General features: G+C 68.4%; 56 protein-coding genes, 1 tRNA gene, 5 pseudogenes and 1 riboswitch (2 of these 63 cut by a window edge). Of the genes and pseudogenes, 36 read left to right on the forward strand and 26 right to left on the reverse strand.

The genetic code is table 11. The features are described from left to right. From rnpA to N0A24_07465, 9 genes and pseudogenes are all read left to right on the forward strand, one after another. Window positions 1-285: pseudogene (gene rnpA / locus N0A24_07425) on the forward strand (ribonuclease P protein component) (it extends 51 nt beyond the left edge of the window). Then, window positions 270-491, forward strand: coding sequence for a membrane protein insertion efficiency factor YidD (yidD, locus tag N0A24_07430; protein MCS7173212.1), 222 nt, complete (start codon window positions 270-272; stop codon window positions 489-491). The pseudogene rnpA and the gene yidD overlap by 16 nt, the downstream one beginning before the upstream one ends. A gap of 20 nt (window positions 492-511) precedes the next feature. Then, the gene (locus tag N0A24_07435; GenBank protein ID MCS7173213.1) at window positions 512-1,267 is read left to right on the forward strand and encodes a YidC/Oxa1 family membrane protein insertase; all 756 of its coding nucleotides are present in this window, start codon (window positions 512-514) and stop codon (window positions 1,265-1,267) included. Further along, window positions 1,264-1,950: a protein jag gene (locus N0A24_07440; GenBank protein ID MCS7173214.1), complete on the forward strand. Its 687-nt coding sequence runs from the start codon at window positions 1,264-1,266 to the stop codon at window positions 1,948-1,950. Before N0A24_07435 ends, N0A24_07440 begins: the two co-directional genes overlap by 4 nt. Beyond that, window positions 1,940-2,566 (forward strand): 16S rRNA (guanine(527)-N(7))-methyltransferase RsmG, encoded by a 627-nt coding sequence (rsmG, locus tag N0A24_07445; GenBank protein ID MCS7173215.1) that lies wholly within the window; start codon window positions 1,940-1,942, stop codon window positions 2,564-2,566. The genes N0A24_07440 and rsmG overlap by 11 nt, the downstream gene beginning before the upstream one ends. After that, on the forward strand, window positions 2,551-3,333 hold the full coding sequence (locus N0A24_07450) for a ParA family protein (GenBank protein ID MCS7173216.1): 783 nt from the start codon (window positions 2,551-2,553) through the stop codon (window positions 3,331-3,333). The genes rsmG and N0A24_07450 overlap by 16 nt, the downstream gene beginning before the upstream one ends. Next, window positions 3,326-4,186 carry a ParB/RepB/Spo0J family partition protein gene (locus N0A24_07455; protein ID MCS7173217.1) on the forward strand — a complete coding sequence of 287 codons (861 nt, stop codon included), beginning with the start codon at window positions 3,326-3,328 and terminating at the stop codon, window positions 4,184-4,186. Before N0A24_07450 ends, N0A24_07455 begins: the two co-directional genes overlap by 8 nt. 33 nt (window positions 4,187-4,219) lie before the next feature. Then, on the forward strand, window positions 4,220-5,452 hold the full coding sequence (locus N0A24_07460; GenBank protein ID MCS7173218.1) for a Xaa-Pro peptidase family protein: 1,233 nt from the start codon (window positions 4,220-4,222) through the stop codon (window positions 5,450-5,452). Continuing rightward, a complete protein-coding gene (locus N0A24_07465; GenBank protein MCS7173219.1) occupies window positions 5,449-6,003 on the forward strand; it encodes an HDIG domain-containing protein in 555 nt (184 codons plus the stop codon). The genes N0A24_07460 and N0A24_07465 overlap by 4 nt, the downstream gene beginning before the upstream one ends. 2 nt (window positions 6,004-6,005) lie before the next feature. Here N0A24_07465 and N0A24_07470 read toward each other — a convergent pair whose 3' ends face one another. The 5 genes from N0A24_07470 to N0A24_07490 all read right to left on the reverse strand — a co-directional run bounded on the left by N0A24_07470 (window position 6,006) and on the right by N0A24_07490 (window position 13,985). After that, window positions 6,006-7,520, reverse strand: a complete 1,515-nt coding sequence (locus tag N0A24_07470; GenBank protein MCS7173220.1) for an ABC transporter substrate-binding protein — start codon at window positions 7,518-7,520, stop codon at window positions 6,006-6,008. Window positions 7,521-7,539: 19 nt separating this feature from the next. Beyond that, window positions 7,540-9,126: a CocE/NonD family hydrolase gene (locus N0A24_07475; protein ID MCS7173221.1), complete on the reverse strand. Its 1,587-nt coding sequence runs from the start codon at window positions 9,124-9,126 to the stop codon at window positions 7,540-7,542. Between the two features lie 62 nt (window positions 9,127-9,188). Next, on the reverse strand, window positions 9,189-11,156 hold the full coding sequence (locus N0A24_07480) for an acetoacetate--CoA ligase (protein ID MCS7173222.1): 1,968 nt from the start codon (window positions 11,154-11,156) through the stop codon (window positions 9,189-9,191). A gap of 70 nt (window positions 11,157-11,226) precedes the next feature. Next, window positions 11,227-13,368, reverse strand: coding sequence for a glycosyltransferase (locus N0A24_07485; GenBank protein MCS7173223.1), 2,142 nt, complete (start codon window positions 13,366-13,368; stop codon window positions 11,227-11,229). 62 nt (window positions 13,369-13,430) lie between these two features. Continuing rightward, window positions 13,431-13,985 carry a dihydropteroate synthase gene (locus N0A24_07490; GenBank protein ID MCS7173224.1) on the reverse strand — a complete coding sequence of 185 codons (555 nt, stop codon included), beginning with the start codon at window positions 13,983-13,985 and terminating at the stop codon, window positions 13,431-13,433. 254 nt (window positions 13,986-14,239) lie between these two features. Between N0A24_07490 and N0A24_07495 the strand changes: the two genes are divergently transcribed. Then, complete coding sequence (locus N0A24_07495) at window positions 14,240-14,827, forward strand: cobalamin-dependent protein (protein ID MCS7173225.1); 588 nt, start codon at window positions 14,240-14,242, stop codon at window positions 14,825-14,827. Between the two features lie 13 nt (window positions 14,828-14,840). Further along, on the forward strand, window positions 14,841-16,184 hold the full coding sequence (locus N0A24_07500) for a uroporphyrinogen decarboxylase (GenBank protein ID MCS7173226.1): 1,344 nt from the start codon (window positions 14,841-14,843) through the stop codon (window positions 16,182-16,184). Here N0A24_07500 and N0A24_07505 read toward each other — a convergent pair. Further along, entirely contained in the window at window positions 16,181-16,777 is a 597-nt protein-coding gene (locus tag N0A24_07505) for a hypothetical protein (GenBank protein ID MCS7173227.1), read from the reverse strand. The genes N0A24_07500 and N0A24_07505 overlap by 4 nt on opposite strands. A gap of 161 nt (window positions 16,778-16,938) precedes the next feature. Here N0A24_07505 and N0A24_07510 point away from each other — a divergent pair. The 6 genes and pseudogenes from N0A24_07510 (at window position 16,939) to N0A24_07535 (ending at window position 21,015) form a co-directional block, all read left to right on the forward strand. After that, window positions 16,939-17,190, forward strand: a pseudogene (locus tag N0A24_07510) ((2Fe-2S)-binding protein). A gap of 234 nt (window positions 17,191-17,424) precedes the next feature. Continuing rightward, window positions 17,425-17,799, forward strand: a pseudogene (locus N0A24_07515) (ferredoxin). Between the two features lie 58 nt (window positions 17,800-17,857). Further along, window positions 17,858-18,787 carry an ASKHA domain-containing protein gene (locus tag N0A24_07520; GenBank protein MCS7173228.1) on the forward strand — a complete coding sequence of 310 codons (930 nt, stop codon included), beginning with the start codon at window positions 17,858-17,860 and terminating at the stop codon, window positions 18,785-18,787. Between the two features lie 85 nt (window positions 18,788-18,872). Continuing rightward, entirely contained in the window at window positions 18,873-19,709 is an 837-nt protein-coding gene (locus N0A24_07525) for a sulfite exporter TauE/SafE family protein (protein ID MCS7173229.1), read from the forward strand. 14 nt (window positions 19,710-19,723) lie between these two features. Next, entirely contained in the window at window positions 19,724-20,074 is a 351-nt protein-coding gene (locus N0A24_07530; GenBank protein ID MCS7173230.1) for a DUF1634 domain-containing protein, read from the forward strand. A 77-nt stretch (window positions 20,075-20,151) separates the two neighbouring features. Then, complete coding sequence (locus tag N0A24_07535; protein ID MCS7173231.1) at window positions 20,152-21,015, forward strand: MBL fold metallo-hydrolase; 864 nt, start codon at window positions 20,152-20,154, stop codon at window positions 21,013-21,015. Between the two features lie 121 nt (window positions 21,016-21,136). Here the strand turns inward: N0A24_07535 and N0A24_07540 are convergent, their stop codons facing one another. The 4 genes from N0A24_07540 to N0A24_07555 all read right to left on the reverse strand — a co-directional run bounded on the left by N0A24_07540 (window position 21,137) and on the right by N0A24_07555 (window position 24,145). Further along, entirely contained in the window at window positions 21,137-21,448 is a 312-nt protein-coding gene (locus tag N0A24_07540; protein ID MCS7173232.1) for an ABC transporter permease, read from the reverse strand. 7 nt (window positions 21,449-21,455) lie between these two features. Continuing rightward, complete coding sequence (locus tag N0A24_07545) at window positions 21,456-21,707, reverse strand: hypothetical protein (protein ID MCS7173233.1); 252 nt, start codon at window positions 21,705-21,707, stop codon at window positions 21,456-21,458. 103 nt (window positions 21,708-21,810) lie between these two features. Beyond that, the gene (locus N0A24_07550) at window positions 21,811-22,038 is read right to left on the reverse strand and encodes a hypothetical protein (protein MCS7173234.1); all 228 of its coding nucleotides are present in this window, start codon (window positions 22,036-22,038) and stop codon (window positions 21,811-21,813) included. A 253-nt stretch (window positions 22,039-22,291) separates the two neighbouring features. After that, window positions 22,292-24,145, reverse strand: a complete 1,854-nt coding sequence (locus tag N0A24_07555) for a DUF2207 domain-containing protein (GenBank protein ID MCS7173235.1) — start codon at window positions 24,143-24,145, stop codon at window positions 22,292-22,294. Window positions 24,146-24,288: 143 nt separating this feature from the next. On the opposite strand from N0A24_07555, the gene N0A24_07560 reads away from it, so the two are divergent. From N0A24_07560 to N0A24_07570, 3 genes are all read left to right on the forward strand, one after another. Then, a complete protein-coding gene (locus N0A24_07560; protein MCS7173236.1) occupies window positions 24,289-24,840 on the forward strand; it encodes a LemA family protein in 552 nt (183 codons plus the stop codon). A gap of 263 nt (window positions 24,841-25,103) precedes the next feature. Beyond that, window positions 25,104-25,526, forward strand: a complete 423-nt coding sequence (locus N0A24_07565) for a hypothetical protein (GenBank protein MCS7173237.1) — start codon at window positions 25,104-25,106, stop codon at window positions 25,524-25,526. Window positions 25,527-25,821: 295 nt separating this feature from the next. Continuing rightward, window positions 25,822-26,541: a hypothetical protein gene (locus N0A24_07570; GenBank protein ID MCS7173238.1), complete on the forward strand. Its 720-nt coding sequence runs from the start codon at window positions 25,822-25,824 to the stop codon at window positions 26,539-26,541. 188 nt (window positions 26,542-26,729) lie between these two features. Here the strand turns inward: N0A24_07570 and N0A24_07575 are convergent, their stop codons facing one another. The 6 genes and pseudogenes from N0A24_07575 to N0A24_07600 all read right to left on the reverse strand — a co-directional run bounded on the left by N0A24_07575 (window position 26,730) and on the right by N0A24_07600 (window position 31,368). After that, window positions 26,730-27,074, reverse strand: coding sequence for a hypothetical protein (locus N0A24_07575; GenBank protein ID MCS7173239.1), 345 nt, complete (start codon window positions 27,072-27,074; stop codon window positions 26,730-26,732). 115 nt (window positions 27,075-27,189) lie between these two features. Continuing rightward, a pseudogene (locus tag N0A24_07580) lies at window positions 27,190-27,372 on the reverse strand (transglycosylase domain-containing protein). A gap of 583 nt (window positions 27,373-27,955) precedes the next feature. Then, window positions 27,956-28,045: transfer RNA gene (locus N0A24_07585), tRNA-Ser, on the reverse strand. Window positions 28,046-28,065: 20 nt separating this feature from the next. After that, window positions 28,066-28,875, reverse strand: coding sequence for an ABC transporter permease (locus N0A24_07590; GenBank protein ID MCS7173240.1), 810 nt, complete (start codon window positions 28,873-28,875; stop codon window positions 28,066-28,068). A 97-nt stretch (window positions 28,876-28,972) separates the two neighbouring features. Further along, window positions 28,973-29,893, reverse strand: a complete 921-nt coding sequence (locus N0A24_07595) for an ABC transporter permease (GenBank protein MCS7173241.1) — start codon at window positions 29,891-29,893, stop codon at window positions 28,973-28,975. After that, window positions 29,893-31,368 (reverse strand): glutathione ABC transporter substrate-binding protein, encoded by a 1,476-nt coding sequence (locus N0A24_07600; GenBank protein ID MCS7173242.1) that lies wholly within the window; start codon window positions 31,366-31,368, stop codon window positions 29,893-29,895. The genes N0A24_07595 and N0A24_07600 overlap by 1 nt, the downstream gene beginning before the upstream one ends. 168 nt (window positions 31,369-31,536) lie before the next feature. Between N0A24_07600 and N0A24_07605 the strand changes: the two genes are divergently transcribed. The 5 genes from N0A24_07605 (at window position 31,537) to N0A24_07625 (ending at window position 35,456) form a co-directional block, all read left to right on the forward strand. Continuing rightward, entirely contained in the window at window positions 31,537-32,568 is a 1,032-nt protein-coding gene (locus N0A24_07605) for a 7-cyano-7-deazaguanine synthase (GenBank protein ID MCS7173243.1), read from the forward strand. A 73-nt stretch (window positions 32,569-32,641) separates the two neighbouring features. Next, window positions 32,642-33,094, forward strand: coding sequence for an Hsp20/alpha crystallin family protein (locus tag N0A24_07610; GenBank protein ID MCS7173244.1), 453 nt, complete (start codon window positions 32,642-32,644; stop codon window positions 33,092-33,094). A gap of 196 nt (window positions 33,095-33,290) precedes the next feature. Beyond that, window positions 33,291-33,479, forward strand: a complete 189-nt coding sequence (locus N0A24_07615; protein ID MCS7173245.1) for a hypothetical protein — start codon at window positions 33,291-33,293, stop codon at window positions 33,477-33,479. Window positions 33,480-33,572: 93 nt separating this feature from the next. Continuing rightward, window positions 33,573-34,715 carry a tRNA epoxyqueuosine(34) reductase QueG gene (gene queG / locus N0A24_07620; protein MCS7173246.1) on the forward strand — a complete coding sequence of 381 codons (1,143 nt, stop codon included), beginning with the start codon at window positions 33,573-33,575 and terminating at the stop codon, window positions 34,713-34,715. 75 nt (window positions 34,716-34,790) lie between these two features. Further along, window positions 34,791-35,456, forward strand: a complete 666-nt coding sequence (locus tag N0A24_07625; GenBank protein MCS7173247.1) for a hypothetical protein — start codon at window positions 34,791-34,793, stop codon at window positions 35,454-35,456. Between the two features lie 18 nt (window positions 35,457-35,474). Here the strand turns inward: N0A24_07625 and N0A24_07630 are convergent, their stop codons facing one another. Next, a complete protein-coding gene (locus tag N0A24_07630) occupies window positions 35,475-36,281 on the reverse strand; it encodes a hypothetical protein (protein MCS7173248.1) in 807 nt (268 codons plus the stop codon). 208 nt (window positions 36,282-36,489) lie between these two features. After that, a riboswitch (cyclic di-GMP riboswitch) is annotated at window positions 36,490-36,574 on the forward strand. Window positions 36,575-36,606: 32 nt separating this feature from the next. On the opposite strand from N0A24_07630, the gene N0A24_07635 reads away from it, so the two are divergent. The 5 genes from N0A24_07635 (at window position 36,607) to N0A24_07655 (ending at window position 42,901) form a co-directional block, all read left to right on the forward strand. Further along, the gene (locus N0A24_07635) at window positions 36,607-37,074 is read left to right on the forward strand and encodes a type II secretion system GspH family protein (GenBank protein MCS7173249.1); all 468 of its coding nucleotides are present in this window, start codon (window positions 36,607-36,609) and stop codon (window positions 37,072-37,074) included. After that, a complete protein-coding gene (locus N0A24_07640; GenBank protein MCS7173250.1) occupies window positions 37,064-37,675 on the forward strand; it encodes a prepilin-type N-terminal cleavage/methylation domain-containing protein in 612 nt (203 codons plus the stop codon). The genes N0A24_07635 and N0A24_07640 overlap by 11 nt, the downstream gene beginning before the upstream one ends. Window positions 37,676-37,685: 10 nt before the next feature. After that, window positions 37,686-39,923, forward strand: coding sequence for a DUF4900 domain-containing protein (locus tag N0A24_07645; GenBank protein MCS7173251.1), 2,238 nt, complete (start codon window positions 37,686-37,688; stop codon window positions 39,921-39,923). After that, complete coding sequence (locus N0A24_07650; protein MCS7173252.1) at window positions 39,920-40,345, forward strand: prepilin-type N-terminal cleavage/methylation domain-containing protein; 426 nt, start codon at window positions 39,920-39,922, stop codon at window positions 40,343-40,345. The genes N0A24_07645 and N0A24_07650 overlap by 4 nt, the downstream gene beginning before the upstream one ends. Before the next feature lie 270 nt (window positions 40,346-40,615). Beyond that, window positions 40,616-42,901 carry an NADP-dependent malic enzyme gene (locus tag N0A24_07655; GenBank protein ID MCS7173253.1) on the forward strand — a complete coding sequence of 762 codons (2,286 nt, stop codon included), beginning with the start codon at window positions 40,616-40,618 and terminating at the stop codon, window positions 42,899-42,901. A 171-nt stretch (window positions 42,902-43,072) separates the two neighbouring features. Here the strand turns inward: N0A24_07655 and N0A24_07660 are convergent. The 9 genes and pseudogenes from N0A24_07660 to N0A24_07700 form a co-directional block, all read right to left on the reverse strand. Continuing rightward, a pseudogene (locus N0A24_07660) lies at window positions 43,073-43,303 on the reverse strand (homocysteine S-methyltransferase family protein). A gap of 2 nt (window positions 43,304-43,305) precedes the next feature. Continuing rightward, window positions 43,306-43,671 (reverse strand): metallopeptidase family protein, encoded by a 366-nt coding sequence (locus tag N0A24_07665; GenBank protein MCS7173254.1) that lies wholly within the window; start codon window positions 43,669-43,671, stop codon window positions 43,306-43,308. After that, a complete protein-coding gene (locus N0A24_07670) occupies window positions 43,668-44,630 on the reverse strand; it encodes a ring-cleaving dioxygenase (protein MCS7173255.1) in 963 nt (320 codons plus the stop codon). Before N0A24_07670 ends, N0A24_07665 begins: the two co-directional genes overlap by 4 nt. Then, window positions 44,627-45,589, reverse strand: coding sequence for a ferrochelatase (hemH, locus tag N0A24_07675; protein ID MCS7173256.1), 963 nt, complete (start codon window positions 45,587-45,589; stop codon window positions 44,627-44,629). The genes N0A24_07670 and hemH overlap by 4 nt, the downstream gene beginning before the upstream one ends. Beyond that, window positions 45,576-46,601, reverse strand: coding sequence for a uroporphyrinogen decarboxylase (gene hemE / locus N0A24_07680; protein ID MCS7173257.1), 1,026 nt, complete (start codon window positions 46,599-46,601; stop codon window positions 45,576-45,578). The genes hemH and hemE overlap by 14 nt, the downstream gene beginning before the upstream one ends. Beyond that, window positions 46,598-46,987 (reverse strand): copper transporter, encoded by a 390-nt coding sequence (locus N0A24_07685; protein ID MCS7173258.1) that lies wholly within the window; start codon window positions 46,985-46,987, stop codon window positions 46,598-46,600. The genes hemE and N0A24_07685 overlap by 4 nt, the downstream gene beginning before the upstream one ends. Before the next feature lie 15 nt (window positions 46,988-47,002). Next, window positions 47,003-47,503 carry a pyridoxamine 5'-phosphate oxidase family protein gene (locus tag N0A24_07690; GenBank protein MCS7173259.1) on the reverse strand — a complete coding sequence of 167 codons (501 nt, stop codon included), beginning with the start codon at window positions 47,501-47,503 and terminating at the stop codon, window positions 47,003-47,005. Next, window positions 47,500-48,153: a chlorite dismutase family protein gene (locus tag N0A24_07695; GenBank protein ID MCS7173260.1), complete on the reverse strand. Its 654-nt coding sequence runs from the start codon at window positions 48,151-48,153 to the stop codon at window positions 47,500-47,502. The genes N0A24_07690 and N0A24_07695 overlap by 4 nt, the downstream gene beginning before the upstream one ends. Before the next feature lie 50 nt (window positions 48,154-48,203). Next, window positions 48,204-48,677: a helix-turn-helix domain-containing protein gene (locus N0A24_07700; protein ID MCS7173261.1), complete on the reverse strand. Its 474-nt coding sequence runs from the start codon at window positions 48,675-48,677 to the stop codon at window positions 48,204-48,206. A 429-nt stretch (window positions 48,678-49,106) separates the two neighbouring features. On the opposite strand from N0A24_07700, the gene N0A24_07705 reads away from it, so the two are divergent. The 6 genes from N0A24_07705 to N0A24_07730 all read left to right on the forward strand — a co-directional run. Then, the gene (locus N0A24_07705) at window positions 49,107-50,768 is read left to right on the forward strand and encodes a hypothetical protein (protein MCS7173262.1); all 1,662 of its coding nucleotides are present in this window, start codon (window positions 49,107-49,109) and stop codon (window positions 50,766-50,768) included. Between the two features lie 2 nt (window positions 50,769-50,770). Continuing rightward, window positions 50,771-51,949 carry a DUF444 family protein gene (locus tag N0A24_07710; GenBank protein MCS7173263.1) on the forward strand — a complete coding sequence of 393 codons (1,179 nt, stop codon included), beginning with the start codon at window positions 50,771-50,773 and terminating at the stop codon, window positions 51,947-51,949. Further along, complete coding sequence (locus N0A24_07715) at window positions 51,889-53,043, forward strand: SpoVR family protein (protein ID MCS7173264.1); 1,155 nt, start codon at window positions 51,889-51,891, stop codon at window positions 53,041-53,043. The genes N0A24_07710 and N0A24_07715 overlap by 61 nt, the downstream gene beginning before the upstream one ends. A gap of 47 nt (window positions 53,044-53,090) precedes the next feature. Continuing rightward, window positions 53,091-53,564, forward strand: coding sequence for a bifunctional nuclease family protein (locus N0A24_07720; protein MCS7173265.1), 474 nt, complete (start codon window positions 53,091-53,093; stop codon window positions 53,562-53,564). Window positions 53,565-53,844: 280 nt separating this feature from the next. Further along, window positions 53,845-54,645, forward strand: a complete 801-nt coding sequence (locus N0A24_07725) for a LysM peptidoglycan-binding domain-containing C40 family peptidase (protein ID MCS7173266.1) — start codon at window positions 53,845-53,847, stop codon at window positions 54,643-54,645. 37 nt (window positions 54,646-54,682) lie between these two features. Further along, window positions 54,683-55,873, forward strand: the 5' portion of a protein-coding gene (locus tag N0A24_07730; GenBank protein ID MCS7173267.1) for a Mur ligase family protein. It continues 192 nt past the right edge of the window; 1,191 of the gene's 1,383 nt are visible here — the first part of the coding sequence; it begins with the start codon at window positions 54,683-54,685; its stop codon lies beyond the right edge, outside the window.

Below are 55,873 nucleotides of genomic sequence, written 5' to 3' on the forward strand. Positions count from 1 at the left end.
CTGGTGGTGGTCTACCGCCGGGTGCGGCCCGGGCCCACACGGGTGGGAATTTCCGTGGGACGCAAACTCGGAAAGGCGGTCGTGCGCAACCGGATCCGACGCAGGATCCGGGAGATCCTGAGGCTCTTGCCCCTGCGGCCCGACCAGGAAGTGGTGGTAGTGGCCCGCAGCCAGGCAGCCCAGGCCAGTTGGGAGGGGCTGCGCGCGGAGCTGGTGGGGCTGTTGGATGCCAGCGGCGCCCTGACAGGGACGGGGCTCCGGGAGGGCACGTGGTGCGGCTCGTAGGGAAGCTGCTGGTCCTCGGGATCCGGGCCTACCAGCGCCTGATCTCGCCCCTCCTGCCCCGCACGTGCCGGTTTGTGCCCTCGTGCTCGGAGTACGCGGCACAGGCCATCCAGGCCCACGGTCCCCTCCGGGGGACCTGGCTCGCCCTGCGCCGCCTGAGTCGCTGCCACCCCTTCCATCCTGGGGGATACGATCCCGTGCCCTAGCACCGGGCAGGAGGAGAACGGTGTTCGGATGGCTCGTGGCACAGCTCAATCATGCCCTTCAGTTCTTCTACGGGATCACGGGCTCTTACGGATGGGCCATCATCCTCCTCACCCTCGCGGTGAAACTGGTCCTCCACCCCCTTACCCGGAAGCAGCTGCGCTCCATGAAGGAGATGCAGAAGCTCCAGCCCCACATCCAGGCCCTCCAGCGGAAGTACCGAGACGATCCCCAGCGGCTCAACCGGGAGATGATGGACCTGTACCGGGCCCATGGGGTGAACCCCTTCGGAGGGTGTCTGCCCATGCTCCTGCAGATGCCCGTGCTGTTCGCCCTGTATCAGGTGCTCAGCACTCCCGCTCACTTCGTCTCCCGCACCGGGGAGGTCCTCAAGACCGTCCCCTTTGGGCCCTGGGATCTCCTGGTACACCCCATCACCGTGCTGGCGGATCCCGGGAAATACGGGATCGCCGCGGCGGTGGCCTACGCCCTCGTGCCCGTGCTCATCGGCGCCAGCACCTACTTCCAGCAGCGGGTTTCCGTGACAGATCCCCAGCAATCCCGCATGTTCCTGTTCATGCCGTTCCTCATCGGCTACTTCAGCTTGAACTTCCCGGTGGGACTGTCCCTGTACTGGTTCGTGTCCACGGTGGCGTACGTGGCCGAATACCTGTCCGTGGTGGGGCTTCCGAAGTCCCAAAAAAGACCGCAGGGGGAGGCCCCGGCCGGTGGTCGCCGGAGGCGGAAGAGCGCGGAAGCGGAGGTCAGGGGAACGTGAGGGAGTTCATCGGATCCGGTCGTACCGTGGAGGAGGCCATCGAAGCCGCACTGCGCATGTCCGGGCTTTCCCGGGAGGAGGCGGAGATCGAGGTCCTGGATGAGGGCTCCAGGGGGTTCCTGGGGTTCGGAGGGAGGGAGGCGAGGGTTCGGGTGGTGCCGAAGGGCACCACGGCCCCGGAGGCGGATCGGGCCGCGGAGATCGCCCAGACCCTCCTGCGACATATGGGGCTGCAGGGCACGGTGCGGGCGCGGCAGTTGGAGCAAGGAGTGGCGGTGGAGGTAGAGGGGGAGGACCTCGCGGCCCTCATCGGGCGCCACGGGAGGGGCTTGCAGGCCTTTGAGGCGGTGCTGTCGCTCCTGGTGCACCGTGCGGTGGGACGGGCGGTACCCGTGGAGGTGGACGCGGCGGGGTACCGGGAGCGCCGCCGGGCCTCCCTGGTGGCCATGGCGCAGCGGGCTGCCCAGCGGGCAGTGCGGGAGGGCCGGGCTGTCCACCTCCCGCCCATGGATCCCAAAGAGCGGCGGATCGTGCACACGGCCCTGGCCTCCCACCCTGAGGTGACCACCCACAGCGAGGGGGAGGGTAAGGACCGCCACGTGGTGGTGGAACCCCGGAAGCGGTCCCGGCCGCGGGGAAGGCGGCCGATCCGCAGACCGCGGACCACGCCGCATGACGCTTGAGGAAGCCGCGGCTGCCCTGGGTCTGGCGTTGGACGGGCCGCAGCTCCGCCGCCTGGAGCGACACCTGGATCTCGTAATGGCCTGGAACGTGCGGGTGGACCTAGTGGCTCCCGCGTCCCGGGAGGAACTGATGAAGCGGCACCTGCTCGATAGCCTGCTCCTCCTCGTCATGGCCGATCCCCCTCGTGAATCGTGGGTGGCGGATGTGGGCAGCGGGGCTGGGTTTCCGGGCCTCGTGTGGGCCATCGCCAGGCCCGATCTCCGGTTAGTCCTACTCGAACCCCGACAGAGGCGGGCCGCATTCCTGGAGCGGGCGGTCCTGGAACTCCAGGTACCCCGGGTGGAGGTGGTGGCCCGGAGGGCGGAGGAGGCGGCCCAGATGCCCGAACACCACCTTCGATACCACCTCGTGGTGGCCCGGGCCGTGGCTCCCCCCCTCGCGGTCCGGGAACTCGCGCAGGGCCTCGTGCGACCGGATGGACGGATTTTCATCCCCCTGGGGCCGGAGGCGGAAACCCCGAAGGGAGGAGAGGTGGTAGAGCGGGAGATCCCCTGGGCCCCGGGAAGGATCCGGCGGGCCGTGGTATTTCCCGAGAAATCATGGCGGCCGTCTTAGCGGTGGTGAACCAGAAAGGCGGGGTGGGGAAATCCACCACGGCCCTCAACCTCTCCGCGGCCCTGGCTCGCAGGGGACGCAGGGTCCTGCTGGTGGACCTGGATCCCCAGGGCAACGCTACAAGCGGCCTCGGGATCCCCAAGGAGGGGCTCCGGTCCTCCGTATACGACGTCCTCCTCCGGCGCCTTCCCCTCCGGGCCGTGCTGCTCCCCACCGCGGTGGACGGCCTGGAGGTGGCCCCCAGCACCGTGGAGCTCGCGGGCGCGGAGGTGGAGCTCGCCACGGAGGTGGACCGGGAGGGGAGGCTCCGGGAGGCCCTGGAGGGCCTACGGGACCGCTACGATCTCGTGGCGGTGGATTGTCCCCCGTCCCTGGGGCTGCTGACCCTCAACGCCCTGGTGGCCGCGGACCAAGCCCTCTTGCCCATCCAGTGCGAGTACTACGCCCTCGAGGGCCTCTCCCTGCTCCTGCGCACCCTGGAACTCGTCCGGGAGTCCCTGAATCCGCAGCTCCGCGTGGGAGGGGTAGTGCTCACCATGTACGATCCGCGCACCAAGCTCAGCGAGCAGGTGGCCCGGGAGGTGCGGGCCTTCTTCGGGGGGGAGGTTTTCCGGACCGTGATCCCGCGCACCGTGCGGCTCGCGGAGGCTCCCAGCCATGGGCAACCCATCTTCCTGTACGATCCCCACTCCCGGGGCGCGGCCGCCTACGACGCTCTGGCGGAGGAGGTGGCGGAGCGGCTGTGGGGGGAGGGCAAGGATGGGTGAGCGGCAGAGAAGGGGGCTCGGAAAAGGACTGGGGGCCCTTATCCCGGGGGCCGGAGGGGTAGCGCGCGGGGAACCCGTGGAGCTCCTGCCCCTGGAACGGATCCGACCCAGCCGGGTCCAGCCCCGTCAGGAGATCTCCCCGGAATCCCTGGAGGAGCTCGTGGCCTCCATCCGGACGCACGGGGTCCTGCAGCCCGTCCTGGTGCGGCCTGTGGGAGGGGAGTACGAGCTGGTGGCCGGGGAGCGGCGGTGGCGGGCTGCGGTTCTGGCGGGCCTGGAGCGGATCCCGGCCCTGGTGCGCCCCCTCTCGGACGCCCAGGCCCTTCAGGTAGCCCTGGTGGAGAACCTCCAGCGGGAGGACCTGAACCCCGTGGAGCGGGCCCGGGCCTTCCACCGCTTGCTGAACGAGTTCGGGCTCACCCAGCGGCAGGTGGCGGAGGCGGTGGGCCTGAGCCAGCCCGCGGTGGCGAATGCCCTGCGCCTGCTCACCCTGCCCGAGCCCATCCTCCGCAGCCTCGAGGAAGGTCGACTATCGGAGGCCCACGGCCGGCTGCTCCTCACCGTGGAGGACCCGGCCGTCCGGAAGCGGCTGTGGCGGGCCGCGCTGGAGCAGGGGTTATCGGTTCGGGCCCTGGAGGAGCGCATCGCCCTGGAAGGCCATAAGCGGCCCAGACCCCAGGGCTCCCGCCGGATGGACCCCGATGTGGAGGCGGTGCTGGAGGCCTTGCGGGAGAAGTTCCAAACCCAGGTACGGATCCGGCGGGGGCGGCGCAAGGGGGTCCTGGAGATGGAGTTCTACTCGGAAGAGGATCTGGCCCGGCTCTGCGACCTCCTCCTGGGCGGTCCTGCCTAGGGTATTTCTCGAGAAATATCTTGGGAGGGAGCTGTGCGCGCGGACCTAGAGCGGCTCATGGTGGAACGGGGCTACGATGCCCTGGTGGGCATGGGGGGGAGTGAGGACCCGAATCTGTTCTACGTGATGCGCGGGGCCCCCATCTACGCGGGAGCCCTCTACATCCACCGCCGGGGGCACCCCCCGGTTCTCTGCCACGGCACCATGGAGCGGGGGGAGGCGGAGAAGACCGGGCTACGGACCCGCAACCTGGGTCTCTACAACTTCAAGCAGATGCTCGAAGAGGCGGGCGGGGACTTCTTGCGGGCCCACGTGGCCCTTCTGCGGAGGGTATTCGAGGAGGAGGGCGTGCGGGGCCGGGTGCTCTTTTTCGGGCAGATGGACCGGGGGGCCGCCTACCTCCTGCTGCGGGCCATCGCGGAGGGGATTCCTGGAATCGAGGTGGTGGGGGAGTACGACCGCCCCTTGGTGACCGTGGCCCGCATGACCAAGGAACCCGAGGAGATCGAGGCTATCCGCCGGACAGGGGAGGCTACGGGGCGGGTGGTGCAGAAGGTGGCGGGTTTCCTCCGCACCCTCCGATCTCGTGGTGATCGCCTCGTCCAGGAGAACGGGGAGCCCGTGACCATCGGAGAAGTGAAGCGGCGGATCCGGATGTGGCTCGCGGAGGAAGGGCTACAGGACACCGGGACCATCTTCAGCCAAGGCCGGGACGCTGGTTTACCGCACTCCCGGGGGGAGGATGGCCAGTTCCTCCGGCCCGGGCAGCCCCTGGTCCTCGACATCTTCCCCAGGCCCGCGGGGGGCGGGTACTGCTTCGACATGACCCGGACATGGGTGGTGGGAAAGCCGTCGGAGCGGTTGCGGCAGGTGTACCGGGATGTGCTGGAGTGCTACCACGCGGTGGTGAAGCATCTCGGGCCCGGGGTTTCCTGTCGGGAGCTGCAGCAGCGGGCGTGTGCCTTCTTCGAGGAGAGGGGACATCCCACCGTGGGCTCGGATCCCACCACCCAGGTGGGCTACGTGCACTCCCTGGGCCATGGGTTGGGGCTCGAGGTACACGAGCTCCCGCGGCTTGCGGACTTCCCGGGGAACGAGGATGTGCTGGAGCCTGGGATGGTGTTCACAGTGGAGCCCGGCCTTTACTATCCCGAGGAGGGCATCGGGGTCCGGCTGGAGGACACCTGGGCTTTGGATGCGGAGGGAAGGCCGTTAAACCTCGGGGGCTATCCCATGGACTTAGTGATCTCGGGGGAGGAGGTATGAACCGGGAGGAAGCCTGGGCGCTGGTGTGCGAGTGGGTGCAGAATCCGAACCTGCGCAAGCACCTGCGGGCGGTGGAGGCGGCCATGCGGACTTATGCCCGGAGATTCGGGGAGGACGAGGAGGCGTGGGGGATCGTGGGTCTCCTGCACGACCTGGACTACGAGCGACACCCCTCTCTGGAGGAGCACCCCTTCGTGGCCGCAGAGGAGCTGCGGCGGCGCGGGGTCCCAGAGCCGTGGGTGCGGGCCGTGCTGGCGCACGGGGATCACACCGGCGTGAAGCGGGAGACCCCCATGGAGCGGGCCCTGTTCGCCTGCGACGAGATGGTGGGGTTCGTGATCGCGGTGGCTCTGGTGAAGGGGAGATCCCTCCAGAAGGTGGATCCGGACTCCGTGCGCCGGAAGATGAAGGACAAGGCCTTTGCCCGGGCCGTGCGGCGGGAGGACTTGGTGCGGGGCGCGGAGGAGCTGGGGGTTCCTCTGGACGAGCACATCGCCACGGTGGTGGAGGCCCTGCGGTCCATCGCTCCCGAGCTGGGGCTAGAAGGCTAACTTCACCGGTCCAGCCAGGCATCCGCAGGCCGCCAGAGCAATCCCTTCCACTGGAGGTGGAAGGTGTCCCGCACATACCGCTGCAGCACGTACATGGCGCCAGAGTGCACCACGGGGATGAGGTCCGCCTCCCGGATGAGCAAGCGGTTGAGCCGCCGCATCTTCACCACCTCCGGGGTCCGGGTCTTCCGGGCCTCGTGGTAGGCCTGCTCCAGGCCCGCGGGCCGCTTCCAGCTGGCGAAGGCTAAGGGGCCGAAGAAGTGGGTGCCCAGGGTATCGACGAGGTCGGCCTGATACACGAGGTTGTAGAACAGTAGTCCACTCCACCCCCGCTGGATCCGCTCCACCCACCCGCCCGGAGAGAGGGGCCGGAGTTCCACCCGGATCCCCACCTGCCCCAGCTGGTGCTGGATGGCGCTCATCACGTCCGGCATGCGGCCGGTAGGGAGGGTGAGCTCGGTGCGGAACCCCTGGGGGTATCCCGCCTCCGCCAGCAGCCTCCGGGCCTGCTCGGGGTCGTGTTTGGGCCCCTGGATGGCCGGATCGTACTCCGGGGAGGGGAAGGCCGCGAGCTGGTACTCCGCCCGGTAGCGCCCGTAGCCCAGGGCCCGGGCGATGCCCTCCCGGTCCAGGGCGAGCCAGGTGGCCATGCGCACCCGGGCGTCCGCGAAGGGGCTGGTGGGGTTTGCGCTGTCGGGGATGAGGAGGTTGGGCGCGACGCGGCCGGTGATGGAGGGGTATCCCATCTGCACAAGGGAGTAGCCGATGTCCGGGATCGCCCCCACGTTGATCACGTCGAGCCGGCCGGCCAGGAACCCAGCCCGCATGGTCTGGAGGTCCGGGATGAACGCGTATTCGATCTCCTGGAGATAGGGCTTGCCGCGCTGCCAGTACCCCTCAAACCGCCGGTACCGTATCCCTACGTCCCGCTCGAACCGCACGAGTCGGAAAGGTCCTGTCCCCACCGGGTTCCACCGGGCTCCCTCCATCCCGCTCCGCTCTACGGACGCGGGCGAGACCACAAGCCCCTCCGGCCCTGAGAGGGCGCTGAGGAGGCGGTTGTCCCACTCCGCCAGCTCCAGGCGCACCCGGTAACGATCCACCACCCGCACCCCCCGCACCCACGGCAGCCGCTTGGCCTGGATCTGCCGCTCCAGGTTCCACCGCACCGCCTCCGCGTCGAACTCCGTCCCGTCGTGGAACCGCACCCCTTGTCGGAGCAAGAGGGTAATGGCGGAGAGGTCCGGGCTGATCTCCCACCGCTCCGCCAGTCCCGGGTGGATCCGCCTCTGCCGGTCCACCCACACCAGGGGCTCCAGCACCGGCATCGCGGAGGGCATGGAGGCCGCGGACATCTCCCACGGGAGGAAGGGGGTGTTGGGGATGGCATCGGAAACCCGAAGGATCCCGCCCCGCTTAGGACCCACGGGGGCGGTCTCCCCTAACCCCCGGCCAGCCCAGACCATCACGAGCACCAGGCCGATGGCCCCCAGCGCCCGCCACGCGCGACTCCGCATGGTCCTCCCCCTCCTTACCTTAGCTCTCCCGGGTTATGGGCACGAGCAGATAGGCGTCCCACTTGCCCCCCAGGTACAGGGTGTGCCGCCCCCGGTTCACCGTCTCCCGGTAGTCCATGAAGATCCCGGGATCCTCGCCGTTGCGGTAGCGGCCGGAGATCTCCAGGCGGAGGACGTCCCCGGCCCGGAACAGGGTGGCGCTAGGCAGCACAGGGATCTCACAGTCCACGATGCTTCCCGGGCTCACCTTCGCTCCTCCCTCCACCACGGACCTGGGGTACGGCTCCCATAGGGTGGACTTCTCCGGGTCCAGCTCCCGACAGGAGAGCCGCAGCCACCCCAAAGCCACCGGCCACCGCTCGGGTGCGAGATCGCTGTCGAACCACACCTCCTGTCCGTCCCGGTTCAGCTTGCGTACGGTCACGAACAGGTCCATGTCGTCCGCATCCCTTGGGCTTACCCACAGCCGCAACTTCATGTACCCCACGACCTCCGTGTCCCGCTCGAACCGGTAGTCGAACCAGGCAGCGCCGGAATTCCCGTCGTAGGTAACCTCCGCCTCCTCCGGGGGACGGCTGGGCTGCAGGGTTCCATTGCCCGTGAGGTAAAGGGGGCGGTACAGGGTTCCGGGGACCGGGAAGTCCCGTTCGTACCGCACGAAGTAGTGGTGCAGATCCTCCCGGACCTCTAGCCGGACGGGCGGGGTCTCTAGGATACGGCGGTCCGTGCCCTTGAGGAAGCAGTCGAAGAAGAGCAGGCGGCTGGCCATGGCCTCCACCGTATAGAAGGTGGCCCACTTCTGCCGGCCGTGGGTATACAGCCACTTGTGCGGGGACCGGATCTTCCGGAAGGCCCGGAAGGATCCCCGGGTGTGCGCCCCGTGATCCGCCCAGGTCCCGCAGATGAGGGCGGGCACGGTGATCTGGGCAAGGAAGTCGTCTTCCTCCATGGGGAGGGGAGTCGGCGGGTCCTCGTGCTCCGGAGGGGGCCAGGCTGGGGAGGGCTCGGGCCCGCGGTAGCCCCGGCGGGTGAAGCGGGTCTCGGGAATGCCGCCGGGGTACATCACATCCCGGTACACATCCGTCATAGCCTCCCACGGGCAGATGGCCTTGAGGTGCGGTGGGGCCATCGCGGCCACCCGCCACTGACTGAACCCCAGGATGGAAACCCCGCTGAGGCCCACGTTCCCATTGCTCCACGGCTGCTGGCCCGCCCATTGGATGGCGTCGTACATGTCCCGGGCCCACAGCCCATCCCGAACCACCCCCACCGCGGTTCCCCCCGCGCTCTCCGTCGCCACCCGCCGACCCGGGGATCGCCCGAATCCCCGGGGATCCACGATCACGAGGGCGTACCCGTTGCGCACCCAGAACTCGGGGTCCTCCGCCTCGAAGGGAGTGGTGGCGGTGAGGGTAGCGGACCAGGGCTCGTAGGCCACGCCCCACAGGGGATCGTGAGGCCCCCACATTCGATCCTTGCCGAAGCTCGTGAAGGCCATGATCACGGGGTAGCGGCCCTCCCGGTCCGGAAGGGAGACGTTAGCCGACAGGCTCAGCCCGTCCCGCATGGGGATGGGGACGTCCCGCAGCTGCCGGATTCCGAGCATCTCTATTCCTCGCTGAACCTAATCTCCAGCTCAGCGGTGCCTGCGGATCCGGTTTTCCAGATCTACCGGCTCAGTTCCTCCCGCGCCAGCCACTCGTAGACTGCGAGTACCTCGGGATTCGCGAGCGCCCCCCGCAGCTGCGGGGAGACCTCCCCGCCGTTGACGATCCGCCATACGGCCCCCTCCGCCCGCTTGAGGTTCAGGGTGTAGGGGATGTCGGGCACCTCCAGGATCCTCGCGGGGACGTGGCGGGGGCTCGCCTCCTGCCGGAGGCGGGTGCGGATTCGCTCCGCCAGCTCCTCCGTGAGCTGCACGCCCTCCCGGGGTGCCACGAACAGCACGATGCGCTCGTCGCCCTTCCACTTCTGCCCCACCACCAGGCAGTCCCGAATCTCCGGCACCCGGGCAAGCACGGAGTAGATCTCTGCAGGCCCGATGCGAACTCCGGAGGGCTTGAGGACGAAGTCGCTGCGGCCGAGGGGGATGAAGCCTCCGGTTTCAGGATCCCTCTGCACGTAGTCCCCGTGCCGCCAGACCCCCGGGTACTTCCCGAAATAGGTGGTCCGGAATTGCTCGCCGTCTTCATCTCCCCACAGGCCCAGGGGGACGCTGGGGAAGGGCCGCTCCACCACCAGCTCCCCCGGCTTTCCCACCACGGGCCTTCCCTCCTCGTCGTAGACGTTGGCCTGCACGCCCAGGGCCGGTCCCGCGATCTGCCCCGCGTACACGGGTTGCCAGGGGGTTCCCTCCAGGATCCCCATCTGCACATCTGTGCCGCCCAGCCCGGAGTTGAAGAACAGGTCCTGCTTGATGTGCTCGTACACGTACTGAAACCCCTTCGCGGGGAGAGCACTTCCGCTTTGAAACATGGACCGCAGGGTCTCCAGACGACAGGTACGGCGGGGACTCACGCCGGCCTCCATGCACGCAAGAAGGAAGGTAGCCCCGCAGCCCACGAGGTTCACCCCCTCCCGATCCACGAGCCGCCAGATCACCTCCGCGTCCGGGTGGAGGGGCGCGCCGTCGTAGAGGACCACGGTGGCGCCCAGGAGGAGGCTACTGGGCTGGACGTTCCACACCATCCAGGTGGGACTCGACAGGAACAGGACCCGATCCCCTGCCCGGGTGTCCAGCTGGAGGCCGAGGGTCTTGAGGTGGGCGGAGAGGGTCCCGGCCACGCTGTGGATCACGCACTTGGGTCGTCCCGTGACTCCCGAGGTAAACAGGACGATGTGCGGGTGGTGGGCCTCCACGGGCCGGAAGGCAAACGGCGCCCGTGGTGTCCGGCCGAGGAATTCCGACCACGGGACCGCCTTCTCCGGGAGGGATCGGGGGAGGTCCGCTTCCGCGTAGGGCACCACCACGATCCGGCGGAGGGAAGGGAGGGCTTTGGTGAGCTCCGCCACCCGTTCCAGGTTGTCGTACACCTTCCCGCGGTAGACGTAGCGGTCCACGGTGAACAGGACCTTCGGATCCAGCTGCCCCAGGCGATCCGCGGTGGCGGGGACGCCGAGGTCCGTGCCGCACACGCACCATACCGCGCCCACCGCAGACGCGGCGAGCAGGGCGAGCACCCCCTCGGGGATGTTGGGAAGGTATCCGGCCACCACGTCCCCTTCCCCGATTCCTTCTTCCGTGAGGCTTGCGGCGAGCGCTTCGGTGGTCTGCGCGGCCTCCCAGAAGGTGTAGGTGCGCACATCTCCCTGCTCGCTGTGGAACACCAAGGCGGGCTCTCGGTCCCGCCGGCGGAGGGCGTTCTCCGCATAGTTCAGCCGAGCCCCCACGAACCACCGGGCTCCTGGGAAGCGATGGAAGTCCTCCACCACCGCGCGGTGCGGGGTGTGCTCCCGGATCCTGTAGAACTCCCAGATCCCTCCCCAGAACTCTCCAGGGAAGTCCACGGACCACGCGTGCAGGGCCTCGAAGCGCCGCAGGCTCCGGCCGAACCGTGCCTCCGCCCACTGCGCAAACCGGGTGAGCTCGGCCTGGGCCCTACGCTCCGCGGAGGGCTCCCAGAGTCGCTGTGCCACCTTTCGGCACCCCCTCTCCCCGCTGAAGATGCAGCCTGAAGCTTAGCAGATCCCGGCCTGCGGGGGAATGCTAACCCACCCGTGCCATGGTGGAGGGTTCTGCCGCAACCCGCTCCACCCGTGCTTGGCAGAGGCTGTGCCCCGCGAGCTCGTCTGGGAGCGGGATCCTCCGGATTCCCATCACCCGGGCGGGCTGCCCTGCTCCCCGCGCCCAAGGCCGGAGCCGGACCACGGTTCCCTCACTGGGCAGGTGTGGAGCCCACAGACTCCACCCCCCTGCCCGCTCCCATCCCACAGCCCAGACCTCTTTGCCGTCCCACGCAACGGTGTATGCGAAGGCGCGGGATTCGCGCGGGTCGCGGAGGCCCCTCCACTCCAGGCGCTCCCCCCATCCCGCGGGTCCCGGATGGGCCGCGAGGAAGGCCCGATGGGTGACCAGGAGGACGGTGGAGAGGAACGCCAGGGGGATAGCTCCCTCCACCCTCTCATCGAACCGGATGCCCAGGATCGTCCCTTCCGGGGTGGGGCGGACCCACACAGGCCTCCCATGGAGCTGTGCGTGAGAGGCTGGCCACCCTTCCGCGAGGCGGAGCCACACCCGTCCGGGGCGGACGGAGATCGCCACAAGATCGGGGACGAAAACGCTAGCCCCTACCTCGTGGCAGTCCACCAGAACTCCCACAACTTCCTTCTCCCCGATCCCGCACCGCACGGGAAGGTTTGCGGTGAGGCGGTAGTGGGTGCGCTGCTCCCGGTGCGTCCACAGGTGGGCTATGGCCCACACGGCGAGGGCGATGTGGACGCTCGCCCACCCCGTGTTCACCGCGTACGCGAGGGAGAAGCCTCCGTCTTTCCAGGTGCCCACTGCGCCGAGGAGGACCCCCGCGAGGTTCAGGGCGAGCACGCCCGCCTGGGGTAAGAGGATGCGGGGAGAAGGCACCTCTACCCGTCCCTTGGGGGTGACGCCGAACTCCGGTGGGTGGGGGGAGAAGAGGGTGAAAGTGGCCTGGATGTAGGTGGCGAACCGGGCCATGGCGAACTTCTCCGCCCGCAGGAGGGAGCCATAGCCACGGCTCGCGAGGTAGAAGGCCACGGCCGTGGCCCCGTGATACCCCGTCCACAGGAGCAGGAAGGGGAGGTCGAGGGTACGGATGGGCAGGATGCCCGTGAGGAGGAAGATGGGCGGGGAGAGGTAGTACACCAGCTTGCGCCACCCCTCGAACCAGGTGATGAGGGAGGCCAGGTAGCTCAGCCGCTGGGCCAAGGTAAGCCCGGGACCGATCAGGGGGTTCTCGAGGCGGAGCACCTGCATGGCCCCCTGGCCCCATCGGAGCCGCTGCCGCAGGTATGCACGGCCGGAGGCGGGAGCGACGCCGTAGGCCAGGGTCTCGTTGTGGTAGATGGACTTCCAGCCCCGGCGGTGCAGGCGCAGGGAGGTCAGGATGTCCTCCGTTACGGACTCCACCGCGAAGCCTCCGATCTCCTCGAGCGCCTTGCGCCGGAGCACCGCGGGCGAACCGCAGTAGAAGGCCGCGTTCATCCGGTCCTTCCCCGGCTGGATCACCCGGAAGAACAGGGCCTGTTCGTGCCAGGTGAGGCCGGTTTGCGGATCCACCCAGTGCTGATAGGAGTCAACGTTGTAGAATTCCTGCGGAGCCTGGACCAGGGCCACCCGTTCGTCCGTGAAGTAGCCCAACACCCGATCCAGGAATTCCGGCACCGGGACGTGGTCCGCATCCAGAACCGCGAGGAACTCCCCCCGGGAGTGCTGGAGGCCGTAATTGAGGTTTCCTGCCTTGGCGTGCTCCCGTGTGGGGCGGGCGAGGTAGTGACACCCTAACTCCCGGGCCAGGGCCGCCACCTCCGGCCGGTTCCCGTCGTCCAGCACGTAGGTCTGGTGCGGGTAGCGGATGTTCTTCGCACCAAGAAGGGTGCGGCGCAGGAGCCACAGGGGCTCGTCGTAGGTGGGCACGAAAACGTCCACGGAAAGGTCCGGGGGAGCGGGAGGCGGATCCTTCCGGTCCGTGAGCCGCCACACCATGAAGAAGAACAAGGCCATCTCCACCCACCCCGCGAGCTCCGCGGCCCAAAGGGGCACCGAAAACCACAGGGCCTGCGGATTCAGGGTGTACAGGAGCCGCCACGTGAGGTAGACGAGCCCACCCGAGGCGGCGAGGCACATGGCAAGCCGCGCAAGCCGCTCCCGAGCCATCCGGATCCTCCAAGGAAGCCTGGGCGGATCGGGGACCACCTGAGAGCAAGAACGATGCCATTTTACACGGGCGGGCGGGAAAGGTCCAGGCGTCCCTCCCGGGCTGCGCGCAGGTAGTGGCGGCAGTAGGGATCCTGGCCGAGGAGGGCCTGGACCGCGGGAACCCCGGCCTCCAACAACCCCTCCACCAGACGCACCGCGAGCTCGCGTTTCCGCTCCGCGGTCCGCGGCATGCCCCCCTCGTCGATGCAGGTGGCCACCACCTCGGGCCGGTACTCCTGAATGAGCGGGAGGAGGCGCTGCCAGCGGTCCCGTTCCAGGTTGATGGCGTTCACCATAGCGCGGCCCCGGTGGACCTCCAGCCCCCGGCGGATCGCCTCCGGGTTGGGGCTGTCGAGGCTGATGCGCGCCTCCAGCGCCCCCTGGATGGTGCGCACGGCCCACGCCATGCACCGCGCCTCGTCCTCCAGCAGGGTGGCGCAGTTCACCTCCAGGATCGGGGCTCCGGCTTCCACCTGCCGTCGTGCCAGCTCCACCAGGGCCGCTTCGTCCCGGGATCGGAGGATAGGATCCACCTGCTTGCGGGTGGAGTTGATGAGCTCGCCGATCAGCACCATGGTGCCCTCCCGGGGAGGGTTTCCCGCATTATAAATTCCTGCTTTGGTTCACTGAAAATCGGGTCCGCGCCAGATACCTGCTCCTCCACGCGCACGATAGACTCTCTCCACAACCAAAGAAGAGCTTTCTACCCGAGAATCAAACACCGATTCGCAAATGTCCGTTTGACACCTTCACACTTCCGGGAGGTGAGCGGAATGGTGACCCCACAGGAGCTCGCGGAAGCGATCGCGCAGCCGCGGAACAGGAGGCCTTGCAGGCGGCTCGCAGGCTGCTGGAGGGAGGAGCTTCTCCCGCAGAGATCTTCGAGGCGTGCCGGCAGGGCGTGGAGGTGATCGGCCAGCAGTACGAAAAGGGGCTGTGCTTCCTGCCGGAACTCCTGCTGGCGGGGGAGATCCTCACCCAGATCTCCCGGATGGTGCAGGAGCGGTATCCCGCAGAGGCGGAGGCGCATCCCGCGGGGACGAAGGTGGTACTCGGCACAGTCCAGGGGGACATCCACGACATCGGCAAGAACATGGTGGCCTTCCTGCTGGAGGCGAACGGCTTCCAGGTGGTGGATCTCGGCGTGGACGTGCCGCCGGAGGCCTTTGTGGAGGGCGTGAAGCGGGAGCGGGCGAAGGTGGTGGGGATGAGCTGTCTGCTGACCGCGGGCCACCAATCCATGAAACGTACGGTCCAGGCCCTGGCGGATGCCGGGGTGCGGGAGGTGCGGATCATGATCGGCGGGGCGGCCACCAACGAACAGGTCTGTGCCTACGTGGGCGCGGACGCCTGGGGACGGAACGCCGCGGACGCGGTACGCCTCGCCCGGGAGTGGCTGGGAGGAGGGGATGCCTGATGCTGCCGGAGGGATGGAAGAATCGGTCGAGCGCGGAGCGGTTCACGTTGCGCTTTTCCGCGTGGAAGGAGGGGGCGGGGATTCCCTTTGCCTCCGGGGTGCCTCCGGGGAAGCAAAGAGGGCCTACCAGGAGCGGGTCCAGCGGTTCTGGGACGTGGTGGCGCTGCGGCGGCCGGACCGGGTGCCCACGAGCCTGGTGGTGGGGTTCTATCCCGCGAAGTACGCGGGGATCAGCCCGTGGGAAGCGATGTACGACTATGACAAGCTCGGGATGGCCTGGCGGAAGTTCAACGAGGACTTCCCCACGGATAGCCTCACCTCGTGTCTGCTGATCTTCCCGGGCCGGGTGGCGGAGATCCTGGACGTCCGGTACTACCGGTGGCCGGGCCACGGGGTTCCGGAGGACGTCTCGTATCAGTACGTGGAAGGGGAGTACATGCGGGAGGACGAGTACGACTGGTTCATCGAGGACCCCACGGACTTCCTCCTGCGGGCCTGGCTGCCCCGGGTGGTGGGCGCCCTCGAGGGGCTCCGGCAGCTGCTGCCCCTGACCCCCTGGCTGGAGTATCCCGTGGCCGGCCCTTACCTCTTGCGCCTGAGCGCCCCGGAGGTACAGCGGGCCCTGGAGAGCCTGCGGGAGGCGGGGCGGGCCACCCTGGAGTGGGTCCAGAAGGCTGCGGCCATAGACCAGGAGAGCACGGCGCGGCTTGGGCTTCCCAGCCTCTGGGGCGGGTTCACCAAGGCTCCCTTCGACGCCCTGGCGGACACCCTGCGCGGGACGCGGGGGATCATGCTGGACATCTACCGCCGGCCGGATCGGCTCCTGCGGGCCCTGGAGCGGATGACGCCCCTCATGGTCCGGATGGGGGTGGAGGGCGCAAGCTTCGGGGGAAGCCCCTTCGTCTTTATCCCCCTGCACAAGGGCGCGGACGGCTTTATGTCCCGGGAGACCTTCGCCCGGTTCTACTGGCCCTCCCTGAAGGCGGTAATCCTGGGACTCGTTGAGGAAGGGTTCGTCCCCTGGCTGTTCGTGGAAGGGAGCTACAACGAGCGGGTGGACTTCCTAGGGGATCCGGAGCTCCCGCGGGGCCGCACCTTCTGGCACTTCGATCAGACGGACATGCGGCGGGTGAAGGAGGTGCTGGGCGGAAAAGCCGCCTTCGGCGGGAACGTTCCCGCCTCCCTTCTGCACGTGGGCACTCCCGAGGAGGTCCGGCGATACGTGCGGGAGCTCCTCGAGACCGTGGCCCAAGACGGCGGCTTCGTGCTCCTCAATGGCGCGGTCCTGGAGGACGCTCAGGCAGAGAATGTCCGAGCCATGGTGGAGGCGGGATTGGAGTACGGGCGGTACCGCTAGCGGGGCAGAAATCCGAAAGCCCCGGTGATGGACTTGCGGGGAAGGAGCACGCCCGTGGGGGTGGCCCGCACGGGAATGCCCCAGGGTGCGAACGCCTGGAGCAACTTCCTGTTCTCGCCTACGTCCCAGTCCAAGAATCCCGGGGCCATGCGGGCGGAGAGACGACACCCTCTGGCGGCGGCCTCCCGCCGGAGCAGGGTCCGCACCTGGCGGAGCCCAGCTTCCAGGGCAGCCCACGCGGCGACGTCCAGGAGCAGGGCCTCCACCGCGTGCCCCTCCCGCAGACGCTCGGCCGCCAGGGCCTCCAGTTCCTCCCCGAGGGTGAGCACGAGCAGCGCTCCCTCCCGGGCTCCCTTCAGGATCCGAGCCAGGGCCCGGCTGCGGAAGAGGAGGTCTGCTCCGAAGCGAACCTCCCCCGCCTCGGGGTCTAGGACCTCCACGGGTCCGAGCCGCACCCAGGCCTGAGGGCGTATGCGGGAGGTGGCGAGCTCCGCCGTCTGAAAGGCAAGCGCACGAACCCGCGGGTTGACCTCCCGAGCCTTCCTCGCCTGCAGGAGCTTGAGGAGGAGGAGCGGGTCGACCCGTACCTCCACTGGAAGTTGCCGGGGCGCGTCCGGGCGATCGGCGCAGGCAGAAGGCATGAGGGCTCTGCTTGGAAATTCGCGGGAAGCGCCGCGTTTCCTACGCGTTGCCCCGACCGCGGAACCCGATCGTATGATGGCGGAAGAACCCGATGGTGGCGCGAGGACACACCATGGGCGAGTCCAGAACCGTGCAGGTGACCTTCGCGGGTGAACCGCCCCGGCGTGTGGCGGTCCCTCCAGGAACCACCCTCCTGGAGGCCGCGCACGTGGCCGGGGTTCCCATCGAGGCCACGTGTGGCGGCCGCGGTCGGTGCCGCAGCTGCCGGGTCCAGATCCGCACAGGCCCCCCTCCACCTCCCACCCTGGCGGACCGTCTACAGCTGGGTGAGGACGAGATCCACGAGCGGTTCCGCCTCGCCTGTCAGGCCGTGGTGTGGGAGGATGTGGGGGTCGCCGTGGCACCACCCCGGGAGGAGAGAGCGTTTCAGATCCTCACGGAAACCCGTGGGGACGCCCTGGAGGAACTGGATCCCGGGGTGCGGAAGGTCCTCGTGCGGGGCTTTGGAGGCACCCGGGAGGAGACCGCGGGGGGCCGGATCGAGGAGCTCCTGCGGCAGCTCCCGCAGCCCATCCAGCGGGTGGAGGTCCTCCGCAGCATGGCGCAGCTGCTGCGGGCGCCGCCGGAGACGGTGACCGCGGTCCTCTACCAGGACCGCCTCCTCCAAGTGGAGGTCGGCGATACCACAGAGGAGCTGTACGGGTTCGCGGTGGACATCGGCACCACCACCGTGGTGGGCTACCTTCTGGACCTGCGGGAAGGAGAGGTGCGCGCCACCGTGGCCGCCTTGAATCCCCAGTCCAGCTACGGTGGGAATCTCATGTCCCGCATCGCTTTCGCCCAGCAGGAGCCGGGCAACGTGCGGAGGCTCCACACCCGGGCGACCCAGTGCGTAAACGGGCTTCTCGAGGAAGCGTGCCGTCTGGCGGGCACCAGCCGGGATCGGATCTACAAGGTCGTGGTGGTGGGCAACACCATCATGCACCACCTCTTCCTATTCCTTCCTATTCCTAGGCGTGGACCCAAGTTCCGTGGGACAGGCGCCCTACCTTCCCCTGGTACGCACGCCGGTGCGGGTCCGGGCCCAGGAGCTCGGACTCCGGCTCCCTCCGCAGACACCCGTGCTTCTGCTGCCTCTGGTGGCGGGGTTTGTGGGCGCGGATGCGGTGGGGATGGTGCTGGCGACCCGGCTCTTTGAGGGCCGGCAGGTGCGGCTTGCCGTGGACATCGGCACCAACGCGGAGGTGGTCATCGGATCCCGCACGCGCATGGCCGCGTGTTCCGCCCCGGCCGGTCCCGCCCTGGAGGGCGCCCAGGTCCGGTGGGGCATGCGGGCCGCGCAGGGCGCGGTGGATCGGGTGTGGATCGGGGACCTCGTCCGCTATCGGGTGATCGGCAGAGGACCGCCTACCGGCATCTGCGGAAGCGGGCTCGTGGATGTGGTGGCGGGATTGCTAGACACAGGGGTGCTGGAGCCTTCGGGCCGGCTCCTGGTGGATCCTCCGGCACGAGTGCCGGAGGCGGTGCGGAAGCGGGTGACGGTTCTCCCCAATGGACAGCCCGCCTTCGTCCTAGCCACCCGGGAGGAGAGCGGGGTGGGAGAGGACATTGTGGTGACCCAGACGGACATCCGCCAGGTGCAACTCGCCAAGGGGGCCATCCGCAGCGGGATCACGATGGTGGAGCAGTACCTGGGCGTGGAGGACCGGGACCTCGCGGGGGCCTTCGGGAACCACCTGCACCTGCCCAGTGCCATCCGCATCGGTTTGGTCCCGCCTCTTCCCCAAGAGCGCATCGCCTACGTGGGGAACGCCGCGGGGATGGGGGCCCAGCTCGTCCTGCTCTCGGAGCGGGAGGGTCGGCGGGCGGAGGAGCTGGCGCGCCGTATCGAGTACGTGCCCCTGGCGGCCCGGCCGGACTTCCACGAGGTCTTCCTCCGGTCCTTGCGGTTTCCGGAGTAGCGCCTTTGTCCGGGTCCCGCGGGTCGTTGGACGGGTCCTGTGTGGAAGGGCATACTGAGAAGCAGACGGTGTTCCGGTGCTCGGCGTGGCCTCTTTCCTGAGCACGATCTTTTTGGCCTCTGCGGTGGCCGGTCTGCTGGGCTCCCTCGTGGGCCTAGGGGGCGGCGTGCTCCTCGTGCCACTGCTCACCGTGGGATTCGAGCTGGACTTCCGGCTCGCGGTGGGGACCAGCATCGTCTCCGTCATCGCCACGAGCAGCGGAGCCGCGGCCGCCTACCTCCGGGACCGGCTCACGAACCTCCGGGTAGGCGTGCTCCTGGAGCTCGCCACCACCCTGGGGGCTGTGAGCGGAGCCCTGCTGGCCCCGTGGGTGCGGGAGGAGGTGCTCTTCGTGCTTTTCGGTTTTCTCCTCCTCCTCTCCCTAGTGCCCACCGCCGCGAAGCTCGGCGAGGAAGTGCCCCGGGATGTCCGGAACGATGCCCTGGCCGAATGGCTCCGCCTTGCCTCCTCCTATCCGGACCCCGCCACGGGTCGCTTCATTCCCTACCGGATCACCCGCGTTCCGCTCGGCATGCTCATGATGTACGGTGCCGGGGTGGCCTCGGGGCTGCTGGGCATCGGGTCCGGTGCGCTCAAGGTCCTGGCCATGGACACCGCCATGCGCCTGCCCATGAAGGTAAGCACCGCCACCAGCAACTTCATGATCGGGGTCACCGCGGCCGCGAGCGCGGGGATCTACTTCTGGCGCGGGGACATCCCGCCCCTCCTAGCGGCACCCGTGGCCCTGGGAGTGCTCGCGGGCGCCACTGTGGGCGCGAGGTTGCTCGCGCAGCTGAGCAACCGGGCGGTACGGGGGGTATTCGTGCCGGTCCTGGGGCTGGTGGCGGTGGAGATGATCCTGCGCGGAGTGGGGAGGCTGTAGTGAGGGGCAAGTCCGTGGAGGAACGAATCGGTCTGCTCCTCCGAGCGGGGGTTGTGGTGGCCGGGGCCGTGCTGATCCTGGGCCTTGTGGGTCTCTTCCCGCACGGCCCGCGGGGAGAACCTCCCCGCTCCGAGCTCTTCCGGCACGGAGCCCCCATCACCCCCCTGCACCTCCTGCAAGGTCTCGCCCGCGGGGACTCCCTGGCCCTCCTTCAGATGGGGATCCTCCTGCTCATCCTGACCCCGGTCCTCCGGGTGGCCATGACCGTCTTTGTGTTCGCCGCGGAGCGCGACTGGATCTTTGTGGGCATCACCGCGGGGGTTCTGGGAATCCTGCTCCTGGGGCTGGCGGGGGTGGGGAGATAGCAGAATTCGATTGGGTGCGGCTACTTTGCCCCTCGGACGTTTCTTGAAGCCATGAAGGAGCTGAAAGGAGGAGACCTGTGCCGGCGGACATCGTGCTTCTGGGGACCGGAGTAATCCGTCCGGATCTGGAGCGCTCGGGCCCCGCCACCCTCCTTCGGTTCGGTCAGGAGCTCATCCTGGTGGACTGCGCGGAGGGTACGACCCTGCAGCTCCTGCGGGCGGGGGTTCCGCCCCAGCAGGTACAGGTGATGTTCTTCACCCATCTCCATGCCGACCACATCCTTGGGTACCCCTACTTCGTGATTGCGGGCTGGAGCGACGGCCGGCAGGCCCTGCGGGTGTACGGCCCCCCGGGCACCGCGCGGATGCACGCCCTGCTCTTCGAGGAGATCCTCGCGGAGGATCTGGCGTACCGGCTCTCCCTAGGACGTCCCCCGAGCGGGCTGCTGGACGTGTCGGTGCACGAGCTTCACCCTGGCCCCGTGGACTACCCCGGGGAAGTCCGTATCTTCGCCTTCGAGACCGTGCACGCCACCTACAACCTCGCGTACCGGTTCGAGCACCCGGAGGGCTCCGCGGTGGTCTCCGGGGACACCGCGTACTTCGAGCCCCTCGCGGAGTTCGCCCGGGGGGCGGATGTCTTCGTGTTGGAGTGCTCCCTGGTGGAGGGGGCGCGGAGGACTGTCTACCGTGGTCCTGAAGGGGAGCGGGTCTGGCAGCATCTCCAGGCCCAGCACCTCACCGCCCGCCAGGCAGGCCTGCTGGCCCGATCCGCGGGTGTTCCCCGCCTGGTGCTCAACCACCTCCCCCGCGGCGTGGACCCTGGAGAAATCGTCACGGAGATTCAGGGGGTGTACGATGGGGAGGTGGTCGTGGGGGAGGACCTCCTCGTGGTTCCCCTGCAGGGTCCACCGCTCCGTCTGTACCCTGTACGCCCTTGAGCGTCCCGCGTCTGAGGAATTCTACAAACGCAGCCAGGGCGCCCACCTCAGGCAGAACCTCCCGCAGCCCATATCCCCGCACCAGCAAATCCTGAATGGGGCGTGATGATGCCTATCGTCTTCAGCCAGTCCGGCATGATAATGCGGGGCACAAAACAGCCACCAGCCCGGTGGCCGCCGCCGCAGCGGTCAGGCTCACTGCCACCAGGCCGATCGGCGAATGGCCCAGGCCCATCCTGAACAATAGGCTGGATGCCCCCAGCATGATCGCCAGCTGGATCAGGTTGATGGTGTAGTATGGCAGCAGCTTCCCCACCAGCATCACCGCCCGGCTCATCGGAGCCACCAACAGCCGACGGAAGGTTCCCTCCCGCTTTTCTTGCAGCACAGATTTTCTTGCAGCACAGAGCTGGCCAGCAGGCTTACGATCCAGAAGATACCTAGATAGTGTAACCGGGGACGTTCTGCTGAAAGGTGTCCGGAATACTTTTCCAAGGAATACTTTTCCAAGAAGAGGATGCGTGGCTGATGGATGAGGCCGCAGCGATGTTCAGCCGGCGCTTCATTAGCGGGGCTGCGGCCCAGTCTTCGTACCGGTCCTCGGGCAGCAGCTCACCCCGGTAAAGCTCGAAGGCCCGGCGCAGGGCCTCCCCGTCCGGAGCGCAGGCGGACGCTGCCTCGAACTCCGCCACGTCCACCCACACGGCGCTTGGCGGACCGAGCCGGACCGACTCGGCCTCCCACGTGAGGAAGGCGGGACGCGCCCGGCGGCTCCGTCCGGGTTCCAGGACCCTTCTAGCGAAGTACAGGGCCTGGTGCAGGCTGTTGGTGGCCGCCGGAGGGTTCCAGGTCGGGCCAGAGGGCTTCCACGAGCTGGTCGCGGTGCAGCACCAGCCCGGGTGCCAGCGCGAGCAACTTCACGATGGCCGCCGCCTTGCGCAGGCGCCACGCTCCCGGCGGCACTTCCCGGTCTGCCACGTAGACCCGGAACCCTCCGAGCAAGAACACCCGCAGGTGGTGCAAGGGTCGTGCGTCCACTTCCAAACTTGGGTGCGCCTTTCCTCGAGGCTTTCCTCCCCAGCCTAGTGCGGCCCGGGAAGTAGCTACAACACAGACCGCCCAGCTCCCTGCTGTGCGTGTAGCTCCTGGGGATCCGGGAGCGCCTCTGGAGTCCGGGAAGCTACGGTGCCAGACCGCCGCGATTCTTCGGGACCCCGGTCCCCCTCCACGCGTTCCGTGTCTCGTAGACAGGCTGCCAGCGTGTCGGAACGCGCGCCTACCCTGCTCGGCTCCGGCCTCCTCCTCCACCTCCGCCGCCGCCCCTTCCAAACCCGCCGCCCGTGCGGGTGGATTTGGACAGGGCCCGGGAGAGGTTGTGGAAGTTCTGGAACGCCCTAGCCAGGGCGTCCAGGGAGGCGGGCCCTGCCGCCTGAAGCCCGCCGGCCGCGGAGGGGGAGCGGAAGGAGCGGAACCAGCGGGGCTGCGGAGGGGGTTGCCCGAGGTCTGTGGCCACCCGCCTGAGGTTCTCCAGGAGCTTTTCAGCCACTCCCAGGGCTGTAGCGTACACCAGGTAGGTCTCCCACAGCGGGAGCAGGTTGGGGCCTGCGTCCTTCATGGCGGAAAAGTCCACCAGGAACCGTCGGAAGGCCTCCCACCGTCTGACCTCCAGGGCGGCCTCCGGAGTCCGGCGGGGGAGGCTCCAGGCCGCCACAGCTGCCACCAGCAGCCCCACCGGTGTCACCAGGGCTCCGACGAGGCCGCCGGTGAGCCAGCTTGCCAGCACCACGCCGACAGAGGCGACCACGAACACGTTCCGCGCCGTCTCGCTGCGCGGGTCGTCCAGGGGGAAGTGCCGCGTCTCGAACCAGCTCCGCAACGCAGCACCCCAGGGTTCCGCGAACCGCAGGAAGTTGGTCCTTCCGCCGCGTTCCCTCCGCCCCCATGCCTCGATCTGGTCTCCCGTGACCTCATCCCCCGGCCCCGCCTGGCGGAACACCACTTCCAACACCTGCACCTCGAAAGGCTCGAGGTCGCGCTCCCAGCCACCGCCCGCCGGCCGGCCCGCCAGCCGCGCGCGTCCTTTGTCCGTGAGCCGGTACGTCAGGTCCGTGGAGCGGAACAGTCCTGTTCCGAAAAGGCCCGGGCTTTCACGTTCCTCCACCTCCAGGTAGCCCAGCCGCGCCGCCTCCAGCAGGGTCGCGGCGAATCCCTGGACCAGGTCCTCCCTCCGGGGGCGGGACTGGGCCAGGATCGCGGACACCACCGCGGGCGGGAGGGGTCTGGGAGGCTCGCGCTCGTAGACCCCCTCGTAGTGAACCTCGGGCTCCTTCCCGTACGTCCGGTAGGTCCACACGTAGGCGCCCACGAGGGCGGCGGCGAGCAAGAGGGGCGCTACCGCCCGAGCCAGGTGTGCGAGTGCGCCCCGCGCCTGGCGGCGCTCGTCCCGGAGCAGGCTGTCGTACGTCTCGCCCCGCAGCAACGGGGCCGCGGGGAACACGGCAGGGTCCACCAGGACCCGGACCTCCACGGGCGAGTTCTCGGGCACCCTGCCCACGGCCACGCGGGCGCTGGCGAAGTCAGGCGCGATGTGGAGGTCTCCCGGCTCCGTGCGGCTGTGGACGAAGACCTTGAACAGGTTCGGGCTGGGCTGCGGCAGCTGGAGCGCGACCCGCACCACCGCCACCGGCGCGTGGTCTCCCTCCAGGGCCTGCCAGTAGAACTGCGCCACGTCGGGGTACCGCTGGACCGCACGCTCAATCCGGTACCGGATCCGGAAGCGCCGGGTGGTGTCCTGCGCCCGGTACGTCCACCGCAGCACCTCCTCTGCCCCGACCCTGCGCTGCTCGAAGGGAAGCGCCTCCCCGGTGTCCGCGTCCCACACCCCCTCGTAGCGCAGCCCGTACGTGCCGTACCGCCCGCGGGTGGACCGGCTCACCTCCGCCCAGGAGAACGCCCCTCGGAACCGGAACGCCCGGACCTCCTCGGCGTGCGCGGAGCCGTCTGGGAGCAGGCGGAACGAAACCTCCACCTCGGGGTGGTCGTAGGACTTGGCCCACCCGGCTGCGCCCCACAGGAGCACCGCAGCGGTCGCAGCCAGCACGGCCGGGACCCGCAGGCACCTCGCCCTCATGGCACACTCCACCTCGTGTGTCCCCCGCGTCCGGCCGCCCTCCCGCCCGCGGACGGCGGCCCGCGTGTCGCAGGGTTTCGCGGCAAGCCGTCGAACCTCCTACCGGCAAGGACGGCCAGACACAAGGTCGGAGGTCGGTTCCCATGGCGGCGGCGGTGGCTGTGGCGGTCGTTGCTCTGCTCCTGGTGCTGTACGCGGTGGCGCTGTACAACCGCCTGGTGGTGCTGCGGAACCGGGTGGACAATGCCTGGGCCCAGGTGGACGTGCAGCTGCGGCGCCGGTACGACCTCATCCCCAACCTCGTGGAGGCGGTGAAGGGCTACGCCGCCCACGAGCGGGAGACGTTCGAACGGGTCACGGAGGCCCGGGCCCGGGCCATCGCCGCGGGCAGCGTCGGCGAGCAGGCACAGGCCGAGGACATGCTGACCCGGGCCCTGCGGAGCCTGTTCGCCGTGGCGGAGAACTACCCCGAGCTGCGCGCCAGCGAGAACTTCCGGAGGCTGCAGGAGGACCTGAGCGAGACGGAGGACAAAATCGCCTTCGCCCGCCAGTTCTACAACGACACGGCCCTGCTCTACAACAACCTGCGGCAGTCGTTCCCCGCGGTGCTCCTGGCGGGCGCCCTGGGCTTCGGACCTCGGGACTACTTCGAGGTCGCCGACCAGGCCCGGGAGCCCGTGGCCGTCCGCTTCTGAGCCGGGACCGCCTGGCCGCCCGCACCCAGGCACAGAGGGGCCCTGTGGCCTCCCCACCAAGGGCTGGCCCTCAAATAAGAGGCGCTTACTTAAGAGGCGGCTGTTAGCCTGCGGGTGCCGGACGCCCGATCCGCTGGGGGCACCACGGACCGGGACCGCCGGCTCTGCGGGCACCGAGGCGGTGGTGCTGTGCTGCCGCCCCCCGCCGAACGCGAGGCGGGCCATCCGGCAGGGCGGGCCCCAGGCCGTCCACGGAAGGCTGCATGCGCGAGTGGCTGTTCAACGGCGTGTGGCGGGTCCAGGTAACGCGTGTGGACCCGCTGACGTCCCCGCGTGCCGGCTGGGGTGTCACCACCATCTTCCGAAACGGGCTGCGCCGGAACGCCAACCTGCTTAACACCGGCGTGACACCCGCCTTCCAGCTGGTCCTGGCCGACGGGTCGGTCATGGAGGTGCTCTGGATGCCAGGGGGCTTCGCCGACAGCTACTACCGGCGCCTGCCCCCGGGCGGTCAGATGGTCAGCCAGCTGAAGTTCTTCAAGGGGTACGTGGAGGGGCAGCGGCCCGTCAAGCTGCTCATCGAGGTGGAGCGCACCGGGATGGGCCGGGGCCTGTACTCGATCCCCGATCCCAGCTTCCGCATCCGCCTGGACTGCAGCCGCATCCGCCTGGACTGCAGCCGCTGAAGGCCGGGGGGGAAGGTTCCAGGGGCAGCACCGAGGGAGTGCGTTGTCGGCTCGCGTGGGAGCTGTCTGACGTGGAGACCTTCGTGGTTTCGCTGGTGCACGTGCCGACCCCGGGCGACCCCGAGAGCTGGCAGGGTCGTGCACGTGCGGACGGGAAGACGCCTGGCCTTCCGCAGCCTCGAGGAGCTGCTGGAGTTCCTGCGCTCCGCGGGCCGGCAGGAGCCAGAGGGGCCGGCGCCTTGAGGGACCGGCAAGTCCGGGGCCGATCTTTCCGTGTGACGAGGGAGGTGGGAAGGTGCGCACAGCGTCGGTGCTCGTCGCGACAGCGGTCCTGCTTGCCGTGGCCGCGCCCGCGGGGGCACAGGCCCGGGTGGAGGGAAACCCACAGTGGTGGTGTGAGGTCGCGGAAAGCTTCGACCGCCTCGCCCGCGTGCGCACCTACCGCATGCGGATGACCCCCTCCGCCGGGACCGCCGGGGTCGGTTCGTCGGTGTGGGAGTTCGCGCACGCGGGCCCCGCCCGTGCGAGCCGCATGGTCACGCGCTGGAGCCAGGGAGGCCGGGAGTTCCAGGTCGAAACGGTGCAGATCGGCAACGACGTCTGGCAGCGGACCTCAGGGCCCGCGGGTACTCAGGTGCGGTGGGTGAAGCTGCAGGCTCCGCCGGCCAGCCTGCCCGGACCGTGGGACCCGGCCCGGCCGCAGGACGTGGGGGCGGGCACGGTCCGCATGCTGAGTAAGGCCGCAGGCACCCACCGGACCCCGCGAGGCCAGGTCCGGGCCGTGTACGTGTACGAGTTCCAGGTGCAGCGGCCAGGGGCGGTGACGGTGCACAACAGCCTCGCGGTGGACCGACAAACCGGCCTGCCGTTGCGCCTGACTATCCGGTCCGCCGAAGGGGGAGGTCCGGCCGGGCCCGCAGGTCCCGGGATCGCACCTCCTCAAGCCTTCACCATGGAGTACTACGACCACGGCGCGGCCATCCGGATCACGGTGCCCGCGGGCTGTCCGAGGTGAAGCCGCCGGAGTGAGGGCCGGGTGTCTGACCCCTCGCCGCCGCTCCCGGACCGTCACCGTGGCAGTCCCAACCCCACCGTTCGGCCCCCTCGCCTTCACCGTCACCCGGTACCGGGCAGGGGCTGGTCACCTCGGCTCCGTCCTGAGGCTGCAGGAGGGTGACGCCCCGCGGGCGTGAGGCCGCCTCCTCAGGGGGGCTGCCGGCGCGCTGTTCCGGAGCCGGAGAGGGCCCCGCACCCCGCAGCACCGCCCTCCAACCCTGCCGCTCGCACGTCCCGTCCGGCGCGTACTTCACGCACACGGGCACTTGCACGACGCCCTCGGGCACCGGGAAGGACATCCAGGACCCGCGTGATGGCCACCGGCTCCGCGTACACCCCACCCGCTGCCAGGGTGGCGAAGGCGGCAGCCATCTCCAGGGGCGTCACCTCGGAGGTACCCAGCGCCAGGGACAGGTTCGGCTGCAGGGGGCTGCGGATCCCCATACGCCGGGGGGTGTCGATCACCTTCTGCGGGCCCAGCTCCACCAGCATGCGGACCGCCGGGAGTGCTCCAGCGCCACCCGCAGGGGGAGGGGGCCCCAGTACGTCCCGTCGTAGTTCTTGGGCCGCCAGTAGCCCCAGCGGTGGCCTGGCGGCTACGGGCGGCTTCGATAACGGAGTTACGGGCCAGCTGCTGGGTGATGGTGCTGCCGCCCTCCACCACGGACTGCCGGGTGAGGTTGCGCCACGCCGCCCGGAGGATGCCCCGTACGTCAACCCCCGGTGCTGACAGGGCTGCCAGGTCGGGCAGGTTGGCACGCAGGGAGTTCAGGAAGACGGCCAACGCCACCGACCCCAGGGTCGCGAGCGCTGCAAGTACCAGCAGCCCCCCGGGCCAGCCAGCCCCACCCGCCCGCGCCGGCCCGCCGTCCTCTGGCAGCCCGCCGGCGGTTCATGGCTTGCTTCCTGCCTCCTCCCGGAGGGCCGTCAGGACCTCCTCCCCGTGCCCGTCAGGCCTGACCCGCCGCCACACCCGCTCCACCTTTCCGTCGGGTCCGATCGTCTCCACCAAAGCTCCCGCGAAGCCACCTGACCACCAGAACCGCCTACGTCCCTGAGCCGGGTCGCCTGGCCTCGGCCAGAAACAAAGCCGTGGAACCGTCGCGCGCCGTGGAGGCCTGGTGCCTGCGCCTGTTCACCCCGACTCGCAGGGCGGCTGGCGGGGATCGCGCTCCGCGGCGGGTGACACCGGGACCTGCGACGCGGCGACGCGTCCGGACCACCCCAGGTTGGTGCTCACGGCCCCGCCCGACCGCTTCGGGCCCTGACCCTCCTGCCTCGGGCCGCGGCGACGGCAGGCAGCAGGGGCTGGCCCGTGGCCTGCATCCCGAGGCGCTCAGCGAACCACTGGAATCCCTCTGGCGCGCGGCTCCTGGCGGAGGGGGAGGGATTCGAACCCCCGAGGGCCTCTCAGCCCCAGCGGTTTTCAAGACCGCCCCATTCAGCCGCTCTGGCACCCCTCCGGATCCAAGTGTAGCGCACCTCACAGCCGCAGCCGTGGATCCAGGGCATCCCGTAGGCCGTCCCCGAACAGATTAAATCCTAGTACCGTGAGGAGGATGGCAAGCCCCGGGAAGACCAGGGTGTGCGGGGCCAGCTGGATGTACTGCCGGGCGGTGGACAGCATGGCGCCCCACTCCGCGGTGGGTTGCTGGACGCCCAGTCCCAGGAACCCCAGGGCCGCCGCGGACAGGATGGCGCTGGCCACCTGCAGGGTCGTCTGGACGATGAGCACCGCCACGGTATTGGAGAGAAGGTGGCGGAACAGAATCCGGCCCGTCCCCGCGCCCAGAGCCCGGGCAGCCTCCACGAAGGCCTGTTCCTTGAGGGAGAGGACCTGTGCCCGCACAAGCCGCGCGTAGGTCGGCACCGACACCACCCCTACCGCCATCATCACGTTCTGCAGCCCGACGCCCAGGATGACCACCATGAGGATGGCGAGCACGGTGCTGGGAAAGGCCAGCAGGACGTCGATCAGCCGCTGAGCGACCAGATCCGTCCATCCGCCGAAATATCCGGAGATCAGTCCGATCGGCACCCCCAACGCCACCCCGATCCCTACGGCGATGATGCCGATCACCATAGAAAGACGGGCCCCGTACAGGATGCGGCTCAGGATATCCCGGCCCAATTCGTCCGTGCCCAACCAGTGCTCCCGGCTGGGCGGCCGCAGGCTTTTCTCCAGGTCCGAGGCGTACGGGTCGTACGGGGCGAGGAGGGGGGCCAGCAGGCCGCAGAGCGCGAAGGCTGTGAGGATGCCAAGGCCGAGTTGGGCCGAACGACTGCGTCGCAACTGCTTCCATACCACGGCCCAGGCGGACCACGGGGGCCTGAGGCGCCGCAGGCCCATCGCGGACGCGATGGGGGAAAGCGCTCCTTCCGGGGATGGCCTAGGCGTACCGGATTCGGGGGTCGAGGAGGGCATAGAGGATGTCTACGAGCAGGTTGAGCACCACGAAGGTGGTGGCGATGAGCAGAACGGTGCCTTGAACCACCGGGTAGTCCCGGGCCAGGACCGCCTCCACCAGCAGCCGTCCGATCCCGGGCCACGCGAACACCGTCTCCGTGAGCACGGCACCCGACAGCAAGGTGCCGAGCTGCAGGCCGAGGATGGTGACCACGGGAATCAGGGCATTGCGCAGGGCATGGCGGTACACCACCGCCCGCTCCAGAAGTCCTTTGGCCCGCGCAGTCCGGATGTAGTCCTGGCCCAGGACTTCCAGCATGCTGGACCGGGTCATGCGGGCGATGACCGCGGCGCTGGCCGTCCCCAGGGTCAGGGAGGGGAGCACGAGGTGCCGCCAGGTCTCATGCCCGAAGGCCGGCAGCCACCCCAGTCGCACGGAGAAGACCAGAATCAGGTTCAGCCCCAGCCAGAACACGGGCATGGAGACCCCTGCGAGGGCCAGGACCATGACCAGGGTGTCCACCCAGGAGAGGCGGCGGGTGGCCGCCACGATCCCCGCGGGAATCCCGATGAGGGCGGCCAAGGCCATGCTGGCCATGGCCAGCCGCACCGTGCGGGGAAACCGCTGCCCGAGCTCCTCCACCACGGGCGCCCCACTGAACAAGGAACGCCCTAGGTCTCCCCGCAGGATGTTTCGGAGGAAGTACAGGTACTGGACAGGGAGCGGCTGATCCAGCCCTAAGGATCTCCGGATTTCCTCCACCACCTCCTGCGTGGCAGCTTGACCCGCCATGATCTGGGCAGGGTCCCCGGGGATCAGGCGTAGGGTCGCAAAGACCACCACGGAGACCCCCAGCAGGACCGGAAAGGCGAGCAGCAGCCGCTTGAGGACGTAGGGCCACACTACCGGCGCAGCCAGGCCGTGTGGGCCAGGATCCGCTCCGTGGGATGCACCACAAGACCCTGAACCTCCCGCCGCACGCCCGTGGTCTGGGATTCGCTGTGCAGGAAGATCCAGGGGGCATCCCGCCAGATCAGGGTCATGGCCTGTTTGTAGAGGTCCGCCCGCCGGGCCGGGTTGACCTCGCCGCGTGCCTGGTCTAAGAGCTGGTCCACCTGCGGATTCCGGTAGAAGGCCCGGTTAAAGCCCGCGGGGGCCCACTGGCTGCTGTGAAAAAGGCTGTAGAGCCCATAGTCCGCGTCCCCCGTGACCGTGCCCCAGCCCAGCATGAACATCTCTACGGGCGTGCGATCCACGGGCTGGTTCGTGTACGCGAGGTAGGCGGCCCACTCCATGGTCTGCAGCCGTGCGTTGATGCCCGCGGCCCGCAGCTGCGCCTGCACCGCGGCGGCCACCGCCGCGTCCTGCACGTACCGACCCGTGGGGTGCAGGATCGTCACGGTGAGACCACCCCCGTGCCCGGCCTCGGCCAGCAGCTGCCTGGCCCGGTTCACATCGTAGGGCCACCCACCGGGCTGGATGGGCACATAGCCCACAATGCCGGGAGAGATGGGGGCGTCCGAAACCCGGGCGGCCCCGCCCAGCACCGTCTGTACGATGGCCCGCTTGTTCACCGCGTAGTTGAATGCCTGCCGCACCCGGGCGTCCGTGAACTTCTGGTTGTTGAAGGCGATGAAGATGGTGCGCACGCTGCTCGTGCGGTCGATGCGCAAGGCCCGGTTGAGCGCCAGGCGGGTGGTCTCCCGGGGAGGCACCCGCACCGCCACATGCACCTGCCCGCCCTCCAGGGCTAACACCCGGGCCCCGTCATCCGGGATGGCCCGCCAGACGATCTGATCCAGCAGCGGCTTGCGGGGGCCCCAGTAGTCGGGATTGCGCTCCAGCACGATGCGGTCCCCGCGTACCCACTCCCGGAACCGGAAAGGTCCCGTGCCCACGGGCTGCCGGCCATAGGGCTCGCCGTTGGGAGGCCGCATCCCGCCTGCCCGCTCCACCGCGGCGGGGCTGTGGATGGCGAGGAAGTCGTGGGTGAGGTGGGCCAACAGGGGCACGAAAGGCCGGCGCAGGTTCAGGCGCACGGTATACCGGTCTACCACATCCACGCTGGCGACCTCTCCGAGCAGGATGCCCCGGAAGGGCACGCGGTTCTCAGGATTCAGGATGAAGTCGAAGTTCCACTTCACCGCGTGGGCGTCGAACGCCGTGCCGTCGTGGAACCGGATGCCCCTACGCAGCCGGATGGTCAGGGTACGGCCATCGGGGCTCACCCGCGGCATGGACTCCGCGAGCTTGGGAACGATGCGCCCTTCCGGCGTGAGCTCATAGAGGGTCTCCGCCACGTGGGCGATCACCTCCGCGTCCGGCGCCGCGGTGGCGTACGGGCTCAGGGTGACGGAGTCTACCCCCCGCCCGATCATGAGCGTTCCTCCGGGCTGTGGTCCCGTGGGCGCCGACTGCCCCGGGTGCCCAAACGCAACCAGCAGGGCCAGGATCCCAACTCCCAGGAGGACCCGATTCACCACCAATCCCCCCTCTGGTTTTTTGTCCGGCGGACCTCTTTACAACTATGGTACTTTGAAGGCGAAATGTCCGCACTCCGGGAATCCCTGGTGGAGGAGATCCGGCGGATCACAGGCGGGCAGCCGGTGGCCGTGGCCTTCAGCGGCGGGCTCGATAGCACCGTGGTGGCCGCCCTCGCCAAGGAGGCCCTAGGTCCCGAGAAAGTTCTGCTCGTCACCGTGAACATGGGGCAGTACGCCTACCGCCGGGGCAACGAGATCGTGCTGGAGATGGCGGAACGGCTTGGCCTGCAGCAGCGGTGCCTGCTGGGCCAGGCCCTGCAGGACCGCATGATGCGTTCCGGCCCCGCCTGTAACCGCTGCACCCGGGAGATCAAGTTGGGACTTGTAAAGGCTGCCTCCCGGGGACGGCTCGTGCTCACGGGCGCCAACCGCTCTGATACCTGGGGCAAGATGGGTGTAAAGCTCTGTAACGGAATCTATGCGCCGCTGTTGGACCTCGACAAACCCCAGATCCGGGCGCTCGCCCGGGAGCTGGGGATCGACCCGCCGCAGACCAAGATCGGGGAGAACCCGGGACGGGAGGGCTGCAAACTCAAGCACCTCCTGAAACCCCTTGTAAACCCCGACTACCACGGCCGGGCCGTGGCACGGGCCAACGAGGTGGTCCTGGAGGCGGTGCGGGAGTGCGGCTTTCCAGCTGCGCTCGCGAACGTGAAGGTCATCGGACCGCTGGCGCGGAACATCGGACTGGTGAACCTGCGGCCGCATCCCCCGCGGGAGGTCGCGGACCGCGTGCTCCGGGCCCTGCGGGAGATCCCGGAGCTCGAGGAGGTGCACCTGGTGGACCGGCCCCTGGTCCTCGTGGCGAAGGCCAACCCCTCCATCCTCGGCGACCCGCATGCCCGGTACTGGCTGCAGCACGGCCGGATACAGCCGGACTTCGCCCACCCCATCCAGGTGGAGTGGCTCCCCAGCGGCAACCACCGTCTGAGCACCTTCCACGTGGTGGCCTTCCGATGGGCGGAGGCTCCCTCGGTTCATCAAGCCGATTGTCAAGGTAAACTACTTGACAAACCGGCAGACCCCGCGCTATAAGTAGGGCTGGACGCGGGTTCCTCCGAAGACCTGGGAGGGGCGTCCGAACTCCAGAGCTCGGGAGGTGGTGGAGATGCTCACCCGTTGGAGCCGGTGGGATCCCTTCGAGGAGATCCGCGCCATCCAGCGTGAGATCAGCAACCTCTTCGACCGCTTCTTCGGCTCCGCCCAGCTTGCGCCCGCAACCCGCGCCGCTTCCTGGGTTCCGCCCCTGGAGGCCTTCTACCACAAGGATCACCTGATCCTGCGGTTCTTCCTTCCCGGGGTGGATCCCAAGACCGTGGACGTCTCCGTCACGGGGAACGTGCTGACGGTGCGGGGCGAGCGGAAGCTGGAGATGGACATCCCGCAGGAGGACTACCTCTTCTGCGAGGTGAACTACGGGCCCTTCGAGCGGACCGTGAACCTGCCGGCGGAGGTGAAGACCGACCAGGTGAACGCGCGGTACCAGCATGGGGTGCTGGAGATCTCCTTGCCCGTGGCGGAGGCCGCGCGTCCGCGGAAGGTGCCCGTGGAGGTGAAGTAAGCACCCCGCAGGACTTCCGGAGCACCTCCGGGCGGGGCCATGGCCCCGCCCGGAGGGTTTTGCAGGGACAGGGGCACCGGGGGCGAATGGTGTGGTGGTCCTCACGGAGATGAAGAAAGACCCCTTTTTGCGCTACCACGGCTAGCAGGCCCTGTTCTGGGGCATCGGATGGTTCGTGCTCTGGGTGGGCCTGAACGTGGCGACGGTCCTTTTTTGGATCATTCCCCTGCTCGGCGCCGTGATCCGGTTCCTGGCAGGCCTGGTATTCCTCGTGGCGTGGGTGCTGCTGTCCGTGGCCTACGCGGTGCGGGCCTACCGGGGAGAGCGCTTCGAGATCCCCGTGGTGGTGAACTTCGCCCGAAGGTACATGCTCGGGGAGACCTAGGCTATACTCCGAAGGGATTGGCCTGCAAGCGGCGGGAGCTGGGGATGGCCGCGGAGGCCATCCAGATGGGAAGAAAGGTCTAAGGGAGGATTCGTGTCCGCCCTCGCCCCTCCCGTGACCTCCGCGTGGGTCAAGACCCGGGCCCGGGAGCTGGGATTTGATCTCGTGGGGATTGCCCGGGCGGAGCCCCTGGCAGAGCATGCGGAGCGCCTGCGGCGCTGGCTCGCACAGGGAATGCACGGCACCATGGCGTACGTGGCCCAACATGTGGACCGGGCCGTGGATCCCGCTCGGTTCCTCGCGGGGGTTCGGTCCGTGATCGTGGTGGGGCTGGCGTACCGATGGGATGCTTCAGAACCCGAGGACGATCGACTCCGCGGCCGCGTCTCCTGCTATGCCTGGGGCGAGGACTACCACCGGGTGCTGGAGCGCAGGCTGCGGCAGCTGTGCGCGGATCTCCGGAGCCATGGTGCCCGCCTGGCCCGTCCGTATGTAGACACGGGCCCCACCCTGGACCGTGCGTGGGCCCAGCGGGCGGGGATCGGCTGGTTCGGTAAGAACACCCTGATCCTCACCCGCACGGGCCACGGCTCGTACGTATTCCTGGGCGAGGTCTTCACGGACCTGGCGCTGGAGCCGGATCCGCCCGCTCAGGGCAGCTGCGGGGCCTGCCGCATCTGCCTGGACCGGTGCCCCACGGGCGCCATCGTGGCCCCGTACGTGGTGGATGCCCGGCGGTGCATCAGCTACCTCACCATCGAACACCGGGGCTGGATTCCGAGAGAACTGCGCCCCCTCCTCGGCACGTGGGTGTTCGGATGCGACATCTGCCAGGAGGTCTGTCCCCACAACGTCCTCGTCAAAACAGGCCTGCACGCGGAGTTCGCGCCACGCCGGGACGTGGCGTACCCCGACCTCATCGAACTCCTGCACCTGGATGAAGAGACCTACCTGGAACGGTTCCGGGGAAGCGCCCTCCGGCGGGCCAAGCGCCAGGGACTCCGGCGCAACGCGGCCGTGGCCCTCGGCAACCTCCGGGATCCGCGGGCGGTCCCCGCTCTCGTCGAAGCCCTTAGGGACGCGGATCCCATCGTGCGGGGACACGCGGCGTGGGCCCTGGGACGGATCCGCGGACCGGAGGCGGAGGCCGCGCTGCGGGCGCGGCTGGAGGTGGAGGAGGACCCTGCGGTGCGGGAGGAGCTTCAGGAGGCCCTGAGAGCTACGGGTGCACCGTGAGGATCGGGAATGGTTCCAGAAGACCTCTGGAGGCCTATGATGGTGCCGTGATGAGATCCCGCGGAGGAGATGCCGATGGCCCTAGCCGGGAAACGCATCCTCGTCACCTCCGGCCCCACCCGGGCACCCCTCGATGCCGTACGGTACCTCAGCAACAAGGCGAGCGGCCGCACGGGGGCGCTCATCGCGGAGCTCGCGGTGCAGGCGGGCGCCCGGGTCACCTACGTGTACGGCCGCGGCTCCCAGATCCCGCAGCCCCGGGCCCGGGCCCGCGACTCTCTCCGGCTCATTCCCGTGGAGACCGTGCAGGATCTCATCCAGGTGTTCCGGACCGAGCTCCCCACGGGCTACGACGCGGTGGTGCACCCCATGGCCGTGCTGGACTTCGCGCCCGCGGAGGTGCGCCGGGAGAAGGTCTCCTCGGAGGAGGAGTGGGTGGTGCGGCTCGTGCCCACCCCCAAGGCCATCCGGCTCGTGAAGGAGCTCTGTCCGCGGACGTTCCTGGTGGGGTTCAAGATGGAGGTCGGCAAGGACCCGGAGGAGCTCGTGCGGATCGCCCATGAGTCCCTGATCCACAACCGCGCGGATGTCATGGTGGCCAATGATCTTTCAGAAATCGAGCGGGGAGAGCACCGGGGCTACTTCGTGGGGCCGGAGGGCAAGGTGCTGCGGGTGGCGGTGGGAAAGGAGGAGATCGCCCGGGCGGTGGTGGAGCTGTTGGCGGAGCGGTTAGGGGAGTGAAGACCGCCCGGAGCGGGATCACAACATCCCTCTCCGCCTCCCCCACGCCGTCATGACGAGGGCCGTACCCCACAGGAGCACGCCCGGCGGCTCCGGGACCTGCGGGGGCGGGAGACGTTCGGTCTGCAGGGTGGCCCAGAGGAACTCCGGGGTGTTGACGAATACCTCTTTCTTTTTTCCGTCTGCGTGGCTCCCGAATCGGAGCTCCACGAAGAAGGGATCCCCGGTCAGCAGGGCCCGCAGCTGGGGCGAGTCGGAGAAGGTGATGGTCTGCTGGTTCGCGTCGCCCGTGATGGTGCAGGGGAGGGGTGTACAGCCACTGCCCATCAGGTGGATGGGGCCCGAGAGGGGAGACCCCGAGGCGTCGTAGAAGGCGATCCTCTCGAAGAACCTTGAGGGGTCGTTGGCCCCTGTGAGGTCCAGGTCCTCGAACCGGAAGGTCAGGGTCGCGGAGCCCACGGGAATCCCCACGGGTGAGAAAAGCAGGAACATCCGAAGGGCATCTGGGTTGGAGAAGGAGCCCGAGCGGGCGTCGGGGATCGTCCCGGCGGTGAAGTGAGGGAACGAGGAAGGCACCGGAGTGACCCCGTAGATCCCGTTGTAGGCGGGGTTGAGGGGGATGTAGAAGCCGATCCGGCCCGTGGAGGGGTCGTAGCACACGCTCCCTTCGAGGGTGGGGCAGTTGGGAACCGCCGGGGTGCTGGACCCGAGGGATACCACCGGGATCCCCCGGGCCACGATGGCGGCCGAGACCTCCACCGCGGAGATGAAGATCGCCCCTGCCACAACCCCAAGCCCGAGGCCGAAGAAAAGCCACCTGCGCACGGGCCGCACCTCCCGCTTGGATTACCCTGACTAAATCAACCTCAGGCCGGAGCGGCCATCCTTCAATCGGAGGAATTTTCGCAACCGATGGGGGACCGTGCGCTGGAAGCCTCCCACTCAGGGCATATTAAAGGGCGAGGGGCAAGGGACCCTGGAGGGTCGGGAGAGTAAAGTAAGGTGGCATAGAAGTTGCTCCACTACCCAGTGGGGCAGGTCTGGAGGCGAGGAAGGGCGGTGCGGACCTGGTCGCCTGGTGCCGTCCGGAGCCAGTGGCGAATCCGGCCAGACCAAAAAGCCGGGTTTTTGTGTCATTACGGGTGCGGCGATGTGCGGCGGCTGGAGAAGGCGGGCAGTCCAGCTCCCGGCTGGGGAGCGGGGGCTCACCCTGGTGGAGATCCTCGTGGCCATCGTGCTGTTCGGGCTGGTGGCCGTGTTCCTCATGTACACCTTCCTCGCGGGCATGCGGTTCACCTCCCGGGCCAACGAGCTGGCGGCCGCCACCACCATCGCGAACCAGGTGCTGGAGCAGGTCCGGGCGAGCGTGAACTGCTGCCCGACACCCGGCTGCGACCAAGGGGTGAACTGGACCGCGCTCCCGCGGACCCCCATCCCCCTTCCAACCCCCTACCACCGCGTCGCCAACATCGGCCCCTACCGGTTCGACGTGGAGGTCACCCCGCTTCCCCCTGAATCGGATCTCTCCATCGTGTTCCCCAGGGTACGGGTGTGGCGGTCGGGGGCTCCGGATGATCAGCCGCTTGTGGAGCTGGTGACCGCGTGCGATGACCAGTAAAGTCCTGACCTACCATCGCCTTTGGGATTCCAGAGGCCTGAGCCTCCTGGAGTTGCTCCTGGCCCTGACCCTGCTGGCCCTGGTGACCCTGGGGATCTACGCCCTCGTGGGGGCCGGGGTCACCGCGGCCCGGGACACGGGGGCCATGCTCCGCGCCCAGACCCAGGTGCGGGCGGCCCTGGACGGGATCGTGGACGAGGCGCGGTGGGCGGCGAGGGTGCTCCCTTCCCCCACACCCACCGCGGACTCCGTGGCCCTTTGCGTTCCGAGCAGTCCCCGCACCGGCACGTCCTATTACGTGCGGTTCGCCTACGATCCGGCAAACCGGGCCATCACCCGTGCGGAGGATCCCGATGCCGAGGGGTCGGAACCCTTCGGGGCCCCGGAGGTTCTGGCGAGGCTCCCGGCCGGCGGAGCTGGCCCCACCTTCGCCCTGGAGTACTACACCCCCTTGGGGGAGCCGGCCGTGGATCCGGGGAGCGTGGCCCAGATCCGGATCCGGATCCGGATGATGGTGGAGACGCGCATGGGGACCCCCGCGGTGGAGCGGGAGCTCATAGGCGATGTGGCGTTGCGGCAGTTCGAGACCTCGTGTCCGTGAGGGGAGAGAGATGATCCGCAGGGATGAGGGGGGTGTGGCCCTGATCTCCGTGCTGGTGGTGATCCTGGTCCTGACCCTGCTGGGGGGGTTGCTCCTGTACCTCAGCGGGCAGGAGGGAGGGATCAGCCGGGTACGGTATCGGGGCGCCCAGAGCTTGGCCATCGCGGAGGGCGGAGCCTGGGCTGCCCGGGCGGCCCTCATGGCCGTGGTCAACGCGGACCCCACGGACAAAGCGAGTCTGAGCGCGAGCCCCGGTGAGCTGCAGAATTGGTTTCTCCGGCAAAGCCCCCTGGAGTTCCTCACGAAGGTGCGTCTAGACGGCACGCCGCTGGGCGTGGCCGCGGATTCCTCCACCTCCTGGGTGGCTTTCCGGGTAAACTGGCGGCGTGCCACACCCCACCTCAAGCTGGAGTTCCTCACAAGCGGCTCCGGGACGCCTCCTGAGCACACCGTGCTGCTCCCACCTCCCGGAGGCGTATCGGATCCCGCCCCTCCCAACCCGCTCGGGCAGGGCCGGTACCGGGCCGTGGTGGTGCTCCTCAGTCCTTCGAAGATCGCACCGGGTTCCTGCCGGGATCAGGAGGCTCCTCCGGACGAGGGGAACGAGTGCCCGGTTCACCGGACATCGGCCACCACGTACCTCATCCCCCTGGAGTACCGGGTTGTGGCGGAGGGCTACGTGGACCCGCAGTTCCGCAGGCGGGTCAGCCTGGGTGGCCGGCTGCGGGCGGTTGTGGGGAATCAAAGCTTTGCCCAGTGGCTGGTGTTTACCCACGTTTTCAGTCTCAGCGACGGAACACGGGTCTATTTCGGCCACGAGGAGAGCTACGACGGCCCGGTCCACACCAACGGACAGTTCTGGTTCTGGGGCTTCCCCAAGTTCGGATCTCCGGACACGTCCAGTCCCTGCGACCCCGGCCGCATCCAGGCCACGCGACTTACCAGTACCAGCACCCGAGCGGGGTTCCGGCGCATCTCGGGGTCCGGCCCGGTGGAGACGGAGCTGGAGGCCAACGAGTGGGTGGTCGGCGGACAGCGGAGAGCCGCCCCCGTACTCCCCGATTGCACGCCCACCAACTATGCGGACGACCAGGACAATCCGCCGGCGAACTTCACCCGGGGGTTCGATGCCGATCCCAGCACCCCGAGCATCGATCCCATCGTGGTGCCCTTGGACCCGGCCGGAAGGGCCACGGACAGGGACGCCATCGCCCAGCGGGCCGTGAGTCTGGGGCTTGATCCGGAGGATCGGAGTCCCAACTCCTGGGGCGATGCTCAGTGGAACCTGGCCGTTCGGGAGCGCATCCCGGAGCTGCGAAACACCAGTAGCTCGGTGCCGGATGGGATCTACCTGCCCGTAGAGGACGACGGAGACTGTATCTCCGAGGATGGCGAGCGGCTCCTCGGTGGGATTTACGTGCAGGGGGACCTGGACAGCCTGACACTCCGGGTGGGAGGTCCGGACAACAACCTCGCCGTCTATGAGTTCCGGCGGGGCAGCCGCACGGTCACGGTCACCGTGGATCGGACCAACAACCGAACCACTGTGCAGGACAGTCGATGGCCGGGAAGGGAAGGAGGCACCGGAGGGGGCTGTCCCAGCGGGGGTACCGCTGCGGGCCCCCGGACCGTCACCTTCCAGGGCGTCCCCAAGGGATTCCAGGGGAGTGATCTCTTCCCGAACGCAACCGTGATCTACGTGCACGGGAGGATCGGGACCGGTTCGGGGAATGGCCTCTCAGGCCAGGTGGAGGAGCGGGAGCAGGTGATGATCGCCGCCCGGGGGGACGTGTACCTCGTGAACCACCTGCGGTACGAGCGGCCGCCCAACATCTCCGACCCATCGGACAACCCCACGAACATTCTGGGGCTCTACGCACCGCGGGGGAGGATTCGGATCCCTACCGGAACCCCGAACGACCTCGTGATCCACGGGGTCCTCATGGCGGGGCAGCCGGGCGTGGACGACGGGGTCAGGAGCGAGCAGGTCGTAGAAGGCCTGTGCGGGAGGCCCGCCCAGGGCAAGTTGAACCTCCTGGGAGGGCTCATCTCGGAGTACGCGGGTGTTTCCGGGTGCGCGGACTCGGGCGGCCGGCTCGTGAGCGGGTACGCGGACAACTATCGATTCGACCGGAGGCTGGGCCGGGGCTTTGCGCCTCCCTACTTCCCCACCACCACCCTCTCCGCGATCCAGGCCCAGGGCATCGCGGGTCAAAAACCCCGCTGGCAGGAGCTCTCCCCGCCGTGATCCGCTCCGACCGCGGTCTGAGCCTGCTGGAGATGGTGGTGGTCCTCGCCCTCGTGGCCATCGTGCTGGGGTTGGCCCTTCCGCACTGGCAACGCAGCCTCGCCCTGCAGGATCTCCGCTATGGCACGGAGCAGCTCGCCACCGACCTCCGGGAGGCCCAGGAGCGGGCCAAGGCCGAGCGCAAGCCCTACACCGTGGCCCTCACCGCGGGAAGTGCCACGTACTGGGTGCGGCGGAACGGTGGAGGGTTCGACCACCGGGGCGAGCTTCCCCGGGGTCTTGCGCCCACCTCCGACGTCACCGTCACCTTCGACGCCTTCGGAAGGCCGGACGGCACTTATGCTATTCCACTCCGGAACCGGGCGGGCGTGGGGATCGTGCGGGTGAGCGGAGCAGGCGGGATCGAGGTGGAGCTCCCCTAGGGTGTACTACGGTGCGAGCCATCCCGGCGCTGGCCCTGGCATGGCCCACCTGAGGCCCGGTTGGACAGGTAGCCGGCCCGAGCAGCCGGGCGAGCTGGTCTAGTTGCACACCTTTATCTCCAGGTTGGCGCCCACGGCCTCCTTGAGCACGGCCTCCCGGAGTGGAGGAGGAGGGTGGGGCTTCGGCGAAGGGAATGCGGTCGCGGGTACGGCGGGGCGTGGGACAGAGGACGGTGGACGGTGGGAGAGACGATACGGTGAGGTGGAGCCATGGCCCTGCGGGAGGAAGCCCTCGAATACCACGAGCGCGGTCGGCCCGGCAAGCTGGCCATCCAGATCACGAAGCCCTTCGTCACGCAACAGGACCTCTCCCTGGCCTATACCCCGGGTGTGGCGGAGCCCGTGCGGGAGATCTACCGAACCCCCCTGGACGCCTACCGGTACACGGCCAAGGGGAACCTGGTGGCGGTGGTCTCCAACGGGACCGCGGTCCTGGGCCTGGGTAACGTGGGAGCGCTCGCCAGCAAGCCCGTGATGGAAGGAAAGGCGGTGCTCTTCAAGCGGTTCGCGGACGTGGACGTCTTCGACATCGAGGTGGACGCCGCGGATCCGGAGGAGTTCGTCCGGATCGTCCGGGCCATCGCCCCTACCTTCGGGGGGATCAACCTGGAGGACATCCGGGCGCCGGACTGCTTCTGGATCGAGCGGCGCCTGCGGGAGGAGCTGGACATCCCCGTGTTCCACGACGACCAGCACGGGACCGCCATCATCGTGGGGGCAGCTCTGCTGAACGCCCTGGAACTGGTGGGGAAACACATCGCCGAGATCCGGGTGGTCATCAGCGGGGCGGGGGCCTCCGCCATCGCGTGCGCGGAGTTCTTCCTGCTGCTGGGGATGCGGCGGGAGCAGATGGTGCTGGTGGACACCAAGGGCGTGGTGTACCGGGGGCGGGCGGAGGGCATGAACCCGTACAAGGAGCGGTTCGCCGCGGATACCTCAGCCCGGACCCTGGCAGAGGCCATGGTGGGCGCGGACGTGTTCGTAGGGCTCTCCGCGCCTGGCATCGTGACGCGGGAGATGGTTCGGTCCATGGCTAGCCGGCCCATCGTCTTCGCCCTGGCGAACCCGGATCCCGAGATCCCCTACGAAGAAGCCCGCGCCGCGCGACCAGACGCCATCGTGGCCACGGGCCGTTCGGATTACCCGAACCAGGTGAACAACGTCCTAGGATTTCCCTTCATCTTCCGGGGAGCCCTGGACGTACGGGCTCGGGCCATCAACGAGGAGATGAAACTGGCCGCGTGTCGGGCCCTCGCGGAGCTCGCCAAGCAGGACGTGCCGGACTCCGTCCTGCGGGCCTACGGGCTTGGGCACCTGGAGTTCGGGCCCGACTACCTCATCCCCAAACCCTTGGATCCCCGGGTGGCCCTCTGGGTGGCGCCCGCGGTGGCGGGGGCAGCCATGCGCACGGGGGTGGCCCGTCGGCCCGTGGATCTGGAGGCGTACCGGGAGGAGCTGGCCCGTCGCCTCCTGCGAGGCCGGGAGGTGCTGGGGATCGTGTATCACAAGGCCCGGCAGCAGCCCAAGCGCATCGTGTTCAGCGAGGGCGAGGAGCCTAAGATCCTGCGGGCCGCGGCCATCCTGGTCCAGGAGAAGATGGCGCACCCCGTGCTCCTGGGCCGGGAGGAGGTGGTGCGGGCACGGATGGAGGAACTGCGGATTACGACCCCCCTGGAGGTGGTGAACCCAGAGCGCTTTCCCGGGTTTGCGGAGTACGCGGAGACGCTGTACCGGCTGCGGCAGCGCAAGGGGGTGACCCTGCGGGAGGCCCGGGCCCTGATGCGCCAGCCCAACTACTTCGGGGCCATGATGGTGCGCCGGGGCGACGCGGACGGGTTTGTGGCCGGCCTCACCTACCACTACCCGGACGTGATCCGCCCCGCCCTGCAGGTGATCGGCCCGGCACCGGGCGTGAGCCGGGTGGCGGGCCTGTACCTCATGATCCTCGAGGGTCGGGCGTACCTGTTTGCGGATCCCACGGTGAACATCGACCCCACCGCGGAGGAGCTGGCGGAGATCGCCATCATGGCCGCGGACAAGGCCCGGGAGTTCGACCTGGAGCCCCGGGTGGCCATGATCTCCTTTTCCAACTTCGGCTCCACCCGCCACCCCCGGTCTGAGAAGGTGGCGCAGGCCACGGATCTGGTGAAGCGTTGCCGGCCGGACCTCATGGTGGACGGCGAGATGATGGCGGACGTGGCGCTGTCGCCCGAGCTGCGGGCGGAGGACTACCCCTTCTCCACCCTGGTGGGGGAGGCGAACGTGCTGGTGTTTCCGAGCCTGGAGGCCGCAAACGTGGCCTACAAGCTGGTGCAGCGGCTCGGGGGAGCCGTGGCGGTGGGCCCCATCCTCATGGGGATGGCGAAACCCGTGCACGTGCTGAGCCGTGGCGCGGAGATCTCGGACGTGGTCAACATGGCGGCCATCGCGGTGCTGGATGCCCAGACCCCGCGCCGGCCCGTTACCGTCCGGGAGGTCCTGGCGCGGCGGGCTTAGCGCCCTCCGTGCACCGCGCGGGCCATGGCCCGGATGTGCTCGGGCGTGGTGCTGCAGCAGCCGCCGAGGACGCGCACCCCGAGGGTGAGGGCCCCGCGGGCGAACTCCGCAAGTTGCTGGGGGGTGGCGTCGTAAACGGGCCCGGCTTGACCTCCTTACCACCCGGTCTTGCAGTCCCAGGCGTTGCAGCCGCGCCCGGTTTGCCCCGAACGTGCACGTGAGGACCAGCTCCGCGCCCGCCTCCACGTAGGCCCGGTGCACGGCGGCGATGGCCTCCGGACGTTCCAGAACCCAGGCCTCTTGTGCCCTCCCGGGAGGCAGGCCCGCGGCCAAGAGCATGGTCCCCATGGCCCCGTCCGCCAGGATGGGCGGTCCGTGCTGCAGGCGGTCCAGGAACGCCATCGCTACCCGTACCCCAGCTCCTCCAGTCGATCCTCATCCAGCCCGAAGTAGTGGGCGAGCTCGTGGAGCACCGTGCGCCGGATCTCCTCCCGCAGCTCCTCCTCCGTCTCGCACGCCGCCACGAGTGGCCGCAGGAACACCGTGATGCGGTCCGGCACGAGCGGTGGCTCCAGTCCCCGCTCGGGGAGTGGAGTCCCCTCGTACAGGCCGAAGAGCAGGTCTCCAGGCCTCAGTCCCACGGAAGCCAGTTGCTCGGGCGTGGGTTCGTCCTCCACCACCACGTGTACGTTCTCCAGGGCCCGCCGAAATTCAGGCGGGAGGGTGCGGAGGACCTCCTCCACGAGGCGCTCGAAGCGCTTCCGGGTCACGGGGCCTTTACGGGCTCCGGCGCGGGTGGGTAGATGAGTTTCGGCAGCACCGCCTCGATCTCCGCCCGGTAGGGCTCCAGCCAGGGCGGCAGCACCAGCCGCTCGCCCAGGTGTTCAGGATCCTCGTCCACCGCGAAGCCCGGACCATCCGTAGCAAGTTCGTACAGCACCCCGCCGGGCTCGGAGAAGTACACGGACTGGAACCAGAACCGGTCGATGGCGGGAGTGGGGCGGAGGCCCGCCAGGAGTACCCGCCGTCGCACCTCCTGCTGGTGGTCCTCGTCCGCCACCCGCCAGGCCAGGTGGTGCACCGTACCCACGCCCCACCGTCCACGGCCCTCCCACGGCCGCTCCTGGACATCCAAGAGGCCGCCTGACCCACCTCCTGCCACCCTGTACCGGTGCCACCCATCCTCCTCCGCCACGTGGTCGAGGCCCAGGATGTCCTCGAGGAACTGGGCGGTGGGCCGCCTCCGCTGCACCCACATCCGGGCAGCATGCAGGCCCCGGATCTGGTGCTCGGGCGGGACCGGGCTTCCTTCCCAGGGCGTAAACGGGCGATCCTCCGCCTCCACCAGCGCAAGCCGCAGCCCGTGGGGATCCGTAAAGGGCAGGACGGGTTCTCCGAACCGGACCTCACGTGGCTCCGTACGCACCCCGTATCGCTCCAACCGCTCCCCCCAGTACCGGAGGCTCCCGCGGGGAACGGCGAGAGCCACCTCCACCACAAGCCCTGTTCCCAGCCTTCCCGGGGGCATGTGGGCCCACGGGAAGAAGGTGAGTTCCGTTCCCGGGTGGCCCTCCGCGTCCGCGTAGAAGAGGTGATAGGTCCCGGGGTCGTCCTGGTTCACGCTGCGCTTCACCAGGCGCATCCCCAGCACCCCCGCGTAAAAGTCCACGTTCTCCTGGGCGGGACCGGAAATACAGGTGATGTGGTGCAGGCCCAGGACCGGTCTCATGGTCCACCTCCTGGGTGCTTTCCCCAAGCGCCCTGCTCACCCCGCGTTCCGGCCGCCCGCTCTACCTCGTCCGCGAGTCCCTCGAGGAACTCCTCGTCCGCGTTCAGGGACTCCGTGCGCCGGAACTCCAAGCCCAGCTCCCGGGCGCGCTGGGCGGCCTCGATATCGAGATCGTACAGGATCTCGAGGTTATCCGCCACGAACCCGATGGGGACCACCAGTACTGCCGTGGCTCCCTCCGCGCGGACCTCCGGGAGGATCTCCAGGATGTCCGGGCCCAGCCACGGGATTCCGCCGTGGCCTGCGCTCTGGTACGCGAACCGCCACCGCCAGAGCCCCACCCGGGCGGCCAGCGCCTCGCAGGTCTCCTGCAGCCGCCTCGGGTACGGGTCATCCCACTCGAGGATGCGTTCGGGTAGGCTATGGGCGGTGAAGACCACCGCGACCGGGTCCGCGAGTTCCACCAGGGCCTTGCGGATGCGCCGCGCCAGGGCACCCAGGTAGCGGGGGTTGAGGTGCCAGGTGCGCACGGCCCGCAACGTCGCCTCCGGGTACTGCGCGAGGACGGGTGTCGCGTACTCCAGGTACTCGTCCACGATCATGCGGGACTCATGAGGCGCCAGCACCAGTGCCACGATCTCCCGCACGCCATCCTGGAGCATGCGGCGCGTCACCTCAGGGATGAAGGGGTCCGCGTGCTTCATGGCCAGGTATACCCGGAACCGGCCTGGGGAGCGGCGATCCAGGGATGCCTGAAGGGCCGTCGCCTGAGTCTCCGTGATGGCCCGCAGCGGAGAGGCCCCGCCGATCCGGAGGTAGCGCTCCCGGAGGTCCTCCAGCTCCGCATCCGAAGGCCGCCTTCCCCTCCGGATGTGGGTGAAGTACGCCTCCACCTCCTCCAGGTTGCGCGGAGTACCGTACGCCATGAGCAACACCCCGATGGGGTCAGCCCGCCCCATCCTTTCCCTCCCTTCTGCCCCGCTCGTGTACGAAGTGCACCACCATCGCCAGCTTCCCGGGATCCGTCTCCGGTGGGACCCCGTGTCCCAGATTGAAGATGTGCCCCGCCAGGCGCTTCCCCTCTTCCAGGATGGCGCCCGTGCGGGAGAGCAGATGCGCCTCGGTTCCCAGCAACAGGGTCGGGTCCAGGTTGCCCTGCACCACCGACTTTCCGGATTGGGCTGAGGCATCCCGTAAACGCACCCGCCAGTCCACCCCGAGCACCTCCGCGGGGAGGTCCACAAAGTGCGCGAGCAGGTGGGAACTCCCCGTGGAGAAGTAGATGCGGGGAACGGTGGGGCCTACTGCCTCCAGCATGGCCACGAGGTGGGGTCGGACGCTGACCACGAAATCCTCGGGGGAGAGTGCCCCCACCCACGAGTCGAAGACCTGCACGAGCTGTACCCCTGCCTCCACCTGGGCCCGGAGGTACCGACCGAGATTGCGGGCCAGGGTATCCAGGAGCCGGTGCCACAGCTCCGGGTTTCGGTGGAGGAAGGTCCGGGTTCGGGGCCAGTCGCGACTCGTCTGTCCCTCCAGAAGGTAGGCGGCCACCGTGAAGGGGGCGCCGGCGAACCCGATGAGGGGCCGGTCAAGGGCGGAGCGCACCAGCCGGATGGCCTCGAAGGTGAAACGGATCCGATCCGGATCGAGTTCCGGGAGGTGCGCTAGACGCTCCACCTCCACCCGCACCACGGGTCCCTTCCCCTCCTCCAAGTAGAAGTCCAGCCCCATACCCCACAGGGGCACCAGGAGGTCGCTGTAGAGGATGGCGGCGTCCACGTCCAGGCGGCGCAGGGGCATGAGGGTGATCTCCGCGGCCAGTTCAGGGTCCCGGAGGAGCTCCCGCATGGGGTACCTTCGCCGGAGGGCTCGGTACTCGGGGAGGTAGCGGCCCGCCTGCCGCATGAACCACACGGGCGTGGTGTCTACGGGCTCTCCCCGGGCGGCTCGAAGGATCCGGTCCCTCATCGCACCAGCCGGGTGGAGAGGTACAGGATGGAGATCTGCAGGGCGAGGTTCGCGCGGCCGATCCAGGTGGCGAGGGGGACGAACCGACCGCGCCGGTGCGCGACCCGGGGCGCGATCCAGAGGTCGTGGACAGCTTTGAGGGCGATGGCCGTGGCCACCAGGGGGAGCTTCACCGCAAGGATGCCCCCACGGGGATCCCATCCCGTGGCCAAAAACCACAGTCCCGTAAGCACCAGCACCACCACCGCAGCCCAGGAGACCGTGCGGAAGACCCGCCCTAACGCCCGGAAGGCCCCGGGATCCTCGCGGCGGAGGCGGGGTGCGGCCAGGAAGAGGAGCACGTTCCCGCCAACCCACGTAGCCGCGGCCAGGACGTGGAGGAACACCAGGGCTCCCACCGGTCAGCGGGCCTGCCCGGAAACCCACTCCGCGACGTGCTCCGGCTCGAGGAGGACCTCCCGCCGCACGCCCCATCCGAAGTGTTCTTCGGACAGGACGAAGACCCGTTGCGGGACAATCCGGAAGAACCGGATGTCGGACCGTTCCGCAATCACCTCCGCCACGGCAAACCGTCCCCGGGCGGAGGGGAAGCGGGTAAGGTAGTGCGCGATGGCCTCTTCGGCCTCCGGACCGCGGAGTAGCTGAGCGACACCGCTCAGCTGGATACCCCGCAGGGGCCGGGTCTGGGGCGGGTAGATGGCCGCGGCCACCTGAGCGGTGCGGAGGATGTCCTGGGCGTGGCGGGTCTGCACTCGGGACATGAAATAGAGGAGGGGACGATCCACCAGCTCCCACGCATACAGTACGGGCGCGGCCCAGGGCCCCTCGGGTCCCACGGTGGCCAGGGTCATGACCCGGTTCTCCTCCAGCAGGTCGAGGAGGACCCGGTACGGATCCGTCACGGGCCGAACACCTCGTCCAGCACCTCGTCCACGCTGCCATACCGGGCGGTGTAGATGGGGATGTCCCGCAGGGTGTACGGCCGGGCCGCGGTCCCGCGCATGGCCACCACGAGATCGCTGAACCGCTCCAGATCATCCGTCTCGTAGGCCACCACGAACTCCCAGTCTGCAAGCCCCGTGGCGTACAGCAGCAGTTGGTCGATGTCCTCGTATGCGTGTCCCACCCGGGCATGCTCTGCCATCATGGCGCGTCGGACCTCCACGGACAGCTGGTACCACTCGTGGGTCTTCGTGAAGGGATAGACCACGAGGTACTGCTTGCGCGGCCCCGGGACCCGCATGGTGGTACCGCTGCGGCCGGTGTACGGAGAAGGCCGGATGAAGCCCCACAGGGCATCCCGCAGGAGGAGCTCCGTGCGCACGAAGCACCGGGCCGCGGCCCGATACGCCTCGGGACGAGAGGCGGCGATCCACACCCCAAAGGCCGCGTCCGCCCGGAAACCCACCAGGCTGTAGGTGTAGATCGCCACCACACCGTCCTGCCCCGCCGCCAGGTTGACGGCTTCCCGCACTCGCCCGCCCCCCTGCCGCGTGCGGTCCTCGGGCGGAACCTGGAAGAACAGAAACCCGTGGATCCTCGCCAGCTCCATCGTCTCCCCCCGACAGGACACTCGTCAGGCTCAGCCACTTCCCCGCAGGTCTAGGCCTTCCGGACTCCCCGACGGCGGCCTGCCGCGGCCCCCCGAGCCGTCCGCCTCTTTGGCCGGGCCACCTGGGCCCGGCGGCCTCCGCCCCCCCGGCGGCCGGTGCGTCTCAGCTCCCGTTTGAGGGCCTGCAGGTCCTCCAGGCGGATCAGAAACGACCGCCCCACCCGCTGGGCAGGTAGCCTCCCCTGATGGATGTACTTGTACACCGTCACCGTGGTCCGGCCCAGGTACCTCGCGGCCTCCTCGACCCCGAGGGTTCGTGGCGCAGCAGGGGCCATCTCCGGGGCCTCCGGCTCCGCGACCTCCAGAGCAGGGGTGGCTTTCTCCGGAGTCCCGATGCTGTGGAGGGCGCTTTGCAGGGCGTGGACCGTCCGTTGGAGGTACTCTTCGATCTCCGCCGCGCTCATCTCCCGCTGGGCGGCCTGGGTTTTCACGATCTCAACGGCCATGTGGAGGATGTCGGACAAGGTGCACCTCCAAAGGGGAAACCGTTTCCAGCGTGATCCTATCGTACCATCCATTCCCGGAGTTGAATTCACAATTGTGTTCTATCATATCATTGTATTCTATTATTCGGACGCACACGGCCAGAGGGAGGCCCTGGGACCGGGCCGACACCCGTGGCTGCGGATCTGGTCCTGCAGGCGCTTGCGGGCTCGCACGCACGGCACGAACAGAGGAATTCCGCCCCCCTTCCCCTTTTGACAGGGGGAAGGGGGGCTGCGTATACTTGCGGCAAGCCGCCGGCCGGGCGGCGTGGGAGGGACCACCGCGGGCGCGCGGTGGTCGGAGAAACCCAACGGGCCCAGCGGAGTCCTTCCCCTCCGTCTGGGCCCGCGTGTTCTGGAGAGTTTAAGAAGGGGGCCGGGGGAGCCGAAGCTCTATTGAGGAAAGCCATGGAGATCCGGACGGTGGGGGAGTACCTGCAGGCGGCGCGGTCCGACGAGCGGCTGACGCGCACCACGCATCACTACATCGCGGACATGATCGAGTACTTCGGGCCGGAGAAGGTCTTCGAGGGAATCTACGGAATGAGCAAGCAGCTCCAGGACATTGTCAGCTACTTTCGGGGATACGCCATGTCCATGGAGCGCCGGCTGCTCCTGTTGGTGGGTCCGCAGGGATCCGGCAAGAGCATGACCGTGGACAAGCTGAAGCGGAAGCTGGAGGAGTACTCCCGAACAGAGGCGGGTATTCTGTATGCGGTGGAGGGCTGTCCCTTCCACCAGCACCCCTTCGATCTCGTTCCCCATGAGGTGCTGGACCAGTACGGCCTGTACTGGCATGAGGAGGCGGTGCCCTGCCCCGTGTGCGAACGGCTCATCCGCCGGCTCGGGGGATGGGAGCACGTGCCCGTGAAGCGGATCTACATCTCCGCCCGGCACAAGGTGGGGATCGCCAAGCATACCCCCACGGACCTGCGTCGGGAGGACATCACCAACTTCGTGGGCAACATCAACTTCGCCATGCTCAAGGAGCGGGGCTCCACCTACGACCCGGATGCCTACGACTTCGAGGGCAAGATCATCTGGGCGAACCGGGGGATCCTGGACTGGACGGAGGTCTTCAAGAGCCGCCGGCAGCTGCTGTCCTTGCTCCTGGAGCTCATCCAGTCCAAGCGTGTGGACCTCGCCAACTTCCCTACGGTGCATGTGGACCTCGTGGTCATCGGGCACACCAACTACCCCGAGTACAACGTCTTCCTGCAGGAGGACATCATGGAGCCCCTGCGGGGTCGAATCCACAAGATCGACTTCCCGTACAACATGGACCTCGCGGGGGAGATGCAGATCTACCGGACCCTGGTAGAGCGGGCCAACCGCCGCCGCGGGGAGCGCAAGCACGCGCCCCAGGACGTGTACGAGCTGGCCGCCCGCTATGCCCTCAAGACCCGGGAGGAATCCGGAGGAATGCGGGGTCTGAGCCCGCGGTTCTTCGAAGACGCCTTCTCATATGCCTACGCAAAGGCGGAGACCTGCCTGGATCTCGAGCTCATCTCCGAGGCCATCGAGCGTACCTTCGAGCACCAGTCCATGAAGGACCTGAACCTGAAGGAGCTCCTGCGTCAGTTCGAGGAGACCAAGATGGAGTTCATTCAGGGAAAGATCTCCCTCATCGTGGAACGCATTGTGCCCACTCAGTTCTTTGAGTACGGCCAGAACCTCTACCGGAACTACCTCGATGCCGTGAGCCGGCACGTGCTGGGGGAGCCGCTGGCGGAGCGGGAGAAGGAGCTGCTGGACGAGGTGGAGGGGATCCTCATCGCGAAGCGTCAGATCAGCCGTCAAGGGCGGCTCGCCTTTGAGAACGTGCTTGTGGAGCGCAAGGAGGAACTCATCAACCTGCCCTACACGGAGAACGAGCACCTACGGGGAGCCATCAACGAGGTGGTGTTCAACAAGATCAAGAACTGCCTGCGTCTCTACGACAAGACGGAGGAGATGGATCCGCAGAGCCGGGCCTTGTTGCAGACCCTGTACCGCACCGCTCAGGAGGAGTACGGGTACTGCGAGGTATGCGCGCGGAGCCTACTGAAGATCATCGGGCGGAGCGTGTAGGCATGCGTATTCACCGGGCGCGGATCGCAGAGCACAAGCACGACCATCTCCTGCGGGAATACCTGAAGCAAAACCTCCACGAGCTCATCCAGCAGAAGGAGCTGGTGATCGACGGGAAGGTGAAGACCTCCATCACCACCCTGGACCTCCCCACCCTCCGGTACGGGGAGGAGGAACGGTTCCTGGCCCAGGGTGCGGGGCAGGCGCAGGGCACAGGGGGCCAAGGGGGGGAGGAGGTGTACGCGGTCGGGGGGCTGCTGGGCGGGGATCATCACGGCAAGGAGCTGCGGGTGGAGCTGGACTTCGAGGAGTTCGTGCGGCTCGCCCAGGAGGTGCTCCTGGAGGAGCTGCAGCTGCCGGTCCTGCACCATCTGAGCCGGGGCGGGGAAGTGGAGACGGAGGACCTGCCGGAATTGGATGACCTGGACCGGTGGGGACTTGCCGCGGACCTCAACCTGGAGGAGACCATGGTCACCAGCCTCCTCCGGAACATCCGGGAGCGGGGCGTGGCGGAGTACGACGTGGACCTGCGGCTGGACGGCTGGTACTTCGTGGAAGACCCCGCCGCGGACCGGAACCACCGCTCCCTGGAGATCTACGTGCTGGACATCTCCGGCTCCATGCGCGGGGACTACTTGGCCCTGGTCCGGAAGATGATCTTCCTGCTGTGGTATGCCCTGGAACGTCGCTACCCCACCAACCTCCGGCGGTACGTGGTGTTCCAGGATGTGGCGGAGGAGAAGACCCGGGATGAGTTCTTCTCCGTGGAGAGCAGCGGGGGAACCCACATCAGCGCGGGGTTGGAGAAGGCCATGGAACTGCTGGAGGGGGTGAGCGAGTACGACAAGTACCTGTTCCTGTTCACGGACGGGGAGACAAGCAGCGGGGATTTCGAGCTCGCGAAGCGGCGGTTCGAGGAGGCCCTGGAACGGTTCGACGTGGTCAGCTACGGGCACGTGAACCCCGGTGGCCGGGGCATCGGGGGATTCAGCGAGTACGTCCAGGAGCTGAGCCGACGGCGGCCCAACCTGTCCTTCGTGAACCTGGTGGATCTGGACTCCATCCGACAGGCCCTGCGGGAGTTCATCCCCTACCTCAACGGGGAAGGGGGAACCATAGGATGCGCGAGTACGAAACGGTCATCGCGCGGGTGGAGGCGCTCGCCCGGGACCTGGGCCTGAGCTTCGATCCCGTGGTCTTCCGCCTCACGGACAGCGAGGAGATCGCGGAAGTGGCCAGTATGGGGCTTCCGAACCGATTCGTGCACTGGTACTGGGGCGGGGCCTACAAGGAGATCCACGCTCAGCAGTCGAAGGCGGTGTTCAGCATCCTGGAGCTGGTGCTGAACACCCGCCCCTCCTATGCCTTCCTGCGCCGGACCAACACCTACCTTCAGAACCTCTGCGTCATCGCCCACGTATACGGACATGCGGACTTCTTTGCGAACAACCACTGGTTCCGGAAGTCCAACAAGGGCATCCTCAACCTTGCGGAACAGCATGCCCGCACCTTCCGCTCCTTCGAGGAGCAGTACGGTCGGGAGACGGTGGAGCGGCTGCTGGATGCCTGCCTCACTGTGGCCACCAGCGTGAACGCCTTCGAGCGGGATCCCGCCCGGCGCATGCGTCGGGTCATCTACTACCTGGAAGCCCGGGCCCCCCTCCAGGACCACGAGCGGTACATCCTGGAGGCGGTCCGGCAGGAGGCGGAGTACTTCGATCTCATCCAGCGCACCCACATCATCAACGAGGGCTGGGCCACTTTCGTGGAGCTGGAGCTGCTGCGGGAGCTGGTAAGCGCCCGGCAGTGGGCGGAGGTCAGCAGCTCCATCTGCAGCCGGCCGACCACCTACATGATCGGCTATACCCTCTTCCAGTACATCCGGCGGAGCTGGGGGTGGCAGAAGGCCCTGGAGGTGCGCCGGTTCTACGAGGACGTGCGCCTGATCGACGAGATGCTCACCCAGGAGCTCGTCCACCGGTTGGACCTGTTCGTGTACGATCCCCGGGACCGCACGAAGAACACGGAGGTGGGGGCCGTCAAGGAGATGCTCATCCAGCAGAAGCTCTACAAGGGGGATCCCCCCATCGAGGTGGAGGACCCCACTGGTCCCCGGGACCTCACCCTGGTGCACGTGGAGGAAGGGAAGAAGCTGGACCCCAAGCGCATCGCCCTCTACCTCCGGTCCGTGTACACCCTCTGGCGGAACCCGGTCCGGCTGCGGGCCAACGGCAAGGTGTACACCTACGACCGGCGAGGGCTCTCGACTTCGTAGGGTGGTATAATGGCTTAAGCGCGGAGGAGGGGGGAACCGTGATCTGGATGAAGGTGAAGGGCGTTGCCATGGATCACCAGATGAACCCCGTGGTCCTGCTCACGGACGCGGAGGAGCGGTTGGCCCTCCCCATCTGGGTGGGCCCCGCGGAAGCCCAGGCCATCGCCCTGCAGCTGCAGGGGATCACACCGCCCCGCCCCATGACCCACGACCTTCTGCGCAACATCCTCCAGAGCATGGACGTCTCCGTGAAGCGGGTGGTGGTCACGGACGTCCGGGACCAGACCTACTACGCGGAGATCCACCTGGTGCGGGACGGGAAGGAGAACGCCATCGACTCCCGGCCCAGCGATGCCATCGCCCTGGCCCTGCGGATGAACGCCCCCATCTTCGTGGACGAGAAGGTCGCCGCCCACGCCATTCCCCTCCGGAAGGAGGAGGATCAGGACCAGGAGATGGAGGAGTGGCGGCGGTTCATCGAAAACGTCAAGCCCAGCGACTTCAAGCGTTCGCTCCACTGAGTCCCCCAGAACGGGCCGGGCAACTTTTGCCCGGCCCGTTCTCAGGCCTAACCCGCCGAACCCTCTCCCCGATACCCGGGCTCCTGAATCATAAAAAATTTTAAAAATCCCCCCCCCCGCTGTCCCAACCTTTGATCTTTCATAAATTCATAAATTTTATGGCTTTTTATGGCCCGTCTGGCCCATTGATGCAGGATCCCCCATTGCTCGGGGCGAACTTTGGCAAACGTCTATGGGCCCGAATGGGTGGGGCCCGAAATCTCCCGAGCGAGGGATGGCGATGCACTGGCCAAAGGCGATGGCCGCGCTAGCTTCCCTGTGCCTCATCCTCCTGGGTTCCTCCGGAGCCTTCGCGCAAGGCCCCTTGTACACCGTGCAGCCGGGAGACACTCTTACCCGGATCGCAGCGCGCTTCGGGATCAGCGCGCGAACCCTGGCGGAGGCCAACGGGCTTGTGGACCCGGATGTGCTCCGGCCCGGGCAGGTGCTTCGGATCCCGGGGCGGGTGGGTGAGAGTGCGACCCGGCCGGAGGGATCCGTGTACGAGGTGCGGCCCGGGGACACCCTTTGGCGCATCGCCCACCGGTACGGGACAACCCCCGAGCGCCTCGCGGCCCTGAACGGAATCCCGGTGGAGGGCCCTCTGCAGATCGGGCAGCGGTTGAAGGTGCTCGCCTCTCCCCCCGCGGGCCCACGGTTCCGGCCGGCCTCCCCCTCCTCGCGGGGAGCGGTGCTGGCGGTCTTCGCCCGACGGTTCCTGGGAGTGCCGTACCGATGGGGAGGTACGGGCGCCAGCGGGTTCGATTGCTCGGGGTTCGTCTACGCCGTGTTCCGGCAGTTCGGGCTCTTCCTTCCCCGCACCTCCTTTGAGATGTTCGGGGTAGGAAGGCCCGTCTCCCCCCCGGAGCCGGGAGATCTTGTTTTCTTCACCACGTACCGCCCTGGCCCCTCCCACGTAGGGATCTACCTAGGCGGGGGCTTCTTCATCCACGCCTCCTCCGCGGGGGGACGGGTGCGGATCGACTCCCTGCAGGACGGCTACTACCGGGCCCGCTTCGTAGGTGCTCGCCGGGCATACTGAGAACCCAGCCCCATCCCTGGTAGGATGGGGCTGGAGAGTGTCCGTACGCCTGCGCCTCGCCATCCTCCTCGCGAGATCCGCGGCCCACGTGAGCCGTGGCCTGCGGTGGGGCGGGGGGACTACGCTTCCAGGACGGCTTGCCCGGCGGATTTCCCCTGGGATCGTGGAAATCCTCGCCTCCCAGCTCCCGAGGGGTATCGTGGCGGTGAGCGGAACCAACGGGAAGACCACTACCGCGCGTCTGGTAGCGGAGATGGCCCAAGCCGCGGGTCTGCGTGTGGTGCACAACCGGGCGGGGGCGAACCTGCCCGCGGGCATTGCCTCCGCCCTGGTGGGAGCCGCGGACCTACGGGCCCGGGTGCAGGGGGATGTAGGGGTATTTGAGGTGGACGAGGCCGCGTTCCCCCTCCTCCTTCCGGTCCTCCGTCCCCGGGTGGTGGTCCTCCTCAACCTCTTCCGCGACCAGCTGGATCGCTACGGCGAGGTGGAGGCGGTGGCGCGGCGATGGCGGACCGCCCTCCAAGGGCTTCCGGAAGCCATCGTGTGCTTCAACGCGGACGACCCCCAGGTGGCGGAGGTGGCTCGGGATCTGCCGCAGGCCACCGTGCCTTTCGGGGTGGAGGATGAACGTTGTGGGCTGGAGACCCTGGAGGACGCCGCGGATGTCCGGTACTGCTACCGGTGCGGGGCTCCGTACACCTACCAGGTGGTGTACCTCTCCCACGCTGGTCGGTACAGGTGCGAGCGGTGCGGGGTGCGGCGGCCGGATCCCGCGGTGTACGCGGAGGCGATCCACCTGGACGGGATGCGGGGAACGGAGGCGAGCGTGGTCTGGCCCGGGGGATGCCTGCGGGTGCGGATTCCTCTTCCGGGCCTGTACAACGTGTACAACGCGCTCGCGGCCACCGCAGCCGCGCTTTCCCTGGGCGTTTCCGGGGGCGCCCTCGAGCGGGCCCTGAAGGGCTTCCGACCTGCCTTCGGTCGGGCAGAGCGGCTGCGGTGGCGTGGGAGGGAGCTGGAGATCCTGCTCGCGAAGAACCCCGCGGGACTCAACGCCCTGCTGCGAATGGTGGCCCGCCACCCTCCTGCATCCCTCCTGGTGGCTATCCACGACCGGACCGCGGACGGGCGGGACGTCTCGTGGTTGTGGGACGTGGACTTCGAGGGGCTGCAGGATTCCCCGAAGCGCATCGTTGCCAGCGGCCTCCGGGCCACGGACTTGGCTTTG

This window comes from Armatimonadota bacterium, assembly GCA_025059775.1.
Lineage (GTDB): Bacteria > Sysuimicrobiota > Sysuimicrobiia > Sysuimicrobiales > Sysuimicrobiaceae > Sysuimicrobium.

Bases quoted from the DNA above. Each gene is read 5' to 3' on its own strand.
- N0A24_07490 (MCS7173224.1), bottom strand. From the start codon at position 13,985: ATGGTGCTGATCGGCGAGCTCATCAACTCCACCCGCAAGCAGGTGGAT.
- hemE (MCS7173257.1), bottom strand. From the start codon at position 46,601: ATGAGGGACCGGATCCTTCGAGCCGCCCGGGGAGAGCCCGTAGACACC.
- hemH (MCS7173256.1), bottom strand. From the start codon at position 45,589: ATGGGGCGGGCTGACCCCATCGGGGTGTTGCTCATGGCGTACGGTACT.
- N0A24_07455 (MCS7173217.1), top strand. From the start codon at position 3,326: ATGGGTGAGCGGCAGAGAAGGGGGCTCGGAAAAGGACTGGGGGCCCTT.
- N0A24_07565 (MCS7173237.1), top strand. From the start codon at position 25,104: ATGCGCGAGTGGCTGTTCAACGGCGTGTGGCGGGTCCAGGTAACGCGT.
- N0A24_07500 (MCS7173226.1), top strand. From the start codon at position 14,841: ATGGAAGAATCGGTCGAGCGCGGAGCGGTTCACGTTGCGCTTTTCCGC.
- N0A24_07625 (MCS7173247.1), top strand. From the start codon at position 34,791: ATGGCCCTAGCCGGGAAACGCATCCTCGTCACCTCCGGCCCCACCCGG.
- N0A24_07655 (MCS7173253.1), top strand. From the start codon at position 40,616: ATGGCCCTGCGGGAGGAAGCCCTCGAATACCACGAGCGCGGTCGGCCC.
- N0A24_07640 (MCS7173250.1), top strand. From the start codon at position 37,064: ATGACCAGTAAAGTCCTGACCTACCATCGCCTTTGGGATTCCAGAGGC.
- N0A24_07470 (MCS7173220.1), bottom strand. From the start codon at position 7,520: ATGCGGAGTCGCGCGTGGCGGGCGCTGGGGGCCATCGGCCTGGTGCTC.
- N0A24_07670 (MCS7173255.1), bottom strand. From the start codon at position 44,630: ATGAGACCGGTCCTGGGCCTGCACCACATCACCTGTATTTCCGGTCCC.
- N0A24_07465 (MCS7173219.1), top strand. From the start codon at position 5,449: ATGAACCGGGAGGAAGCCTGGGCGCTGGTGTGCGAGTGGGTGCAGAAT.
- N0A24_07605 (MCS7173243.1), top strand. From the start codon at position 31,537: ATGTCCGCACTCCGGGAATCCCTGGTGGAGGAGATCCGGCGGATCACA.
- N0A24_07600 (MCS7173242.1), bottom strand. From the start codon at position 31,368: ATGATCGGGCGGGGGGTAGACTCCGTCACCCTGAGCCCGTACGCCACC.
- N0A24_07610 (MCS7173244.1), top strand. From the start codon at position 32,642: ATGCTCACCCGTTGGAGCCGGTGGGATCCCTTCGAGGAGATCCGCGCC.
- N0A24_07485 (MCS7173223.1), bottom strand. From the start codon at position 13,368: ATGGCTCGGGAGCGGCTTGCGCGGCTTGCCATGTGCCTCGCCGCCTCG.
- N0A24_07475 (MCS7173221.1), bottom strand. From the start codon at position 9,126: ATGCTCGGAATCCGGCAGCTGCGGGACGTCCCCATCCCCATGCGGGAC.
- N0A24_07635 (MCS7173249.1), top strand. From the start codon at position 36,607: ATGTGCGGCGGCTGGAGAAGGCGGGCAGTCCAGCTCCCGGCTGGGGAG.
- N0A24_07715 (MCS7173264.1), top strand. From the start codon at position 51,889: ATGCGCGAGTACGAAACGGTCATCGCGCGGGTGGAGGCGCTCGCCCGG.
- rsmG (MCS7173215.1), top strand. From the start codon at position 1,940: ATGACGCTTGAGGAAGCCGCGGCTGCCCTGGGTCTGGCGTTGGACGGG.
- N0A24_07705 (MCS7173262.1), top strand. From the start codon at position 49,107: ATGGAGATCCGGACGGTGGGGGAGTACCTGCAGGCGGCGCGGTCCGAC.
- N0A24_07720 (MCS7173265.1), top strand. From the start codon at position 53,091: ATGAAGGTGAAGGGCGTTGCCATGGATCACCAGATGAACCCCGTGGTC.
- N0A24_07645 (MCS7173251.1), top strand. From the start codon at position 37,686: ATGATCCGCAGGGATGAGGGGGGTGTGGCCCTGATCTCCGTGCTGGTG.
- N0A24_07560 (MCS7173236.1), top strand. From the start codon at position 24,289: ATGGCGGCGGCGGTGGCTGTGGCGGTCGTTGCTCTGCTCCTGGTGCTG.
- N0A24_07555 (MCS7173235.1), bottom strand. From the start codon at position 24,145: ATGAGGGCGAGGTGCCTGCGGGTCCCGGCCGTGCTGGCTGCGACCGCT.
- N0A24_07450 (MCS7173216.1), top strand. From the start codon at position 2,551: ATGGCGGCCGTCTTAGCGGTGGTGAACCAGAAAGGCGGGGTGGGGAAA.
- N0A24_07575 (MCS7173239.1), bottom strand. From the start codon at position 27,074: ATGCTGGTGGAGCTGGGCCCGCAGAAGGTGATCGACACCCCCCGGCGT.
- N0A24_07725 (MCS7173266.1), top strand. From the start codon at position 53,845: ATGCACTGGCCAAAGGCGATGGCCGCGCTAGCTTCCCTGTGCCTCATC.
- N0A24_07710 (MCS7173263.1), top strand. From the start codon at position 50,771: ATGCGTATTCACCGGGCGCGGATCGCAGAGCACAAGCACGACCATCTC.
- N0A24_07695 (MCS7173260.1), bottom strand. From the start codon at position 48,153: ATGGAGCTGGCGAGGATCCACGGGTTTCTGTTCTTCCAGGTTCCGCCC.